The sequence below is a fragment of the Streptomyces sp. NPDC091376 genome, from assembly GCF_044757085.1.
GTDB lineage: Bacteria > Actinomycetota > Actinomycetes > Streptomycetales > Streptomycetaceae > Streptomyces > Streptomyces pratisoli.
In genome coordinates, this window is record NZ_JBIVUF010000011.1 from 223,029 (window position 1) to 278,071 (window position 55,043).

The window sequence follows — 55,043 nt, forward strand, 5'->3', positions numbered from 1 at the left end:
GGCTGCCCCTGCGGGCCGTACGGGTTCGGCTGCTGCGGCGGCGCACCGTACGGGTTCGGCTGCCCCTGAGGCGCATCGTATGGCTGCGGCGGCGCACCGTAAGGCTGTTGAGGCGGGTACCCCTGGTGCTGCGGGTGCCCGTGAGGCGGAGGAGGCATGGACATGATCCGTACGGTACGTCATGACATGAACGCATCCCGCACCGCACGGATCAGGAGCCCTCACCCCTCGACGCTCAACTCCCGGGCTCTCACCCCTTGCTGACCGCCGTCAGGATCTCCGGCAGCCGCGCCGACGTCTGCGGAGCCGCCACCCGCAGTCCGCCCCAGGCCACCGCCCCGCCGTAGAGGACGCCGAGCGGCAGCAGGCTCCACAGCGCGGACTCCGAGTTGGTGGCGTTGAGCCAGATCGTGAGCGCTATCAGCGGGGCGCACAGCAGCGCGGAGGCGATCATCCCGCCGAAGATGGAGATCCAGGCGAGACCGCCCTGTCCCGGGGCGACGTTCTTGTACGCGCTGTCCTGCGGGATCGAGTACGGGAAGCGCGCCGACGCCACCGCGCCCGTCGCGAGCATCGCGCCCAGCAGCCCCACGGCGATCCCGAGCGCTTCCGGAAGTGCTCTCCAGTCGCCGAGGACCGCCGCCGTGGCGACCGTGACCAGCACCGTGTACGGAAGCGTGATCAGCAGCAGCGCCAGTGCGCGGGCCCGCAGTTCGAGATACGCGTCCCGGGGCGTCGCGATCGTCTGCGCGACCATCCAGAACGCGGAGGTGTCCTGACCGAACTGGTTGTACATCTGGATGCCGAGCATGCCCGACGCGAAGCAGGCGAAGTAGATCGAGCCGCTGCCCTGCAGCGCGTTGAACAGCGGCACGATCAGGCCGATGACCAGAGCCGTCACCCATGCCGTCTTCGTCTTCGGATCGCGCCAGACGTAGCGCAGACTGCGCTGCATGACCGTTCCCGTACGGCCTTCGGGCAGCAGCCGGTGCAGACCGGTGGACGTCCCGCGGCGGGTCGGCTCCGAGGCCGCCGCGAGCGTCGAGCCGTCCGGGGCCGTCATCAGCCGCGTGAGGCTGCGCTGCCACGCGTACAGCAGCCCGGCCAGGGCCGCCGCGGACAGCGCGAGCTGGGCGAGGGCCGTCCCGTACGAGCCCGTGCTCGCCGATTCGACGGCGCCGAGCGCCGACGCCGGCGGGATCCAGCGGACCACCGACGCGGCAGGCTCCAGCGCCGAGAGCCCGCCCGCCTGACCGAGGCGCTGCACGCCGAAGTTGACGAACTGGATGCCCACCGCGATCACCAGACCGCTCAGCACGGCCAGGTCGCGGCCCTTGCGACTGGTCAGCAGGCGGATGTTGGCGGCCGCGACCGCCCGGGCCAGCGCCACGCACACCAGCAGGGCCAGCGGTACGGCCACCACCGCGACCAGCACGGCCACCACCCCGTGCGCCAGTGCCAGCGCGCCGCCGACCGCCAGACAGAGCGTGAACAGCGGGCCGATTCCCACCAGCGAGGCCACCAGCAGCGCCGACACCAGCGGCCCCGGGCGCAGCGGCAGCATCACCAGCCGGGTCGGGTCGAGCGTCTCGTCGCCGCTCGGGAAGAACAGCGGCATGAACGCCCAGCCCAGCGCCAGCACCCCGGTCAGCAGCACCACCAGCGACGCCGCGTGCTCCGTGCCGCGCAGCACGACGAAGCCGACGAGCTGTCCCGCGGCGAGCAGCAGCGCCAGTACCGCGGAGGTGACGAACGCGGCGGTACGGCCCGAGGACTGCCGCAGCCCGTTGGCCAGCAGCGTCAGCTTCAGCCGTACGAAGACGGGGGTCAGGGAGCCTGCCGAGCCGGTCGCCGTGGGCGCCCCGGCCGCGGAGGACGTGGAGGTCGTCGCGGTCGTCATCGCGAACCGCCGCCGAGCCAGTCCAGCGAGTTCCCGGTGTCCCTGCCGTTCGCTCCGACGAGCTCCAGGAAGGCGTTCTGCAGGGACGAGGCCGAACCCCGTACCTCTGCGAGCGTGCCCTGGGCCCGGATCCGGCCGGCCGCCATCACGGCGACCCAATCGCACAGCGACTCCACCAGCTCCATCACATGGCTGGAGAACACGACGGTCGCGCCGGACGTCGTGTACCGCTCCAGGACGCCGCGGATGGTCTGCGCCGACACCGGGTCGACGCCCTCGAACGGCTCGTCCAGGAACAGCACCTGCGGATTGTGCAGCAGCGCCGCCGCCAGGCCGATCTTCTTGCGCATGCCGGTCGAGTAGTCGACGACCAGTTTGTGCTGGGCGCCCGCCAGGTCCAGTACGTCCAGGAGCTGCGCGGCCCGTTTGTCGACCTCCTCGCCCGGCAGTCCACGCAACCGGCCGGTGTACGCGAGGAGTTCACGCCCCGAGAGCCGTTCGAAGAGTCGCAGGCCCTCGGGCAGGACGCCGATCCTCGCCTTGACCTCGACCGGGTCCTTCCAGACGTCGTGACCGGCGACCTGGATCCGCCCCTGGTCGGGACGGAGCAGTCCGGTCACCATCGACAGCGTCGTCGTCTTGCCCGCGCCGTTCGGACCGACCAGCCCGATGAACTTGCCCGCGGGCAGGGTGAGATCGACACCCGCCACCGCGATCTGCTCGCCGAAGCGCTTCCAGAGCCCTTCCACGCGGACAGCGGGCGGCGTCGCTCCCGGCGCGCCGTCCGTCCCGTCCGCCGTCTGTTCCGCTGTCCGGTCCGCTGCCTGGTCGGGCATGCCGTCCGCCTTCCGTCGTCCCCGTGTACGGGAACAACACTACGATCGGCGCGCCCGCTCGTCGGCGGCCTCACGTCCGCAGGCGTATGCGAGCGGGCTGATCAGCTCCTCCGCGTCCGGGAGCCAGCGGTTCGCGGGCGTCGGCTTGCGCGCCCACTGGACCGCGCCCTGGCCGCCGACGCGGGTCGGCGGGGCCGTCACGTAGTGGCCCTCTCCGCGCGCCAGCAGATCGAGCGAGCTGGGCATCCAGCCCAGCTTCCGCACCAGATCGGGCGTCTTCTGCGCCGCGCCCGGCAGGACGAGGAACAGCATGCGCCGGCCCGGGGTGCGGATCACCGGACCGAGTGCCATGTCCATCCGCTCCATCCGGGCCAGTGCGAGGAAGCCGGCGGACTCCGGGACGTCCAGCGCGTCGAACGTCCGGCCCGTGGGCAGCAGGATCGAGGCCTTCGGGTGCTTGCCCCACAGCCGGCGCGCGCCGACGGCGCTGCCCGTCGCCTGGTTCGCCCAGTCCGGCCGGGCGGCGTGCGCCCCCGGCGCATCGCATCCGAAGGCGCCGCAGGAGCACCGCTCGGAGCCTTCGGCGGCCTCCAGCCAGGTGCCGGGGAACACGTCCCAGTGGCGCTCCTCCACGTACCGCAGGGCGCTGTCCAGCAGCTGTGCGCCGCGCTGCTCGGGGATCTTGGCGACTTCCGTGCGGCCGATCGAATCTTCGATGGTGTCTTCCACGATAAACACAACTCCCCGCGTCACCACGGGTTACGGGCGCACGGGACCGGGCCCTGGCGCATCGATCCCGCACGTGGGGCGCATGGGTGCACGGCCGGGGGCGCGCGTGCGGGCCGGGGCCGGTGGGCGGGTAACCAGTTGCGGGTGAGCGGCATTCACCCGTAATCGTCCGAGCTCATCGGCATTCTCCGGATAACGCCGGGAAGTGATCAATTGAAGATCACCACGGAGATCGCGACCGGTGCGGTCCGCTACAGGGGGTTAGTCATGGCAGCGAGGCCACTCGTCGCACGTCAGCCGAACGAGAGGCTGCAGGCGCTCATCCAGGAGGCGGGCTGTTCCAACGCCGGTCTGGCCCGCAGGGTCAACATGGTCGGGGCGGAGCGCGGCCTGGACCTGCGGTACGACAAGACGTCGGTGGCGCGCTGGCTGCGCGGGCAGCAGCCGCGCGGGCGGGCACCCGGGATCATCGCCGAGGCGCTGGGCCGCAAGCTCGGGCGCACGGTCAGCATCGACGAGATCGGCATGGCCAACGGCAAGAACCTGGCGTCCGGTGTCGGGCTGCAGTTCGCGCCGACCGTGTTCGGCGCGATCGAGCAGGTCTGTGAGCTGTGGCGCAGCGACGTGGGCAGGCGGGACTTCCTGAGCGGCTCGACGGTCGCCGCCTCGGCCCTCGTCGAGCCCAGCCGCGACTGGTTGATCACCGGCGCGGACGCGCACGTGGCCCGGCAGGCGGGCGCGCGGGTGGGGATGTCGGACGTCGAGGCCGTACGGGCGATGACGAAGGCGCTCACGGGCCTCGACCACCGCTTCGGTGCCGGGCATGTGCGGCCGGTCGTCGTCCACTACCTCAACAGCGTGGTGTCCGGGCTGCTTTCCGGCTCGTACCCGGAGCCGGTGGGCCGGCAGCTCTTCGCGGCCGCGGCGCGGCTGACGGAGCTGGCGGGCTACATGGCGGTGGACACGGGACACCCCGGGCTCGCCCAGCGCTACTACATCCAGGCGCTGCGGCTTGCCCAGGCGGCGGGCGACCGGGCGTACGGGGGCTATGTCCTGGCCGCCTCGATGAGCCATCTCGCGGCACAGCTGGGGAATCCGCGGGAGATCGCGCAGCTCGCGCGGGCCGCGCAGGAAGGCGCGCGGGGGCAGGTCACGCCGCGGGCGGAGGCGATGTTCCACGCGGCGGAGGCCCGGGGGCACGCGCTGCTGGGCGATGCCCGTGTCTGTGAGGAGGCCATGGGCAGGGCGATCGGCGCGCTGGACCGGGCCGATCCGGACTCGGGGGACGATCCCGACTGGATCGCACATTTCGACCATGCCTATCTGTCCGACGAGCTGGCCCACTGCCATCGCGACCTGGGGCAGGCGGAGCAGGCGGCCCGTCGCGCCACCGAATCCCTCGAAGGTCACCCCGAATCCCGCGCCAGGCGACGCGCCATCGGACTCGTCCTGCTGGCGACGGCCCAGGTGCAGCAGCGCGAGGTCGAGGCGGCCTGCCGGACGGGCGCCCGGGCGGCGGAGCTGCTGGCGACGCTGCGCTCGAGCCGGGGCGTGGAGTATCTCGACGATCTGCAGCAGCGGCTGGAGCCCTACAGTTCGGAGCCGGCGGTACGGGAGTTCGGGGCGAGGCTGCAGACCCACGCGGCATGAAAGCCCCTGGCCAGGGGCCACTTGGGATCTTGGTCCGTATACAGCGTCTTGGCGTGTGTTCTTGTTACGGGTACCACACGCGTGTGCGGACGCCCTGAGACACCCGGTAGCGTGAGCCGACGATTCCGTAGGTCCACACGTAGGAGTCCCGGTGACGCACAGCGGACAGGGTGACGAGTCGCGGCTTCCCGCCGCGCGGCCCGCGCACGAAGGTGTCGTGCTGCCCGCGGACGGCAGTGAGCCCTGGATACCCGGAGTCAGCGGTGAGCAGGTCGCTCCGGCGGGTGGGACCCCGTGGGGTGCGCCCTGGGGGCCCGGGCAGGGCGCACAGCCGTTGCCGCAGGAGGAGGTGCCGGGTGCGGGGGTGTACGGGCAGCCGCTGCCTCCGCAGACCGCTCAGCACCCGCAGACCGCTCAGCACCCGCAGACGGCTCAGCACCCGCAGATGCCCGCGCAGACGTACGGGCAGGTCTACGGGCAGCCGGGGCAGTACCCCGGGGCGCCCGGCGCGGGACCCGACGCCGACGCCACGCAGTACATCGCGCCCGTCCCGCCCACCGCCGGGGCGCTGTCGCCGGAGAACCCCGCCGAGTCGACGCAGTTCCTCGGGGTCAGGCCGGCGGCCGCCGGCGATCCGGCAGGTGCGGCGGACGCGACGCAGTACCTGCCGCCGGTGCAGCAGCAGGGTGCTCCGCAGCAGCAGGTCCCGACCCCGCCGCCCGGTGCCCCGTACGGAATCAGGCCCGGAGCGCCGGGCGACCGGCAGCCGCCGGCCGAGTTCGACAATCTCTTCCGCAGCGAGGGCCCGGCGGAGGCGACGCAGTACCTTCCGCCCGTGCAGGATCAGGGCGCTCCGCAGCAGCAGTCTTACAGCGCCCCTCAGCAGCCGTACGGCGCCCCGCCGCAGCAGTCGTACGGATCCGCGCAGGGCTTCACGCCGCAGCAGCAGTCCTACGACGCTCCGTCGCAGTCCTACGACTCCGGCCCCGCACCGCGCCGTTCCTCGCGGCTGCCGCTGATCGCCGCGGTCGTCGTCGGCTGCGCCGTGATCGGACTCGGCGCGAGCGCGCTGATGTTCGGCGGCGGTGACGACGACAAGGGCGAGAACGACAACAAGGGCGTCGCGGCGGCGACTTCGCCCGCGCCCGGTTCGTCGGAGGCCGCGGACCCGGCGAAGCCGCAGGCCGAGGAGTTGGACAAGCTGCTCGCGGACAGCAACGACAGCCGTTCCGCGGTGATCCGGTCCGTGGAGTCGATCAAGTCCTGCAAGAACCTGGACCAGGCGGCGACGGACCTGCGCGGCGCGGCCGAGCAGCGGCGCGGTCTCGTGACGCGTCTGGGCGGCCTGTCCGTGGACAAGCTCCCGGACCACGAGGCGCTCACGGCGTCCCTGAAGAAGGCGTGGGAGGCCTCGGCAGCGGCCGACGACCACTACGCGGCGTGGGCTGGCCAGGTCAAGGACAAGAAGGGCTGCCCCGGTGGCAAGGCCCGCAACACGGGCCAGGCGGCGCAGGGCAACCGCAAGAGCGGCGAGGCGACGACGGCCAAGCGCGAGGCGTCCGGTCTCTGGAACAAGATCGCCGGCAAGTACGGCCTCACGGAACGCCGCGCGGAACAGCTCTGAGCCGCCCGCCGGCCCGGGGGCGCAGAGGGTCCAGGGCCGACGACCTCCCTGGCGCGCACCGGGCGGTGCGCGCAGGGTCGGAGCGCATCGGGTGGGAGCGCATCGGGTCGGGGTGTACCAACTCGGGGCGCACCGGTAGGACCGGTGGCACCGTGCCTCGCTACGCGAAGACCACCGTGCGGCGGCCGTTCAGCAGGATCCGGTGCTCCGCGTGCCACTTCACCGCGCGGGCCAGGGCCTGGCACTCCACGTCGCGGCCGACCGCCACCAGTTGCTCGGGGGTCACCTCGTGGCCCACCCGCTCGACCTCCTGCTCGATGATGGGGCCCTCGTCGAGATCGGCCGTCACATAGTGCGCCGTCGCGCCGATCAGCTTCACACCGCGCGCATGCGCCTGGTGGTAGGGCTTCGCGCCCTTGAAGCTCGGCAGGAAGGAGTGGTGGATGTTGATGATCCGGCCGCTCAGCTGCTTGCACAGGTCGTCGGAGAGGACCTGCATGTAGCGCGCGAGCACGACGAGCTCGACGTCCTCCTCGCGTACCAGCTCGAGCAGCTCCGCCTCCGCGTCCGCCTTGTTGTCCTTGGTGACCGGAATGTGCCGGAACGGAATGTCGTAGGAGGCGACGAGTTCCGCGAAGTCCGTGTGGTTGGAGACCACCGCCGCGATGTCCACCGGCAGTGCCCCGATCCTGGACCGGAAGAGCAGGTCGTTCAGGCAGTGACCGAATTTGCTGACCATCAGCACGACCCGCATGCGCTCTTCGGCGAGATGGATCTGCCAGTCCATCGCGAACGAGTCGCCCACCGCGGCGAAGCTGGCCCGCAGCTTGTCCACGGTCACCGGCGCCTCCGCCGAGAAGTGCACCCGCATGAAGAACAGGCCCGTGTCCCGGTCCCCGAACTGCTGGCTGTCCTCGATGTTGCAGCCGGTGATGAAGAGGTAACTGGACACGGCGTGCACAATGCCCTGTTTGTCCGGGCAGGAAAGCGTGAGGACGTACTGGTCGGTCATCTTCGTAGGGTGCCACACCCCACGGGTGCCCACGGAGGAGAGTCCGTCAGGCGGACCGCGTCATGATCCGCAGTACCTCGAGGGTGCGCGGCGGCGTGTCCGGGTCCTCCCCGTCGTTCGCCGCCAGCTGTACGTGGGCCTCGCGCGCGGCCCGTACCGCCTCCGGCCATCCGTGGTGCTCCATGTAGGCCGAGACCGGTGCGTCCGCGCCCACCTGGTGCATGATCCTCAGCACCCGCAGGACGGCCACGTCGACGAGAGCGGCCTCACCCGAGTCGCGGAAGATCGTTCCCACGTACTTCTCGGCGGACCAGTTGTCCAGCCAGGTGTCCTCGACGAGCCGGTAGACGGCGTCGGTGATGTCGCCGTATCCCTCGTGGCCCGCCAGCCAGATCTCCTGGTGGAAGACGGGATCGGAAAACATGTGCAGCGCCGAGCGCACATTGCTGCGCCAGCGCCACCAGGGCATGTCGTTCAGGGGCATGTCGCCCATGGTGGAGGAGCGACCACCGCGGCGGGAAGACTTCATCGACGTTGCTTGCACGGCGTCGATCGTACGTTCCCCACATTTGGCGGATCTTCGCCCCCTGCAATTCACCTCGCCGTCACTCGTTGTTGAGCCAGGGCCATTCCAGCGTTACCCATGAGGCGGAATTGTGCAGGGACATGACCGGTTGGCGACGCTCCTCCACTCCCCGCCCCTACCGAACCGCGACCGTCCTCGCCGCGTGTATGGCGGCGGTCGGGGTCACGCTGGGCGGATGCGGCATGCTCCCCGGCGACTCGGGGGGCTCCCGCGGGCCGATCACGGTGATGACCTTCGCGCCCGACGAGACCCGCGCGACGAACATGCCCGGTATGCCCGCCATGGCCCAGGCGTACGCCAAGTACGTCAACGAGAAGGGCGGCATCGACGGCCACGAGCTGCGCGTCCTGACCTGCAACGAGCGCAACACGACCGCGGGTGCCGCGGCCTGCGCCCGGCGTGCGGTCAAGGAGGAGGTGGCCGCGGTCGTCGGCTCGTACAGCCAGAACGGCCGTGCCTTCATGGCGCCGCTGGAGGCCGCGGGCATCCCGTACATCGGCGGCTACGGCGTCTCCGAGGAAGAGTTCACCAGCTATCTCTCCTACCCCGTCAACGGCGGCCAGGCGGCGCTTCTCGCGGGCAACGGCCGGCAACTGGCGGCCGGCTGCCGCAAGGTGTCGCTCGTCCGGCCCGACACGGTCGCGGGCGACGACCTCCCGGTGCTGCTCAACACCGGGCTGCTGTCCGGCAAGGGTCGGCCGTCCACCGACGTCAAGGCCGCCGAGGACGCCTCCGAGTACCTGAAGGAGGCCGAGGAGGCGCGGGACGAGGCCGGCTCGGAGAAGGGCTGCGTCACGGCGGTGCTCGGCGAGCGCACGGCGAACTTCTTCGACTCCTTCCGCCGGCTGCCGGAGGACGAGAGCGACGTGCGGATCTCCTCCGTGCTGAGCTCCGTCGGCCAGCCGCTGATCGACAGGACGGGCGGTGCGGGCGGTCCCTTCGAGGGCGCCTACATGACCGGCTGGTACCCGGACGCGGGCGACGCCCGCTGGGGCACGATGCGGGAGGTGATCCGCAACCACGCGTTCGGGGACAACCGGATCGACCCGGCCGACGCGGGTGTGCAGACCACGTGGATCGCGTACACCGTGCTGACGAAGGTCATCGAGGCGCTGGACCGCGACTCGGTCACTCCCGGCGCGATCGCCCACGCGCTCGACACCGGTGTCCGCGTCGACACCGGCGGCCTCACCCCCGCTCTCCGCTGGCGCTTCGAGGACTTGCTGGGCGTCCCGGGCTTCCCCCGGGTCGTCAACCCCAAGGTGACGTTCCAGGTCGTCCGTGACGGCCGTCTGGTCGCCGAGCGGCCGGGCTTCGTCGACGTGGCCCGCACGATGTCGGATGCACCGTTGGCCTGACGGATGTCCCGGCGGCCCGACGGGAGGCCCGATGGCCCGGCGCCGGCTCCGGCGGCACGAGTGGCATGACAGGGGCCCCGGTCCCGCGCCGGGTGTTCTCACTCACAGCGCACGACCGGGGCCCGGAGATCGGGGTTCAGGGGGTGTCGGGCTCCCCGGTCACGTAGTACGCGGCGAACGCGGCGAGGATCTCGTCCTCGCTGATCCTGTCGTCGCCGTCCGCGTCCAGCGCGGCGGCCACCATCGCGCACCGCTCCGGCTCGACGCCCAGGACGCGGAGCACCCGCGCGGCGCCGGCCTGGGTGACCCCGGCTCCGTCCTCGTCGGCGATGGCGACGACCGCGTGGAGGAAGGGGCGGGCGATCTCCGCGAAGCGTCGGGGGTTGTCGCGCAGCCGCTTCACCGCGCCCGTGATGAATTCCTGGCGCGTGACCCGCTGGTCGCCGTCCACGTCGGCGATTCCCGCCATGCCCTGCCAGAACGCCTCCGCGCCCGAGTAGAGGGCCTGCCCCTTGTCGGAGCGGGCGGTCGTGCCGAATTCGGCGAGGAGCGTCGCGGCCGCCGTGCTGAAGTCCGCGCGATCGATGTAACCGTTGCCGTCCTGGTCGAACTCGGCGAATCGGTGGGCGATCTTGCGCTCGTATTCTGCGCTGTCCATGCGGGGAGCGTACGACGTCGGAGCCGTTCGTGCGCCCGTTACGCGGAGAGGGGCCTGGCCTCGTCCCCGGTCGCGGCGTCGGCGTCCTCGTACACCTCGAACAGCCGGCGCACTCCCAGGGCGGCCAGTACCCGGTTCACGTGCGAGCCGTCCTCGCCTCCGGGGCGGCCGGGGCCCGCCTCCTCGCCGCGGGCCGGCAGGACCAGTCTCAGCCGTCCGCGGCAGGAGCGCAGCAGCCTGCGCGACGCGATCAGCACGCCCACGCCGCTGGAGTCGCAGAAGACCACTTCGGAGAGGTCGAGCACCAGGTCGCGTCGGCCGGTGGCGACGGCGTCATGGACACGACGGCGTATTTCCGGGGAGCTGACCAGATCCAGTTCGCCCCGTATGTGGAGTATGGTCCAGGCGGCCTGCTCGGTCTGTTCCACCTTGAGCATCACGCGCGGCCCTCTCGTCGCAGCGGTCCCGATCCGGACGTGGTCGTCTCCCGACCCGGAAGTACCGGAACTTCTCGTTCCTTCCGCCGCTGCTGCCCCGCTCCACCGCGATGAAACCCCCTACCATCCCAGCGCTTCCCAGGGGTGCACTTGCCATAAAGGGGTGTGCGTTTCGGCCGCATCGCATGACATTCGAGTGGACGACGGGCAGGGTAGGCAGCAGACGGCACGCAGAGGTCGACGGGACGGGCAGAAGGCTGGGGGCCGCCGGATGGCGAAGGACACACCACCTCGCTGGGACCGCAGGATGCAGCAGCGGTTGGCGAGGGGCGAGGCCGCCGCGCTCGGTGAGCTGTACGACCGGTTCGCCTCGCTCGTGCACAGCCAGGCCCATCGTGTGCTGGACGACGACTCCGCGGCCGACCAGGTCACCCGTGAGGTGTTCGGCTATGTCTGGGAGAACCCGGACGCCTACGACCCCAAGGACGGCTCGATGCGCTCCTGGATGGCCCGGCTCACCAACCGCCAGGCCCTGCACCGGCTGCGCGAACAGGAGCGGGCGGCGGCCGCGGAGAGCGGCGAGGGCAGCGCGGAGGAGCTGGAGCAGAAGCTGCGCCGCGCCTCGGTCGCGGCCCGCGCCGACTACATCGTGACGTCGATGCCGGCGCCGCTGCGCGCCGCGCTGGAGCTGGCCTACCACCAGCGCCGGGACTACCGGCAGACCGCGGCCGATCTCGGGGTCACCGCGGACGAGGCCCGCCGCAGGCTGCGGCTCGGGCTGCAGCTGCTGTCCACGGCCAACACCCGCCCGCTCGACGGCTCGTCGCCGCCCGGACCCCGGCGCGGCCGGTGAACGGGCCGCAGGGCGGCGGCCACGGCCCGGAGGGGCCCGACGACGGGCCGGACGCCGCACCGCGCATACCCGGACCGCGTGCGGCGGGGGACGACCTCGCGCCGCCCGACGTGCTGCCGTCGCCGCCTCCCGTGCCCGCCGAGCCCGTGCCGCACGGCGTGCTGAAGTCGCTGCTCGGCGCCTGGGCGCTGGCCGCGTGCTCCGCGGAGGAGACGGCCGCCGTGGAGGACCACCTCACCGGGTGCGCACCCTGTGCGGAGGAGGCGCTGCGGCTGCGTGACGCGGTCGCGCTGCTGCACACCGACCGGGATCTCGACCTGGATCCGCTGCTGCGGTCCCGGGTCCTGGAGAACTGTCTGGGCCGGCGGCCCGCCCGTATCCCCGTGCCCGCCTGGGCGACCGCGTACGACGCGGAGACGGCCCGGCTCGACGCGCTGCTGCGGGACATCGGGGACTCGGAATGGCACGCGCCGGTACGGCTGAAGTGGTTCGCCGGCGAGGAGGCGGTCAACCGCAAGACCACGGTCGCCGGAGTGATCGGCCACCTCATGACCGTGGACGGGCTGGTCGCCTCGGCCCTCGGCCTGGACGATCCCGCGGGCTCCGACGCGCCGACGTCCCCGGCCGAGCGCACGGAACGCTACTGGCGCTCGGGCTACCGGCCGCCGACGCGGACGGTGCGCGAGCCCTGGCGACAGCAGAGCCATGCGCTCGTGCGGACCGTGTCGTTCGCCGGGCGTGGGGTGTCGGAGCTGTCGGTGTCGTACGGGGAGTTCGCGCTGCCGCTGCGGGACTCGATGCTCGACCGGGCCTTCGAGTGCTGGGTGCACGCGGACGACATCGCGAACGCGGTGGCCTATCCGTACGATCCGCCGAGCGCGTCCCATCTGCACCACATGATCGACCTTGCGGCCCGGCTGCTCCCCGCCGCACTGGCCGCCCGCCGCCGCGCGGGTCTCGCGGCCCCGGCCCGCCACCTGGTCACGGCGGGCTCGCCGGGCCGCACGCTCCACCTGGAGGTCGAGGGCGCGGGCGGCGGCAACTGGTACATCGCCCTGGACTCACCCGCGGCGGTCGGCGACCCCGACCACACCGTGGCCCAAGTCGCCCTCGACAGCGTCGAGTTCTGCCAGCTCGTGGCCGGGCACGTCCCACCGGCCGAAGCCGCCGCAGGTCAGGACGGCGACCGCGAGGCCATTCGCGACGTCCTCTCCGCGGCGGCGTCCCTCTCCCGTCTCTGACACGTCCCCGGGCCCGCGTGCGGCGCGCGGGGACGGCAGGGCCACCGGCTCCCGGGGGAGCGGCTCACGACGTGGAGAGCGAGATCTCCGTCGCCTTGATCAGGGCGACCACCGGACTTCCCGCCGCGAGGCCGAGTTCGTCCGCCGCCTCCTTGGTGATCGCGGAGGTCAGGGTGATGCCGCCCTCGATCGCGACCCGGACCACCGCCATCGCTGCGCCCGGGGTCACCGACGTCACCGCGCCGGGCAGCTGGTTGCGGATGCTGAGGCCGTCCACGGGTGCGGTGGCGAGCGCCACCTCGCTCGCCTTCATCAGGGCGTTCACCGTGCCGCCCGGGAAGATGCCCAGATCGGCGACGGCCTCGGCGGTCACGGCCGCGGTGAGTTCCCGGCCGCTGTCGAGGCGGATCTTCACCGTCGCCATGGCCGGTCCGGTGGAGACCGCGATCACGGTGCCGGACAGCTGGTTGCGGATGCTGAGGCTCATGGTCGTGCCGTTCGTGTCGGGGATGCCGGTCACGACGTGGGCACCGTTCCCGTCATGGGCGGCGTTCACGCCATGGATGTCGTGTCCGCCCCAGTGAACCGTTCGCGCAGCTTGTACTTGAGCACCTTGCGCAGTGTGTCGTTACGGGGCAGCTCGGCCACGACCTCCAGCTGTTCCGGCAGCTTGTGCACGGAGAGCCCCGCGCCCCGCAGGTACGCGGTGACCTCCTCCAGGGTCAACGGCGCCGCGCCCCGCGGCTGCTCGATCACCGCGCAGACCCGCTCCCCGCGCTCCGGGTCCGGCAGCCCGATCACCGCCGCGTCGCCGACGCCCGGGTGTTCGTGCAGCAGGTCCTCGATCTCCTTGGCGGAGATGTTCTCGCCCTTGCGGATGATGACGTCCTTCAGCCTGCCGGTCAGGACGAGATGACCGGAGGCGGTGAGATACCCCAGGTCCCCGGTGATGAGGAAGCCGTCGGCGTCGAAGACCGCCGCGGTCTGCTCCGGGTCCAGATAGCCCCGGCAGACGGCCTCGCCGCGCAGCCGCACCTCGCCGTCGACGATCCGTATCTCCATGCCCTCGGGCGGCCGCCCCTCCGTCGTCGCGAGGTTCTCGGGGGTGTCGTCCGGCGCGCCCATCGTGATCATGGGGACCTCGGTCATCCCGTAGCCGTGGGTGAGCTGTACGCCCATCTCCCGTACGACCGCGTGGTACAGCTCCGGTGGCTTCGCGGCCCCGCCGCCCGCGAGCAGCCGCAGCGTGGGGACCACCGGTTCGCCGGGCTGTTTGCGCTGCTCGGCGAGGAACATCGAGTAGAAGGCCGTCGATCCGCCCGCGGTCGTGACTCCGTGCCTGCGGTAGGCGTCCAGCGCCTGGGGCAGCGCGAACTTCTCGAAGAGGACCGCAGGGAAGCCGTACAGCAGCAGCATCACCAGATAGTCCGCGCCGCCGATGTGGGCGAAGGGGAACGCGATCGAGCCCACGTCGTCGGACGTGAGGCGCAGGGCGTGCGCCAGGCAGGATCCGCCGGCGATCAGCGAACGGTCCGTGTGCAGGACGCCCTTGGGGTCGGACGTGGTGCCGGAGGTCCAGTAGATCCAGCGCACCGAGGTGCCTTCGGAGGGTGGTGCGGGCAGTACGGACGGATCGCCCTCGGGCAGGTCGCCGTACGCCTGGAAGACGCCGCGTGCGCCGATCCGGTGCGCCATCTCCGCGTGGTCGTAGCCCCGCCAGAGGCCCGGTACGGCGAAGAACTCCGCCTTCGCGGCGTTCAGCGCGAAGCCCACCTCGCGCTCCCGGTAGAAGGGGATCACCGGGGACTGGACGGCGCCGAGCCTGGCCAGCGCCCCGGTCAGCAGGACGGTCTCGATACGGGTGGGCAGCTGCCAGGCCACGACCGTGCCGGGACGTACGCCGAGCCCGTACAGCCCGGCGGCGACCCGTTCGCACCGCGTCCGCAGCTCGCCGAAGCCGATGCTCCGGTCGTCCTGGATCAGCACGGTGCGGTCCGGGGTGAGCGCGGCGCGGCGGTCGATCAGCTCCCAGAGCGAGCGGGAGTCGCCCAGGGCGTGTGCGGTGTCGGTCACGGCCGTCCCCTCTGGCTGACGGATAGTCAGATCGTGCCGAGAGCGTAGGCCCGGTCGCCTTGTCGGTCCAGGGGTGCGGGGCTAGCCTGCTATCTGACGAACCGTCAGAACGTGAGACAACGGAGGGCCCGATGGAACGGGAACTGCCTCGGATCATCAGCGTCGACGACCATGTGATCGAGCCCGCGCATCTCTTCGACACCTGGCTCCCGGCGAAATACCGCGACCGCGGGCCCCAGCCGCTCACCGCCGGCATCGGCGAGCTCGCCTACGTCGGCGGCAAGTACCAGATCACGATGGACCCGGACGGACCGCCGACCGACTGGTGGATCTACGAGGACCTGAAGTTCCCGTACAAGCGCAACATCGCCGCCGTCGGCTTCGACCGCGACGACATGACGCTGGAGGGCATCACCCGGGCCGAGATGCGGCGCGGCTGCTGGGACCCCAAGGCCAGGCTGGAGGACATGGACCTCAACCATGTCGAGGCCTCCCTCTGCTTCCCCACCTTCCCCCGCTTCTGCGGCCAGACCTTCGCCGAGGCCAAGGACATGGAGGTGGCGCTCGCCTGCGTGCGCGCCTACAACGACTGGATGGTGGAGGAGTGGTGCGGCGACAGCGGCGGCCGGCTCATCCCGCTCTGCATCATCCCGCTCTGGGACATCGATCTCGCGGTCGCCGAGATCCGGCGGAACGCGGCACGTGGCGTGAAGGCCGTCACCTTCTCCGAGATCCCGACCCACCTGGGGCTGCCGTCGATCCACTCCGGCTACTGGGACCCGTTCTTCGCGGTCTGCCAGGAGACCGGGACGGTCGTCAACATGCACATCGGGTCGTCCTCGCAGATGCCCGCCGCCTCGCCCGACGCGCCGCCCGCCGTCCAGGCGTCGCTGTCCTTCAACAACGCCATGGCCTCGATGATGGACTTCCTCTTCAGCGGGGTGCTGGTGAAGTTCCCGGCGCTCAAGCTCGCCTACAGCGAGGGCCAGATGGGCTGGATCCCGTACGCGCTGGAGCGGGCGGACGACGTGTGGGAGGAGCACCGGGCCTGGGGCGGGGTGCGGGACCTCGTCCCCGAGCCGCCGTCCACGTACTACTACCGGCAGATCTTCTGCTGCTTCTTCCGCGACAAGCACGGCGTCGCCTCGCTCGACGTGGTGGGCCGGGACAACGCCACCTTCGAGACCGACTATCCGCACGTCGACTCGACCTTCCCGCACACCAAGGAAGTCGCCCTCGACCATGTGAAGGACCTCGACGACGAGACCGTCCACAAGCTGATGCGCGGCAACGCGATCCGCATGCTCGACCTGGACCTCACGTAGTGGACCTGACGTACACCGAGGAGGAGGAAGCCTTCAGGGCCCGGCTGCGGGACTGGCTGACCGCGGCCCTGCCCGGGCTGCCGCCGAGACCCTCGCCGCAGGACTGGCCGGGACGGCGCGCCTACGACACCGCCTGGCAGCGGGCGCTCTTCGAGGCCGGATACGCGGACGTGCACTGGGACGCGTCCCCGACCCGGCGGCTGATCTTCCTGGAGGAGACGGAGAAGGCCGGAGCGCCCTATGTCGGGGCGAACTTCGTGGGGCTGCTCCACGCCGGCCCGACCGTCGCCGCCGAGGGGACGACGGAGCAGCGGGCGCGCTGGCTCACGCCGATACTGCGCGGTGACGAGATCTGGTGCCAGGGCTTCAGCGAGCCGGGGGCGGGCTCCGACCTGGCGTCGCTGCGCACCAGGGCCGTCCGGGACGGCGACTCCTACGTGGTGACCGGCTCGAAGATCTGGACCTCGCACGCGGAGGTCGCCGACTGGTGCGAGCTGCTGGTCCGCACCGACCCGGAGGCGCCCAAGCACCGGGGGATCACCTGGCTGGCGATGCCGATGGACGCGCCGGGCATCACCGTACGGCCGCTGCGCACCCTCGCCGGATCGACCGAGTTCGCCGAGGTCTTCCTCGACGAGGTGCGGGTGCCGGCCGCGAACCGGGTGGGGGAGGAGAACGACGGCTGGCGGGTCACCATGGTGACCCTGTCCTTCGAGCGCGGTACGGCCTTCGTCGGCGAAGTCGTCGCCTGCCGCCGCACCCTCGCCGAGCTGGCCCGTACGGCACGGAAGAACGGCCGCTGGGACGACGCGGTCCTGCGGCGCCGGCTGGGCAGGCTGCACGCGGAGTTCACCGCCCTGTGGCGGCTCACGCAGTGGAACGTCAGCGAGGCGGAGGCCACGGGCGGCGTCCCCGGCACCGGCGGCTCGGTCTTCAAGCTCCGCTACTCGCACGCCCGCCAGGAGCTGTACGACACGGCCGCCGAGGTGCTCGGCCCGGACGCGCTCGATCTGTCCCGGGAGTGGACCCTCGACCGGCTCTCGTCCCTGTCGTACACGATCGCCGCCGGCACCTCCCAGATCCAGCGCAACATCGTCGCCGAGCGGATCCTCGGCCTGCCGAAGGAACGGTGACCGGCCGTGCACTTCCAACCGACCGAGGACCAGCGCGCGTTGCGCACGGGTGTACGGGAGCTGCTGGAGGCACGCTTCGGCCGCGAGGCCCTGCGGGCCTCGGGTGCCCGCCTGGACCGGGAGCTGTGGCGGGAACTCGGGGAGGCCGGGTTCTTCGCGCTGCGGCTGCCGGAGTCGGAGGGCGGCGTCGGGCTCGGACTGCCGGAGGCCGTGCTGGCCTTCGAGGAGGCGGGGCGGGTGCTGCTGCCGGGGCCGCTCGTGGCCACGCATCTCGCCGCGGGGACCGTGGCGGGCGCGGCGACCGGGGAGAGTGTCGTGACCCGGGTCGACGGCGGGCTCGTGGCCTGGCTGGAGGAGGCCGACGTGGTGCTGGGGGACGCTGCGGACGCGGTGCCCGTACGGTCGGTCGACCCGCTCACGCCGCTGCACCGGGTCGCCGCCGGCGAACGCCCCGGCCCGGAGGCCGTTCTGCTCACCGCCGCCGAGCAGCTGGGTTCGGCCGCCCGCACCACCGAGCTGGCCGTGCGGTACGCGAAGGAACGCGAGCAGTTCGGCCGGCCCATCGGCGGCTTCCAGGCGGTCAAACACCTCTGCGCACAGATGCTGGTACGCACCGAACTGGCCCGCGCGGCCGTGTACGCCGCCGCCGTGACCGGCGACCCCGTCGAGACCGCGGGCGCCAAGCTCCTCGCCGACGAGGCCGCCGCCCAGGGCGCCCGGGACTGCCTGCAGGTGTACGGCGGCATGGGGTTCACCTGGGAGGCCGATGTGCATCTGCACCTCAAACGGGCCTGGGTGCGCGCCGAGCTGGGGCAGCCGGCCGCGCAGGCCGAGGAACTGCTGGCCGCCGCGCTCTGAGGAACCCGTGGAACGCATGGGAGCCCCGGAGGAGACGCCGTGTGAGACGCCGTGGGAGATGCCCGTGAAGATCCCCCGCCGGAGATCACTGTGCGTCGATATCGGGTTGTGTCCTTCGCCGGGGTCGTCACGGCCCGGAGTCGGGTCCGCCCTCCGGTACGCTCCGTCGAGTGCGAGATGCGTGCTGCCCCGGGGTGCGAACCCCGAACCTCCGGCCCGGTCCAGACGTGGCCGCCGGAGAAGAATGCGCCGCTCGCACAGGGTGTTCGACTTTCCGCAACGAGCGCCGCACAGTATGCACCACGGGTACTCCTTCGCGCTGGAATATGCCCGAAGCGCTTGTTGCGGTGACTGTACGTCAACCATGCTGTGTCACAAGGAAATCACGTTCCGTGATTGCTGTGAGGCGCGAGGCGATGTGTCCGCCGGTTCGGATGGTGTGAGCGGTGCAGGTGCTTCAGGTTCAGTTGGAAGTCGGGCCGGATCCCGCGGAGGTGGGACGGGCCCGTAGGTGGGCCCGTTCACGGCTCGCCGGGTCGGGGATAGGGGACGACGAGCCGCTGGCCGAGACGCTGGTGCTGCTCATCTCCGAACTGGTCACCAACGCGGTGGTCCACACCGGGTGTCCGGCCGTGCTGCGGATGCTCTTCGGGGCGGGTGCGGCGGAGGCGGGCACGGTCCGGGTCGAGGTCGCGGACACCTGCGCGCGGCCTCCGCGGCCGCGCCACGCGGACGGCGACGACACCAACGGCCGCGGTCTCGAACTGGTCGACGGGCTCGCCGACCGCTGGGGCTGGAGACCCGAGGGCGCCGGAAAGAGCATCTGGTGCGAGGTGGACCGCTGCGTGGCGCCCCGGTCGCCGGCGCCGGGCGGCGTCGCCGTCGGCCCGGGTGTGCCGGCGGCCATGGTGCCCGGCGCGTACTCGGCCTGAATCCGGGCGCGTACTCGGCCTCAGGTCCGGCGCGTTGCCCGGTGCCGACCCGGCGCTAGAGCACCGCCACCGGTGCGACCGGTGTCCCCGTGCCGCCCACGAACGGCTCGGGGGTCGCCGAGAGGAGGAAGGCGTACCGGCCCTCCTGTGCGCAGGCGGTGGACAGGTCCTCCAGGTTCCAGTTCTGGCCCTGCAGCATGCCCATCTCCACCAGGTCCAGCGCGTGCACCGGCAGCCAGAGGTCCTCGATCTCCGGCGGGAAGATCTCGAAGGTGAGGGTGTCGTTGGCCACGGCGGCGGCGTCGCGGGCGTGGAACCACTCGGGCGTACGGATCGAGAGCCCGGGCGAGGGATAGGCGTACGCGTGCTTGTCGCCGCCGAGATACACCTGGATCTGCCCGGTCCTGACGAGGACGACGTCCCCGGAGCGCACCCGTACGCCCCCGAACTCCTCCGCCTCCGAGAGGTCTTCCGGCGTGACGGCGTGGTCGCCGGGCAGCCGGTCCACGCCCTTGGCGCGGGCCACGTCGAGCAGCACGCCGCGCGAGACGAGGGTGCGTACGGTGTCGATGCCGCTGAAGCGGGCGCCGGTGTGGGCCGTGATGGTGTCCGCCGGGCGGCCGTTGTAGATCCTTCCCGAGTGGGAGGCGTGGGTGAGCGCGTCCCAGTGCGTGGCCGACTGCAGTCCCAGGGTCACGGCGTCGTCGCTGGTCGCGACCGTGCCCGGGCCGAACAGCTCCTGATTGATCTGGACCATGGTGTGCAGCGGGTTCACCCGGCCCGGGATCATCCCGGTCTGGACGCCGTCCTGCTGGAGCGGGAGGGCGAGCGGCACGCGGCGGCCGGCCCTCACCTGCGCCGCCGCCTCCCGCACCACCCGGTCCGTGATCAGGTTCAGCGTCCCGATCTCGTCGTCGGCGCCCCAACGGCCCCAGTTGTTCACGCGCTTGGCGATCTCGTGGAACTCCTCCGGCAGTGACATCGGGCCCTCCCCGGGGCTTGTGCTGAGGTGTCTGGCGGCCCATAAAATCTAACGGTCCGTCAGAAATCGCGGGAAGGGGCCGGACGTGGGGAACTTCTTGGCAGGCAGGACCGTCGCCGTGACCGGCGCCGGGCGCGGCATCGGACGCGCGGTGGCCCTCGCCTGCGCCGCCGAGGGCGCGAAGGTCGTCGTCAACGACTACGGCGTCTCCGTCGAGGGCGGTGAACCCGCCTCCGAGGTCGCCGAGGCGGTCGTGAAGGAGATCGTGGCGGCGGGCGGCGACGCGGTCGCCGTCGCCGACGACATCTCGACGATGGCGGGCGGCCAGCGGGTCGTCGACACGGCGCTCGCGCGGTACGGGCGGATCGACGGGGTCGTCTGCGTCGCGGGCATCCTGCGCGAACGCATGCTGTTCAACATGACCGAGGAGGAGTGGGACCCGGTCGTCGCCACCCACCTGAAGGGCACGTTCACCGTCTTCCGCGCCGCCTCCGCCGTGATGCGCAAGCAGGGCGGCGGGACGCTGATCGGCTTCACCAGCGGCAACCACCAGGGCTCGGTCGCCCAGGCCAACTACTCGGCGGCGAAGGGCGGCATCATCTCGCTGGTGCGCAGCGCGGCGCTCGGACTGCACAAGTACGGGGTGACGGCGAACGCGGTCGCGCCCGTGGCCCGTACCCGCATGTCCGCGAACGTGCCGATGGAGCTGAAGGAGATCGGCGAGCCCGAGGACGTCGCGGCTCTCGTCGTCTACCTCCTCTCCGACCGCGCCCGCGCCGAGAACATCACCGGCCAGGTCTACACGATCGCCGGCCCCAAGATCGCGGTGTGGGCCCAGCCGCGGGAACTGCGCGCGGGGTACGCGGACGGCGCGTGGACTCCCGAGAAGATCGCGGACTTCCTCCCGGGGACGGTGGGCACCGACCCGATGCCGATGCTGGCGCAGCTGGAGGCGATGGCCGAGGCCGCGGCGTCGGGCGCACGGCCGAACCGGTAGCGGCCGCCCGCGACGGACGCGGGTGCGGGAAGGGCCGGGGCGGGGCGGAGCCCGCCCCCACGATCAGGAGGCGTACATGGACTTCGAGTTCGGGCCCGAGGACCAGGCCTTCCGGCGGGACGCGCGCGGCTGGCTGGAGGACCACCTCACCACCGACCGCACCCGCCTCGCCTGGGAGCGGGAACTCGGCGCCGGCGGCTGGATCGGCCTCGGCTGGGACGCCGACCACGGCAACCGCCGTGCCACCCTCACCCAGCAGGTCGTCTGGGCCGAGGAGTACGCCCGCGCCGGCGCCCCCGCCCGTCTCGGCCACATCGGCGAGAACCTGCTCGCCCCGACCCTCATCGCCTACGGGAGCAAGGAACAGCAGGCCCGCTTCCTGCCGGGCATCGCCCGCGGCGAGGAGCTCTGGTGCCAGGGCTACAGCGAACCCGGTGCCGGCTCGGACCTCGCCTCCTTGCGCACCGTCGCGGTGAAGGACGGCACCGGCTACCGGGTCACCGGCCAGAAGATCTGGACCTCGCTCGCGGCGGACGCCCACTGGTGCTTCGTACTGGCCCGCACCGAGCCCGGTTCCGGCCGCCACCACGGACTGACGTTCCTGCTCGTGCCGATGGACCAGACAGGCGGCCGGATCGACGTACGGCCCATCCGCCAGATGTCCGGGACCAGCGAGTTCAACGAGGTCTTCTTCGACGGGGCCGAGGCCGTCGAGGCGGTCGGCGGCGAGGGCAACGGCTGGCAGGTGGCGATGGGCCTGCTCGCCCTGGAGCGTGGTGTGTCGACGCTCGTCCAGCAGATCGGCTTCGAGGAGGAGCTGGCCCGGATCGTACGGGCCGCGGTCGACAGCGGCGCCGTCGACGACGATCCCGTGCTGAGGGACCGTCTCGTACGCCAGTGGGCCGAGTTGCGCACCATGCGCTGGAACGCCCTGCGCACCCTGGGCGGTTCCGGCGGGGACCCGGGTGCGCCGAGCGTCGCCAAACTGCTGTGGGGCGGCTGGCACCAGCGGCTCGGCGAGCTGGCGATGCAGATCAGGGGCGCGGCGGCGGCGTCAGGAACCGGCGCGTGGACACCGTCGTACGAACTCGACGAACAGCAGCGGCTGTTCCTCTTCAGCCGCGCCGACACGATCTACGGCGGCTCGGACGAGATCCAGCGGAACATCATCGCCGAGCGCGTGCTCGGCCTACCCAGGGAGCTGCGGTGAGAGGTGTCGTCTTCGACGGTGAGCGGGCCGAGGTGGCGGACGACCTGGAGATACGGGACCCCGGCCCCGGCGAGGTGCTGGTGGCGATCGCCGCGGCGGGGCTGTGTCACAGCGATCTGTCGGTGATCGACGGCACGATCCCGTTCCCGGTGCCCGTCGTCCTCGGCCACGAGGGCGCGGGCGTCGTCGAGGCCGTCGGCGCCGGCGTCACCCACGTCGTGCCCGGCGACCACGTGTCGCTGTCGACGCTCGCCAACTGCGGGGCGTGCGCGGAGTGCGACCGAGGGCGGCCGACGATGTGCCGCAAGGCCATCGGGCGGCCGGAGCGGCCGTTCACGCGGGGTGGGAAGCCGCTGTACCAGTTCGCCGCGAACTCCGCCTTCGCCGAACGGACCCTGGTCAAGGCCGTCCAGGCGGTGCGGATCCCCCCGGAGATCCCGCTCACCTCCGCGGCACTGATCGGCTGCGGGGTGCTGACGGGCGTGGGCGCCGTGCTCAACCGGGCGAAGGTCGCCCTGGGTGACACGGTCGTCGTCATCGGGACCGGCGGCATCGGCCTCAACGTCCTTCAGGGCGCACGGCTCGCGGGCGCGGTCACCATCGTCGCGGTCGACACCAACCCGGCCAAGGAGGAGACGGCCCGGCTCTTCGGCGCGACGCACTTCCTCACGGCGGTGGACGCGGTACGGGACATCCTTCCGGACGGTGCGCAGCACGTCTTCGAATGCGTGGGGCACACGGGGCTCGTCCGCCGGGCGATCGACCTCCTGGACCGCCACGGCCAGGCGGTGCTGCTCGGCATGCCGGCCCCGACGGCCGAGGCGACGTTCCTGCCCGCGGCGATGTTCCTGGACAAGTCCATCCTCGGCTGCCGCTACGGCTCCTCGCGCCCGCAGCACGACATCGCGCTGTACGCCCGGCTGTACGGGGAGGGGCGGCTGCTGCTCGACGAACTGGTGACGGAGACCTACCCGGTCGAGGACTTCGCGAAGGCGGCGGACGACGCGGAAGGGGGCCGCGTGGCCCGCGGGGTGCTCACGTTCTGACCTCGGGCGGGTCCGCCCGCCCGCGGCGCCTTCGGTGCGGTACGAGTGCGCCCCGTGCACGAGAGCCGCCCGGCGCACGCGAACTGCCCCGTGCTCGCGGCCCGTTCCCCCGAACGGGAACGGCCCCGTGCACGCGGACTGACCCGCGCACGCGGATTGACCCGCGCACGCGGATTGACCCGCGCATGCGGATTGACCCGCGCATGCGGATTGACCCGCGCACGCGAACCGCCCCGCACGCGGACCGCCCCGCGCCGGCGCCGGACGCGGCCGTTCGCGTCAGCGCGACGCCGTCGCCCGGAAGGCGCGCCGGTACGCCGTCGGCGCGACGCCGAGCGCCGCCAGGACGTGCTGACGCATCGACTGCGCCGTACCGAAGCCGGCTTCACGCGCCACCTGGTCCATCGACAGCTCCGTGGACTCCAGGAGCTGCCGTGCCCGCTCCACACGCTGCTGGGCCAGCCACTGCCCCGGACTCACCCCGACCTCCTCGCGGAAGCGACGCGTGAAGGTCCGTACGGACATGGCCTCCTGCCCGGCGAGGTCACGCAGCTGGATCGGCTCGTGGAGGTGCTCCAGCGCCCAGGCCCGCGCGTCCGCGGTGGTCGCGGTCTGCGGCTCGGGCACGGGCCGGCGGATGTACTGCGCCTGGCCGCCGTCGCGGTGCGGCGGCACGACCGTGCGCCGCGCCACGTCGTTGGCGACCGCCGTGCCGTGGTCACGGCGCACGATGTGCAGCGACAGATCGATGCCCGCGGCCACCCCGGCGGACGTGAGGACGTCCCCGTCGTCGATGAAGAGCACCTCCGCGTCGACCTTGACCCGCGGGAACAGCCGCTGGAAGTGCGCGGCGGCGGACCAGTGGGTCGTCGCGGGCCGCCCGTCCAGGAACCCGGCGGCGGCCAGCACGTACCCGCCGGTGCAGATCGACACCATCCGGGTGCCGGGCCGCAGCAGCCCGAAGGCGGCGGCCAGTTCGGGGGTGAGCACGCCCTCCTCGTACACGGTGCCGAGCTCGTACGACGCGGGCACGATCACGGTGTCGGCGGTCGCCAGCGCCTCCGGGCCGTTCTCCACGAGGACGGCGAAGTCGGCGTCCGTGCGCACTGGGCCCGGTGGCCGCACCGAGCAGGTGACCACCTCGTACAGCTTCCGGCCTGCCGCGTCGGCCGCGCGGCCGAAGATGCGCTGGGGAATGCCCAGCTCGAAGGGGAGGCAGCCGTCGAGCGCGAGGACGACGACGCGGTGCGGCATCACGGAGGCCATGGCCCGATCATATCGAATACTGTCCTTCGGGCCACTCGTCGGAGATCCCCGGCACACCGATCCTGGGTGACGTGACCCAGACAAACGCTGTCCCCGCCGTCCCCGCACAGGAAGCGCCCCGCCTTCCCCGCCGCCCCGGTCGTGTCCACCGCGCCTGGTTCGTCGCCGCCGTCGCGTTCGTGACGATCATCGGCGCGGCCGCCTTCCGTTCCCTGCCCGGGCTGTTGATCGACCCGCTGCACGCGGAGTTCGGCTGGTCGCGCGGCACGATCGGGCTCGCGGTCTCCGTCAATCTGGCGCTGTACGGGCTCACGGCACCGTTCGCCGCCGCGCTGATGGACAAGTACGGCATCCGCAAGGTCGTCGCCGTCGCGCTGACGATCATCGCGATCGGCTCGGGCCTGACGGTGTGGATGACGGCGGCCTGGCAGCTGCTGCTCTGCTGGGGACTGCTCGTCGGGCTCGGCACCGGGTCGATGGCGCTCGCCTTCGCGGCGACGGTGACCAACCGCTGGTTCACCGAACGCCGCGGCCTGGTCACCGGCATCCTGACCGCGGCCGCCGCCTCCGGACAGCTGATCTTCCTCCCGCTGCTGTCATGGATCGTCCAGGAGCACCACTGGCGTCCCGCCGCCGTCACGGTCGCCCTCGCCGCGTTCGCCGTCGTCCCGTTCGTCTGGCTGCTGCTGCGGGACCATCCGGCGGACGTGGGGCTCGCCCCGTACGGCGCGAAGGAGTTCGTCCCCAAGCCGGCCCCGGTGGCGGGCGCGGCCCGCCGCACGCTCACGGTCCTCTTCTCGGCCGCCCGCACCGGCCCCTTCTGGCTGCTGGCGGGTACCTTCGCCATCTGCGGCGCCTCGACGAACGGTCTCGTCCAGACCCACTTCGTCCCCGCCGCCCACGACCACGGCATGCCCATCACGGCCGCCGCCTCGCTGCTCGCGGTCATCGGCGTCTTCGACGTCGTCGGCACGATCGCCTCGGGCTGGTTCACCGACCGCTTCGACGCCCGCCGGCTGCTCGCGGTCTACTACGCGCTGCGCGGCGTCTCACTGCTCTTCCTGCCGATGCTGCTGGCCCCGTCCGTCCACCCGCCGATGATCTTCTTCATCGTCTTCTACGGCCTCGACTGGGTCGCGACGGTCCCGCCGACGATCGCGCTGTGCCGTGAGCACTACGGCGACGAAAGCGCCATCGTCTTCGGCTGGGTCCTCGCGTCCCACCAGGTCGGCGCGGCGATCGTCGCCTTCGCGGGAGGCGCGGCACGGGACGTCTTCGGCTCGTACGACGTGGTCTGGTACGCCTCGGGCGCGCTGTGCGCGGCGGCGGCACTGATGGCCCTGGTGATCACCCGCCGCCCGGCGGCACCGGCTCCGGCGGCCGTGGCCTGACCGCCGACGGCCGCGCGCCGACACCGACGCTTACGGTCAGGCGCGGACGCTGACGCTTACGGTCAGGCGCGGACGCCGACGCCTACGCGCCGACGGCTACGCGCCGAGCCGTCCGAACCGTCCCCGGTGGAACAGCAGCGGATCGCCCTCATCCTCCGCACCCAGCGCCTCCACCCGCCCCACCACGATCAGATGGTCGCCGCCCGTGTGGACCGCGCCGATCGTGCAGTCGATCCAGGCCGGTACGGAGGCGAGCCGGGGCGAGCCGGTCACGGGGGCGGGGGTGTGGCCGACGCCCGCGAACTTGTCCGCGCCGCTCACCGCGAAGGCACGGCACAGCCCGCCCTGATCCGCCCCGAGGACGTTGACGCAGAAGGCCCCGGCACGGGCGATACGCGGCCAGGTCGTCGACGTACGCGCGACCATGAAGGCGACCAGGGGCGGATCGAGGGAGAGCGAGGCGAAGGACTGGCAGGCGAACCCCGTGGGCCCGCCGCCCTCCTCGTCGTACGCCGTGACGACGGTGACCCCGCTCGCGAAGTGCCCGAGCACCCGGCGGAACTCGGCGGGGTCGACCGGCAGCCGCTCGTCGTCCCGCACGGTACGCAACTCCGGTCGCGGCAGGGCGTCGTACGGCTCGGCTGCCGTGGCGGCGCCGACGGACCTGAGGTAGCGGACGGCGGTGGCGGCCATCCCTGCGTGTCCCATCACGACAGCCATTGAAGCTGACGGATCGTCAGATAGGAAGGTGCGGGAACGGTCCAAGGCCCGTGCGGCCAGTAGCGTTGCCGTGCACACGGTCCCGGCAGTCGAGGAGCACGAGAAGTGGGCACCCCCTTGTTCATCAAAGTCTGCGGTCTGCGGACCGAGCAGGACGTCGACACGGCCGTCGAGGCCGGCGCCGACGCGATCGGCTTCGTCTTCGCGGAGAGCCCGCGCCGCATCGACGCCGGCACCGCGTCGCGGCTGGCGCGGCGCGTGCCGGAGGGGATCATGACGGTCGGCGTCTTCCGCAACCAGCCGCTCACCGAGGTCCGGGAACTGCTGGACGCGAGCGCGATGCGGGCCGTACAGCTGCACGGTGACGAGGACCTCGCCTTCTACGACGCCCTGCGGCCGGACGGGCGGCCCCTGATCCGGGGAGTCTCCGTACGGGGCGACGCACCCCGGCACGGCGAGCGCGGCGAGGACATCCTGCTGCTCGACGCGCCGGTACCGGGCGCGGGCGAGGTGTGGGACCGGTCGGGCAAGCGGCTGCCGGAGCCCGGCCTGGCGTGGCTGCTCGCCGGGGGTCTCGACCCGGGCAACGTCGCGGAGGCGGTCCGCGCGGCCCGCCCGTGGGGCGTGGACGTCTCCAGCGGGATCGAGATCAGCCGTGGCGTGAAGAGCCCCGAACTGATCACCGCGTTCATCGAGGCGGCCCGCGCCGCCGCCGGGTAGCTCCGGCCCGGCAGCTCGACGCGCCATCCGAAGTGGCTGATAGCTTCTGCGAATTGTTGGCAGGAGCATGGAAGAACGCACGGGGGATGGATGCCGTGTGCGACGGGCGGCCCGCGCTCCACACGCTGACCGTCAGCTTCACCTACGACGACGTCGTGCTCGACCGTCTGCCCGCACTCCTTCGCGCCTACGTCGACGACATCACGCGCCGCCGAGGCTGCACCGACGTCACGTTCCCCGAGCCGTCCGACTTCGGGGCGGGCCGCTGACGGGCCGCTGACGGTACGGGACGTCTCCGGACGCCCCGGCCGGGCGGGGACGTGTCCCTAACGCCCCCGGTACTCCGGGGTGCGTCGCTCCACGAAGCTCGCCACGCCCTCGTTCGCGTCCCTGGTCGTCATGGCGATCTCGACCGCCGCGGCCTCGGCGGCGAAGGCCGACGCCCGGTCGGTGTCGAGGGAGGCGTTCACCAGCTGCTTGGTGAGGGCGAGCGTGCGCGTCGGGCCCTGGGCGAGGCGGCCCGCCCACTCGCGGGCCGTCTTCTCCAACTCCTGCGCCGCCACGACCCGGTTGACCAGACCCATCCGTTCGGCGCCGGCCGCGGACAGCGCGTCGCCGAAGAACATCAGCTCCTTCGCGCGCTGCGGCCCGACCAGTCGCGGCAGCAGATACGCGCCGCCGCCGTCCGGGACCAGTCCGCGGCGTACGAACACCTCGATGAAGCGGGCGGATTCGGCGGCGAGGACCAGATCGCAGGCGAACGCGAGGTGCGCGCCGATACCGGCCGCGACGCCGTTCACGGCCGCGATCACGGGCTTCTCGCAGTCGAGGACGGCCGTGACGAACCGCTGTGCGCCGCGCCGGATCGTCCGGGCCACATCACCCGTGACGGGCTCCGCGCGGGCGGCCGGGGTGCCGCGCAGATCGGCGCCCGCGCAGAACCCCTTGCCCGTGGCGGTGATCACGACGGCGCGAACGTCCGGGTCGGCGGAGGCGTCGTCGAGCAGCGCGATGACGCGTTCGCGCTGGTCCCAGGTGACGGCGTTCATCGCCTCGGGGCGGTTGAGGGTGATCCACGAGACGCCGTTGTCAGTGGTGTGGAGTACCAATGACTCAACGGGCTCTTCGGGGGAGAAAGTCATGGGGGTACGGCTCCAATACGTCTGCGTGCACGTTCACGTCCGGGTCGGCACCCCCGGTGCCGGCCTCGGTGGCAGTGCCGGTGTCGGCGTCGGTGCCGGATCAATCGGTGTCGGATCGGTCGGCGTCGGTTCAGCGGCACACGGCGAGCGCGTCCAGCGCCACCGCGCCCTGCCCGCGCGGCAGCACCATCAGCGGGTTGATGTCCAGCTCGGAGAGGTCCCCGCCGAGCTCCAGCGCCATCCGCTGGATCCTCAGGACGACCTCGACGAGCGCGTCGACGTCCACCGGTGGCCCGCCCCTGACCCCGTCGAGCAGGGCCCGCCCGCGGAGTTCGCCGAGCATGGAGCGTGCCTGCTCCTCGCCGAACGGCGGGACCCGCACGGCCGCGTCCTGGAGCACCTCCACCAGCACACCGCCCAGCCCCACCGTCACCGTCGGCCCGAAGAGCGCGTCCTGGGTGACGCCGACGACCATCTCGACGCCGCGCTCGACCATCTGGCAGACCAGGATGCCGTCCAGGTCGATGTTCTCGTAGCGGGCGATGTCGGTCAGTTCTCGATAGGCGTCGCGGACCTGGCTGGCCGAGGTCAGCCCGATCTTCACCAGGCCCAGCTCGGTCTTGTGGGCCAGCTGCGGCGCGGACGCCTTCATCACCACCGGATAGCCGACCAGCCCCGCCGCCCGTACCGCGGCCGCCGCGCTGGTCACCAGCTGCTCGCGCGGTACGCGGATGCCGTACGCCCGCAGCAGCTGCTTCGCCGCGTGCTCGCTGAGCCGGTGCCCGGGGCGCAGCAGCGCCTGGGCCTTGCGGAAGGAGGGGGAGAGGGTGCGGGGCGCCTCGTCGAAGGCCGAGCGGTAGCCGGTGGTGAAGCGGTGGTGGTCCAGATACGCCTTGACGGCGGTGATGCAGTTGCCGAACGTACGGAAGGTGGCGACCCGTGACGACCCGAGCAGCGTCGTCCGGTAGGCCTCCTCCGTGCCGACCGGCGAACCCCACACCACGCACACCAGTTTGTCCGTCTCCTCCGCCGCGTCCACGAGGTCCTGCGCGAGCCTGTCGCTCATGGGCGGGAAGGGGCCGGTGATCGGGCAGATCAGCACGCCGACCTGAGGATCGGCGAGGATCGCGTCGATGATCTTCCGGCCGCGCCAGTCGCCGACCGGGTGGCCGCCGTTGTCGACGGGGTTGGCGACGTTCAGGTACTCCGGTATCCACTGGTGCAGTTCGGCCTGCTTGGCCCCGGACAGCGGCGGCAGCCGCAGCCCCGCCGCGGTCGCGAGATCCGAGAAGTGCGCGCCCGTCCCGCCCGAGATCGAGTAGACGACGACCCCGTCGCTCCGGGGCCGACGCGCCCGCGCCAGCAGCGCGGCGGTGTCCTGGAGTTCGTCCAGCCCGTCGACGCGGATCACGCCGTACTGGCGCATCGCCGCGTCCACGACCTGATCGGCGCCGGTGAGCTTGCCCGTGTGCGAGGCGGCCGTCCGCGCGCCGGCCTCGGTGCGGCCGACCTTCACGGCCACGACGGGCACGCCGGCGCGTGCCGCCCGGTCCGCGGCGAGCAGGAACGACCGGCCGTCCTTGAGCCCCTCCACGTAGCAGGCGATCACGCCGACCTCGGGCCGCCCGGCGAAGTACGAGATGAAGTCGGCGGTCTCCAGATCGGCCTCGTTGCCGGTCGGCGCCCAGTGCGAGAGCCGTACGCCCAGCTCCTGCATGGTGAACACCGGGCGGCCCTGGTGGCCGGACTGGGTGATCAGCGCGATGGCCGGCCCTTCGAGGTCGTCGCGGAACCGCTCGAAGGCGTTGAGGTTGGTGTTCGGCCCGAGCATCCGCACCCCGGACCGCTCCACCGCCGCGGCCAGCCGCCGCTGGGCGTCCGCGCCCTCCTCGCCGGTCTCTGCGAACCCGGAGGCGAAGGCCACGGCGAACTTCACCTTCGCCTGCCCGAGTTCCTCGATCACGGGCAGCGGGTCGCCGACGAGCAGCACGGCCAGGTCGACGGGCTCCGGCAGATCCGCGACGGACGGCACACAGGGCCGCCCGAAGACGGCGGTCCGGCTGGGATGCACGGGATGCAGCCGCGCGCCGACCCGCTCGGCCCAGGCGATCAGCTGCCGCGTGATCCCGGTGTTGGGCCGCCCTTCGGCGTCGGACGCGCCGACGACGGCGACCGACTCGGGCCGGAAGAACCGGTCGAGATCGGGGACCGGCGCATAGAGCGGACGGCCGCTGACATCCAGGTCGCCCTCGCTCGCGGCGATGCCGTGGACGGTGGGCCCGGTCTGCTCCCCGCAGGCCACGACTCGGGCGCGGAGATCGGTGGTCAAGGTGCCATGGGTTGATCCAAGCATCGTTCCGCCCGCTCCTTGCTCGTCGGCGCTCGTCGGCCAAGCCGTCAACTGACGCATAGTCAGATTACAGAGCTGACGGACAGTCAGGAACCCGTCGTGCATGCAATCCATGCCCCGTCCGGGGCATGTCGCATCCTCGGAAACACGCCAAAAGCCCACGGGAGGCCGCCCGTACCGCGCCGAGGCGGTCGGCCGTACCGCCCGGAGAGGGCTGCCGCGCCGGGGTCCGGCGCGGCAGCCCGTGCCCCGGGGGTGTCAGCGGGAGAGCGCCTTCGCGATCTTCCGGGCGTCCAGGGCCATCTCGCGGAACATCCCGCTGATCGGGTTGGTGAAGCCGGTGAAGTACAGCCCGGGTGCCTGCTTCGGGGCCCGGGCGCCGTGGACGAGAGGGCGGCCACGGTCGTCCAGGACGCCGAGGTGACCGACCAGGGGTTCCAGGGCGCGGGTGTAGCCCGTGGCGGCGATGACCGCGTCGGGGGTGATGGGTGAGCCGCCCGCCAGGGCCACCTTGGACTCCTCGAACGATTCGACCGCCGCGACGACCTCGACGCGCCCGGACCGGATCGCGTCGATCAGCCCCACGTCCTGCACCGGGATCGCGCCCTGCCGCACACGGGAGTAGAGGCCCGTGTCCGGTCGGGGCAGGCCGTGGGCCGACAGGTCGGGCACGGAGATCCGGCCCATGAGGTCGCCCGCTTTGTCGACCAGCCGGACCGGCAGGCGGCGGACCAGGATGCCGGTGCGCTGGGCGGGCCAGCCGGCCGTGGAGCGGCGCACGATGTGCGGAACGGTGCGTATGGCGAGCCGCACCCGCGCGGCGCCGCCTTCCACGAGGTCGACGGCTATCTCGGCGCCCGTGTTGCCGGCGCCGACGACCAGGACGTCCTTGCCCGCGTACGGGGCGGCGTCGCGGTACGCGGAGGCGTGCAGCAGCTCGCCCGTGTACGTGTCCAGGCCCGGCCAGTCCGGCAGGCGCGGGGTGTGGTTGAAACCGGTCGCCACCACGACGGCCCGCCCCGTGAGCAGGCGCCCGCCGGACGCGTGCAGCACCCAGTCGGACCCGGCGGGCTCGATCCGGGAGACCTCCACTCCCGTCACCAGCTCCAGCTCGTGGAACTCGGCGTACTTCTCCAGGTAACGGACCACGTCGTCCCGCGACACCCAGCGCCCGAACCTGCGCGGCATGGGAAGTCCGGGGAGCCCGGACAGCCGTCGGGTGGTGTGCAGGTGCAGCCGGTCGTAGTGCCCGCGCCAGGACGACCCGACGGACTCCGACTTCTCCAGCACCACCGCCCGTACGCCCCGCTCCCGCAGGGCTGCGGCGACGGCGAGACCGCCGGGTCCGGCCCCGATGATGTACACGGGGCGGTCGTTCGTAAGATCCATGGCTCTGTGATCAGGCATGAGCGCACAGCGTAACGGCGCACCATTGCGAATCGGTCACGGTCGCCTACCTCTTGCGCGTACAGCTTCCCGTCCGGTGAACTGACGTACCGTCAGAATCGAGGGAGGGGTCCCCGGGATGCAGACCATCTGGCTCACCGGCGCCGAATGGCTCGCCGTCCTCCGCATCGGGCTCGGGCTGTGGTGGCTGGAGAGCTGGCGGCACAAGGACAGGAAGGGCTGGTTCGAGCGCGGCACGGGCATCGCCTGGGCCGCCGACGTGGCCGCGAAGCACCGCTGGACGGTCGTGAAGCACGGCTTCGACCGCGTCGTCGCACCGCGCCCCAAGGCCATGGCGTACGTCGTCGTCTACGCCGAACTCGCCCTCGGCCTCGGCCTGGTCACCGGCTTCCTCACCCCGGTCGCCCTCGTCGGCGGGCTCGTCCTCAACCTCCTCTACCTCGTCCTGATGATCCACGACTGGGCGGAGCAGGGGCAGAACGCGATGATGGCGCTGGTCTCGCTGGTCGCCCTCTTCGCCATGTCCTGGCAGACCTGGTCCCTCGACAGCGCGATCGGACTCTTCCTGTGAACGCCGCCACCCCCGACATCGACGACTTCACGCGCCCCTGGTGGGACGCCGCCGCCGAGGGCCGCCTGCTCATCCGCCGCTGCGGCACCTGTGGGCGAGCCCACCACTACCCGCGCGAGTTCTGCCCCCACTGCTGGAGCGAGGACACCGCCTGGGAACGGGCGAGCGGCCGGGCGACCCTCTACACCTGGTCCGTCGTCCACCGCAATGATCTCCCGCCCTTCGACGCCCGCACGCCCTACACCGCGGCCGTCGTCGATCTCGCCGAGGGCCCGCGGATGATGACCGAGATCGTCGAATGCGCGGAGGCGGACCTGCGCATCGGCATGGAGCTGGAGGTGGCCTTCCGCGAGGAGGGCGGGGGAGTGGCGGCGCCGGTGTTCCGCCCGGCCCGGCAGATCAGCGGCCGGCTCAGCCCTCCGGCGACAGGCACAGCTGCGCGGTGACCACCGCGAGCAGCAGCTCCGGGTCGACGAACTCGCCGACGGCCGGCGGTCCCGCGCGCCACGACAGCGGATAGGTGTTGCCGTGCGCGGCGGGCACGCCGACGTACTGGTCCCGGGCGCACGGGCCGAAGCAGGCGGCTCCCGGCGGCCAGGCGTGTTCCTTGCTGCTGCCGGGAGGGATGAGGAAGTACGTCCACCGCCCGCGCCACATCTCCCGTACGACGGGCCCGGGATGCCCGTCCGTGGCGGCGACGAGGTGGTGCAGCACGGCCTCGCCGCGGACGCCGTGGACGCGTACGGCGTCGAAGTGGATCCCCGCGAGGCGTAATTGCACGCCGGACGCCGGGACCCAATCGGGGAGTTTCTCGCTGGTCATGCCCCCGAGGATCGTCGTGGTTGCGTAGCGTGACCAGAGGGACACGGTCCACATCGGGCGGATGTGGGAAGGGCGGTGGGAGCTGTGGGGTCGGGCAAGGAGCCCTCGCCCGCGCGCAGGCACGTGGGCGAGCTGGTCAAGCTGTTCCGGGGCCTCGCGGACATGACGCAGCGGGACCTGGCGGAACGGCTGCTGATGTCGGAGTCGCTGGTCGGCGCGTACGAGCGGGCCGAGCGCATCCCGACGACGGCGTTCCTGGTGGAGGCGGACGGGGCGCTCGGGGCGAAGGGGGTGCTGGCGTCGTGCGTGGCGATGATGGAGGAGGAGAAGTACTCGCCGAAGTTCCTCAACTGGAAGCGCACCGAGGCCGAAGCGGCGAGCATCAGCGCCTACGAGACGATGCTGGTCCCCGGGCTGCTCCAGACGCCCGCCTATGTGCGGGCGCTGTACGAGGTGCGGGTGCCTATGTACGAGCCGGAGGAGATCGACCGGCACGTGGAGGCACGGCTGGAGCGGCAGGACGTGCTCGACCGCAGGCCGAGGCCGATCGTCGCCTATGTCATCGAGGAGTCGGTGCTGCACCGCCCGATCGGCGGTGGGGCGGTACTCAAGGAACAGCTGGCACGTCTACTGGAGTCGGTGCGGACGAGGAACCATCTGACGGTGCAGGTGATGCCGACGGAGCGGGCGGTGCACGCCGGGCTGAACGGACCACTGAAGCTGCTGAGCACCCGGGACGGGCGGAATCTGGGGTATGCGGAGGGGCATGGCGGAGCTACCTTGATCTCCAAGCCCGACGAGGCGAACCGGCTGTTCGACCTCTTCGGGGCACTGCGGGCCCAGGCCCTCACCCCCTGGGAGTCCGTGGAACTGATCGAGAGGATGGCGGCGAGACCGTGAACCCCGACCTGGTGTGGTTCAAGAGCAGCTACAGCAACAACGAGGGCGGCGAGTGCGTCGAAGTCGCCTACGCCTGGCGCACCTCCAGCTACAGCGGCAACGAGGGCGGCGAGTGCGTCCAAGTCGCCGCCTGCCCCCACACCGTCCACGTCCGCGACTCCAAGGTGCCGGACGGCCCGATGCTCAGCGTCGCCCCGGCGGCCTGGACCGCGTTCGTCGCCACGACCGCCGCCCCGCGGCCGGCCCGGTAGCTTTCAGTCCATGCGCGTGGTGACGTGGAACGTGTGGTGGCGCTTCGGGCCCTGGGAGAAGCGGCGGCACGCGATCCTGGCCGTCCTGCGCGAGCTGCGGCCCGATGTCGTCGGCCTCCAGGAGGTCTGGGCGAAGGGCGACGAGAACCTGGCGCAGTGGCTCGCCGAGGAGTTGGGGCTCCACTGGGCATGGGCGGCCTCCGACGCGCCGCAGCGCTGGCAGAAGAGGAACGGCGAAGCGGACGTCGACTTCGGCAACGCCGTGCTCAGCCGGTGGCCGATCGCCGGCCGCGAGGTCCTGCGGCTGCCGCCGAACACGAGGTTCGACGACGGCCGTCTCGTGCTCCACACCCGGCTGGACGTGCCCGGCGGGCCGCCCGTGCCGTTCTTCACCACCCATCTGACCTCGGGCCCCGACGCCTCGGCCGTGCGCTGCGCGCAGGTGCGCGAGCTGGTCGGTTTCGTCGCCGCGCACCGGGGTGCCGGGCCGTATCCGCCGGTGATCACGGGGGACTTCAACGCCTGGCCGGACTCCGACGAGATCCGGCTGCTCGGTGGACTCAGGACCGCGCCCGCCGTCGCGGGGCAGGTGTTCCTCGACGCCTGGGAGTACGCGGATCCGTCGGCCCCGTCCGCGACCTGGGACACGACCAATCCGTACCTGAGCGGCTTCGGGCCGAGCGTCCGCATCGACTACATCCACGTCGGCCCGCCAGGACCGGGCGGGCTCGGCCATGTGCGTTCCGTCCGGCGGGCGGGCTTCGGGGCCGTCGACGGCGTCTGGCCGTCCGACCACGCGGCGGTCGTCGCCGACCTCGTGCCGCCCGAGTCCCCGGACCCGTCGCGCCCGCCGCACATGTGACACACGTCGCACCGGACGGACCGATCACTTCGGTTCGTGCCGTCGGTCATCACCGCAACAGCAACGGACGCCAGCAGTGTTGGCACCCGCGACCGACGCGCACGGACGACAGGAGACCCGTCGCCATGACCACGCAGAGCAGCAGCGCCGTAAAGGGCCCGGCCGGCTACTTCCCCTCGATCGAGAAGAAGTACGGCCGCCCGGTCACGCATTGGCAGGAACTCATCCGCTCGTCCCCGCTGACCAGGCACATGGAACTCGTCTCCTGGCTCAAGACCGAGCACGGCCTGGGTCACGGCCACGCCAACGCCCTCGTCGCGTACACCCTCGCCGAGAGCGGCGGGGAATAGCCGGGTCCCGACCTGCGACGTGGGGCCCCCGCCCGTTGGAAGCCCCACGTCCCTCACTCTTGCCGGGTCAGAAGCGGTCTCGCGTCCCGGACAGCCCCGGGATTCCCGGAGGCGTCGGCAGCGGAAGCTGCAGCCGGTCCTTGCGCTGGCCGGCCGGGGTGCGGCAGGTCAGGTCCTTCGCGGGGAGCTTGCCCGTGGTCAGGTAGGCCGTGGCGGTCTTGTCGGCGCAGGACTTGGAGCCGTAGATGCCGTGGCCCTCGCCGCCGAGGACCGTGACCATCCGGGAGCCCTTCATGGCCCGGCGCAGGCCCTGACCGCTGGTCAACGGCGTCTGGGAGTCCCACTCGTTCTGCAGGACGAGCGCGCCGACCTTGTTGTCGATCCTGGTGGCCTGCTCGGGGCCGTTCTTCCAGAACGCGCACGGCTTGATGTTGGACGCGAAGTCGCCGTACAGCGGGTACCTGGCCTTGTCGCGGACGGCGTCACGGCGGTACTGCTCGGGATCGCGCGGCCAGGAGCGGGTGTCGGCGCACACCACGGCCCAGAAGCTCGCGTCCCCGTTGTCCGAGGGCACGGCGCGGGCGAACGACGGCGGGACGGGGCTCGGCGACGAGCCGCGCTCGCGCGACGGCGCCGGCTTCTTGCCCGCGGCCGCCTTCTTCAGGTCGGCGACCTGCTGGGCGGCGACGTCCGCGTCGAAGAAGACCGCCCGCCCGGCGCGGATGTCGTCGCCGGTGAGGCTCATCCCCTCGAACTCGATGGGCTTGCGGTCCGCCTGGGCGACCAGGTCCCAGAAGGTCTTGCGGACCTTGGCCGGGGTGTCACCGAGCTTGTACTGCGCCTGCCGCTTCGCGGTCCATTCGCTCCAGTGCGTGAACGCGGGCTCGGCGCCCTCCGCCCACACCTGGATCATGCCTCGCCAGATCCGCTGCGGGTCGACGGCGCTGTCCAGCACGAACCGGTCGGCCCGCTTGGGGAACATCTGCGTGTAGACGGCGCCGAGGTAGGTGCCGTACGAGTAGCCCAGGTAGGAGATCTTCTTCTCGCCCAGCACGGCGCGGACGACGTCCATGTCGCGAGCGGTGTTGCGGGTGGTCAGGTGCAGCAGCGCGTCACCGCCCTTGGCCCGGCACTTCTCGGCGACCGTACGGGCCCACTCCACGTCCTTGGCGAACGTCGCGGCCTTGTAGGGCCGTTCCCAGTTGCGTTCGTCTTCCTTCAGTCCGCAGCTGACCGGGGAGCTCTGGCCGACACCGCGCGGATCGAACCCGACGAGGTCGTACTGCTTCGTGACGGCCTTGGGCAGCTCCATCGCCATGAACGGCGGCATGCCGAGGCCCTCACCGCCCGGGCCGCCGGGGTTCAGCAGCAGAACGCCGCGGCGTTCCGACGAACTGGTGGCCTTCATTCGCGAGATCGCGATCTCGGTCTTCTTGCCGCCGGGACGCCCGTAGTCCAGCGGCACCTTGATCATCGCGCACTGGTGCGCGGCGGGGCCCTGGGCGTCGCAGCGCTGCCAGCGGGGCTTCTGCTGCGTGTACTGCTTCATGGGGTGCGCGGCGGCGGCCGCCGCCGGGGCCGCGGTCGCCGTTGCGGGCGTGAGCGCGGGTATGAGGGTCGCGAGGGCGCTGACGGCCAGGACGGGTGCTATTCGACTTCTGCGCACAGTGAATGCCGGTCCTCGTGAGGGGGGTGGGTGGTCTCATCCACCCTCTCGCGCAGGGGAGTTCGGCGAATCCATCGGCGGGGCAAGGTGCATCCGACCGCAGGCGTACGGACCGGCGTGAGGAAATGGTCCCCGGGATGTAGGCCGCGAGGGGCCGTTTTTCCGTCCGGGGTGTCACGGCAGCATGGGCGTCACGACATCCGGGGGTCCGCCCGGCAGGGGGAGCCGGGCCCGGCGGCGGGGCCGGTCCGGTCGTCCGGACTACGGCCAGAGCAATTCCCTGGCCCAGCCCTTCCCTTCGCGCAGGTAGCGCAGGCGTACGTGACGCCGGCGGGCCTCGCCCTGGAAGAACTCCACCTCGGACGGTTCGAGCACGTACACCGTCCAGGTGCCCGACGTCGCGTCCGTCTCGGCCGCCGCCCGTTCCCAGGCCGCCTCGCTCGCCCGCTCCAACTCCTCGTAGGTGACGAGTGGTTCGCTCTGGCGCCCGACCAGGGCCGCTGCCAGCGCACCCGTCGAGCGCGCGTGCAGATCGGCGTACGCCTCGTCCGCCGTACCGGGGACGACCCGTCCACGGACGCGGATCTGCCGCCCCTGCGCGGGCCAGTAGAAGCCGAGCGCCGCGTCGGGGCGGGTGGCGAGCTGGCGGCCCTTCGCGCTCGTCGAGTGGGAGGCGAAGTGCCAGCCCCGCTCGTCGGCGTCGTGCAGCATCAGCGTCCGGACGTCCGGACGGCCGTCCTCGTCGACGGTGGCGAGGGTCATGGTGTGCGGCTCGGGCTGGCCGGCGGCCGCGGCCTGGACGAACCAGCGGTGGAAGAGCGGCAGCGGGTCGCCGGGCGCGTCCGCGGGGTCGAACGTGGGCAGTTCGGTGTCCCACACCCGCAGCGACCTGAGCAGCCTGTGGAAGTCCTGGCTGGAGCTGGAGCTGGAGCTGGTGCTGCCGTGCTCGTGCGTCATGCCCCGATCTTCACACCTGGCCCAGGTCCGCCGACACCCACCTCTCCGGGCGCATATGGATCACGACCTGCTCGCCGTGGTTCTTCTCGGCGAACTCGACGTAGCCGTCCACCTTCTCCGCCGGCAGGTAGCGGGCCGACATCTCCCGGAGCAGAGCGGGCGTCCCGGGCGTCGTCCTGGTCACCGGGCCCTCGACGGAGACGTACCGGATGGTGGGTTCGATCCGGTCGACGAGCAGCGAGAAGCGCCCCGCCGCGTCGATCCGCCGGTGCTTGCGCGAGTCCCGCCCGGTCAGGATCCAGACCTCGCCGCCCGCCTCGTACTGGTACCAGATCGGCACGGTGAGCGGCCCCCGGCCTTCTCCGCCGTCCACCGAGAACGCCGCTACATGCGGCTGTGCCAGGAACTGTTCGCGCTCTTCGAGGGTCAGGGCCACCGGAGTCTCCTTCGCGCCGATTCGTGCGGTCGACAGGCTTGCGGGTCGCGTGAACTCCACCCCACTGTGCCGCACCAACCGCTCCGAGCGAACCCGGACGCGCGCAGCCGGGCCCTGACCTGCGGTGCTGGGTTATCCTCCGCGGACGATCGACGTATCCAGGGGTGGGGACTCCATGCAGAAGAAGCAGAAGGTGGTTCTGGCTGCCGCCGCGGCGGCAGTGCTCGCCGCGGTACCGGCCACGCTGGTGATTCAGGACCGGGTCGAAGCGGCTGCCGTGGCGGAGGAGCGGAAGTCGCTCGAACTGGCCGCTCTGAAGATCTTCCAGCGCGACGCGGATCGCCCCGCGGCGTACTGGCGGACCGTGCCCGCCCCCGGCGGCATGGTCTGGGACAGGGCCGTTGCCCGAGCCCAGTTGTCCCGGGTGGAGAAGGAGGGCCACCAGGCGAAGGTGTGGGTCAGTGAGATCACGACGCCGTACGCGAGCGACCCTTCCGGAGGGCGCCGACAGGCGACCACTCCGTACGCCGCCGGCCACCTCTTCGTCTTCGAGCCCTCGGGGGACGGCTGGCGGCTGGCCAAGGACCTGACGCGATCCGAGCTGGCGGGCAACGGATAGCGGTTGGGCACCAGGCGGACCGGCCCCCGCGCAGGGTCGCCGGACGCGTCGGACCGCGTCGGACCGTGCCGGACTCTCCGGACGCCGGATGGTGCCGGGCCTGCTGGACCGCGCCGGACTCTCTGGACCGCGCTGGACCGCGCCGGACCCGCCGGACCCGCCGGACCCGACGGACTCTCCGGACCGCCGGATGGGTGCCGGGTCCGCCGGACGCCGGATGTGCCGGGCCCGCTGGACCACGCCGGACAGGCGGAACGCGCCGGACCGCCCGCCGTCCGGCGCGGATCAGCGGGCCAGTACCACCGTTCCCGCGGAGCAGAACCAGCCGCCCGTGCCCGAGGCGACGGCCAACTCCGGAAGGCTGCCGTCCGGTCGCCGTACCTGATGACCGCCCGCCTCGCCGCGCAGCTGCCGTACGGCCTCGACCAGCAGGAACAGCCCTCGCATCCCGGGATGGCAGGCCGAGAGCCCACCGCCGTCGGTGTTCACGGGCAGCTCGCCGTCCAGCCGCAGCCGGCCCTTCTCGACGAAGGCCCCGCCCTCGCCCTTCGCGCAGAAGCCGAGGTCCTCCAGCGTCACGAGCGTCATGTAGGTGAAGGCGTCGTAGATCTCGGCGACGTCGATGTCCGCCGGCCGCACCCCGGCCCGCTCGAAGGCGAGCCGTCCGCTGACCGCAGCGGGCGAGACCGTGAAGTCGTCCCACTCCGACATCGTCGTGTGCGAGACGTGCTCGCCGGTGCCGAGCACCCACACCGGCGCCTTCGCCGTGTCCGGTACGTACTCCTCCGCCGCCAGCAGCACCGCGCAGCCGCCGTCGCTGCGGATGCAGCAGTGCAGCTTGGTGAAGGGATCGGCGATGACCGGGCCGGCCAGCACGTCGTCCACGGTGATCGGCTCGCGGAACATCGCGTCGGGGTTGTGCGCGGCGTTCGCCCGCGCCTGGACGGCGACCTCGGCGAGCTGCTCCAGCGTCGTGCCGTACTCGTGCATGTGGCGGCGGGCGGCCATCGCGTACTTGGCGATCAGCGTGTGCCCGTACGGGGCCTCGAACTGCAGCGGCCCGCGGGCGCCGAAGGAGAGGTTGGAGGTGCGGCGTCCCGCGCGGATGTCGGCGCGGGCGGTGGACCCGTAGACGAGGAGTACGGCATTGGCGTGACCTGCGGCGATGGCGTCCGCGGCGTGCGCGGCCATGACCTCCCAGGTGGCGCCGCCGACCGCGGTGGAATCCACCCAGCGGGGCCTCAGGCCGAGATACTCGGCCACCTCGGCCGGCGCGAGGGTGCCGAGCCCGGCCGAGGCGAGGCCGTCGACCATGTCCCGGCCGAGCCCCGAGTCGGCGAGGGCGCGGCGTGCGGCCTGGGCGTGCAGGGCGTACGGGGTGGGGCCGTCGACGCGGCCGCAGTCCGAGAGGGATATGCCGACGACGGCGACCTTGCGGGGGGCGCGAGGGCTGCGCTGACTGGTGGGCATGGATCTGACGGTACATCAGATCCATGGGGCCGGCGGTACGCTCGTCGCATGGCCCAATCCCATGCCGAAGACGTCGACGGCTACCTCGCGGAGGTGGCCGATCCGGACCGGCTGACCGCGCTCGTACGCATCCGTGAACTGTGCCGGACCGAACTCGGCGGCCACGAGGAGCTCATGGCGTACGGCATGCCCGCGTACCGCCGCCCCGGCGGTGAGCCCGAGATCGCCTTCGCCAACCAGAAGCAGTACATCTCCTTCTATCTGATGCGTCCGGACGTCCGGGAGGGCTTCGAGGAGCGGCTCGCCGACCAGGACATGGGCAAGGGCTGCCTGCGCTTCCGCCGTACCGAGCGGATCGACTTCGATCTCGTACGGGACCTGCTGAAGGCGGTCGCCGCGGGACCGGGCGAGGTCTGCTGACGATCCGGGCTCCGGTTCCGGCACCTCCGGGTCCCGGCTCCGGTTCCGGCACCTCCGGTTCCCGCACCTCCCGTGCCCGTTCCGGTTCCGGCACCTCTGCTTCCCGTGCGCCCGGCTCTGGGCTTCTGGGGGCTCCGTCCCTATCATGACGCCCCGTCAGACGCCGAGGGGAGCCGCCGATGGACGCCGCCTTCACGACGGAGCAGTCCGAGATCCGCCGCACGCTGCACACGGCCCTCTCCCGAGGTGTGCCGCCGGGGCCACCCGGCCCGGACGGCCACGCGACAGGACCCGGCTACGACGCCGGGCTGTGGGCGCGGCTCGCCGAAGGGCTCGGGCTGCCGGGGCTCGCGCTCGACGAGGCGTACGGAGGCGTCGGCTGCGGCACCGTGGAGCTGGCCCTCGCCTGTGAGGAGGTGGGGCGGGCCCTCGTACCGCTGCCGCTGTTCGCGACGGCCGGGCTCGCGGCGCCGCTGATCACGGCGCTCGGGAGCGAGAGGCAGCGCGCCACGCTGCTGCCGGCGGTCGCCCGCGGGGCGCTCACCGCGACGCTCGCCGTCCCCGGTGGCGGCCTCGCCACCGCGCTCGCCCTCACCGGGGACAACGCGGACGGCGCCTGGGCCGGCGGCGGGCGGGCCGGCGGCGTCCAGGCCAGGCCCGACGGGGAGGGCGGCTGGCTGCTGTACGGGGAGGCCGCACAGGTCCTGGACGGGCACAGTGCCGGGCTGCTGCTCGTCGCCGCGCACGCCGGAGGCTTCGCACGCGGCCGCACCCTGCTTTTTCTCGTCCGCGCCGACACCGCGCGGGGGCTGCGCCGCACCCGCTGGACCGCACTCGACGAGACCCGGCCGCAGGCCCGCGTCGAACTCCGCGACGCCCGGGCCGAGTTGCTCGGCGATGATCCGCACGCGGACGTCGCCGCGGCGCTCGCCGCGACCGGACGCACCGCGGCCGCGCTGCTCGCGGCGGAGGCCGCCGGGGCGGCGGAGGCCGCCCTGGACCGCACGGTCGCCTACGTCAAGGAACGCGAGCAGTTCGGCCGGGCCATCGGCTCCTTCCAGGCGGTCAAGCACCGGCTCGCCGACCTGTACGTACGCGTCCAGTCGGCCAGGTCCGCCGCCTACTACGCCGCCTGGGACCCGGGCGCCGGCGGGCTCGCCCTCGCCCAGTGCCTCGAGGCGCTCCGGATCCTCACCGGCGAGGCGATCCAGTTGCACGGCGGCATCGGCTTCACCTGGGAGCACGAGGCGCATCTCTACTTCAAACGGGCCGCCTCCGACGAGCTGCTCTTCGGGCCGGTCCACCGGCTGAGGGCTCGCGCCGCCGAGACGGCGGGGCTGTTCGTCCCCACGGCGGGAACCCGAAAGGCGGTCGGTGTCTGATGCGACCCGGGTTCCGCATGGTCCAGAAGGTGTCCTCGACCCGTACCTTCGCGAAGATCGCCCCGCACGTCATCCCGGCCATGGACCGGGCCGTGCACCGGCTCACCCGTGGAAAAGTGCTGCTCAGCGCCCAGATGCTGCCCGGCGTCATACTCACCGCACGAGGTGCGAGCTCCGGCCTGCCGCGTCGCACACCGCTCGCCTGCATGCCGGAGGAGGCCGACGGCACCTGGATCCTGGTCGGCTCCAACTTCGGCCGCCCGGGCCACCCGGCGTGGACCGGCAACCTGCTGAAGCACCCCGAGGCGGAGGTCAGCTGGAAGGGCGAGGACATCCCCGTCCGGGCGGACCTGCTGACGGGAGAGGAACGCGCGGCGGTGTGGCGGACCCTGCTGACGTTCTGGCCGCCGTACGCGACGTACCAGGCGAGGGTGGAGCGGGAGATACGGGTCTTCCGCCTGACCCGGCGCCGGCGGCCGGGGGCCGGCCCGGCGGGCGGCGGAGCCGGAGGACGTACGCGTACCGGCTGATCCGTACGAGTACCGGCTGATCCGTACGCGTACCGACTGATCCGTACGCGTACCGGCTGATCCGGGGGAGCGGCCGGGAACGCGGTCGGCGGCTGGGCGCAACGGGCGTGCCTGTGACAGGACTTGGCGCGTGCGCGCCCGTCATCGCCTACCGCGCCGCTACTTCGTCGGCTTCTTGCCCGTGATGCCCAGATGCACCAGGAGCGCCAGATTCGGCTTCAGTTCGGCCTGCTTGACGCCCCAGGTCTGGAAGCCCTTCTGGTGCGACGCCACCGACGCCAGCATCGCGACCAGCGAGCCCGCCATCGCGGCCGGGCTCACGTCCTTGTCGACCTTGCCCTTGGACTGCAGGTCCTTCACCGCGTCCGTAAGGGAGTTGGTCACCGAGTTCAGGATCTTCATGCGGATCTTGTAGAACCGCTTGTCGCCCTCGGCCGCGCCGAGGTCCACCACGCGCAGGATCGCGTCGTGCTTGCGCCAGAAGTCGAGGAAGCCCTCGACGAGCTGCTCCGAGGTCTGCCAGCCCGCCTTGCCGACCCAGGAGCGGCCGGACACGAGCTCGGTCAACGCCGCGCCCTCCGTGGCCATTTCCTCCGCGACCTCGAGGACGGCGCCCTCGACGTCCGGGAAGTACTGGTAGAAGGTCGCGGGCGAAGTCCCCGCTTTCCGGGCCACGTCGATGACCTTGACGTCCCGGTACGGCGAGGAGCTGAGCATCTCGCTGAGGCAGTCGAGCAGCTTCTGCCGCGTCGCCTGGCCGCGTCGGCCGGCAACCCGGCCGTCGACGGTGCGTACTTGTCCTGTCATGCCGTCAGCTTACCGAGGGGTGATCGGCGCGCGATTCGGCCGACTGCAAATGGGGTGCGCCCACCGCGCCCCCCGCGTGGGCCAATAGTGTTATCAACAGCCTGTGGATAATTTCGGTGGACAACTCAACGAACGGCCCCCCTCTACGTGCGGCGCATGCCACAGTCGGTTTGACTGTGGCTGACGTCACACTCTGTGTTGAGGAGTCTGCGCCGCGGATCTGCACCGTCCAGAGCCCCGCGCCATGCCGACTCCGCGTCGAGGAAGGGGTCGGACCATGGCCGCATTCACGGAGGGCGCGCCCTGCTGGGTGGACGCCCAGCTGCCCGATCTTGAAGCGGGCAAGCGTTTCTACGGCGAACTGTTCGGCTGGACGTACGGCAAGGAGACCGACGAGGAAGCCGCAGGGAAGCCCGCCGAGCGGTACGGCCACCACGCACACCCCACCCCCGCACTCCTCGACGGGAAACTCGTCGCCGCCCTGGCCCCCAAGAGCGACGGCCGCATGCCCACGACCTGGGGCGTCTACTTCTCCACGGCCGACGCCACCGCCACCGCCACCAAGATCAGGAACGCCGGCGGACAAGTGATCACAGCCCCGACACCCGTCGGCCGCGCCGGCACGACGGTGCTCGCCGCCGACCCCGGCGGCGCCGTCTTCGGGCTCTGGCAGCCGGGCGAGCAGCCCGGATTCGAGCTCCAGGGCAGACCCGGCTCGTTCTGCTGGACCGAGGTCTACACACGGGACAAGGAGGCCGTCGACCGCTTCTACGCGGAGGTCTTCGGCTTCCAGGGCACCCCGCTGCCCGACGACACCGTCGACTACCTGATGTGGTCACCCGCCGGAACCGAGCCCGGGGAGGACACCGCGATCGGCGGACGCAGCGTGATCACCGACGCGTTCCCGGCGGAAATGCCCGGTCATTTCCTCGTCTACTTCTCCGTCGAGGACTGCGACACCACCGTCGAAACCGTGACCCGCCTCGGCGGCCGCGTCACGGCACGCCCCTTCGACATCCCGTACGGCCGCATGGCCGTCCTCACCGACAACCAGGGCGCCGCCTTCGCCGTCCTCGCCGAGCCGGCCACCACTTCCGCGCCCTCCACTACCACCGACACCTGAGCAGCACGTCAAAATAGCCCGGGACACCCCGATACCGCCCCGGGTTCGCAACCCTGCCCTCCGGCAGGAACAATCAGGGTCGACGGGGCCGTACCTACATGGCCCGTACGGGGAGGTGGCAGGCGAAGTGGAGCAGCTGACGCAGCACGACCCGAGGCGGATCGGCCCCTTCGAGGTGCTGGGACGGCTCGGCGCCGGCGGCATGGGGCTGGTCTATCTCGCACGGTCGGCGTCCGGCCGGCGCGTGGCGATCAAGACGGTGCGCACCGAGCTCGCCGAGGACCAGCTGTTCCGCGTCCGCTTCACCCGCGAGGTGGAGGCGGCACGCGCGGTCTCCGGCTTCTACACCGCGGCCGTCGTGGACGCCGACCCGCGCGCGGCCGTGCCGTGGCTCGCCACCGCGTACGTCCCCGCCCCCTCGCTCGAAGAAATAGTGAATGAATGCGGGCCCATGCCCGCCCAGGCCGTCCGCTGGCTGGCCGCCGGCATCGCCGAGGCCCTCCAGTCCATCCACGGCGCCGGACTCGTCCACCGCGACCTGAAGCCGTCGAACGTCCTCGTCGTCGAGGACGGACCGCGCGTGATCGACTTCGGTATCGCCTCCGGCGTCTCCAACACCCGGCTGACCATGACCAACGTCGCCGTCGGCACCCCCGCCTACATGTCGCCCGAGCAAGCCCGCGACTCGCGCAGCGTGACCGGCGCGAGCGACGTCTTCTCACTCGGCTCCACCCTGGTCTTCGCCGCGACCGGACACGCGCCCTTCCACGGCGCCAACCCCGTCGAAACGGTCTTCATGCTGCTCCGCGAAGGCCCCGACCTGGCCGGCCTGCCCGACGAGCTGCGGCCGCTGATCGAGTCCTGCATGCAGATGGACGCCACGCGGCGCCCCACCCCGGAGGACCTGCAGGCACAGCTCGCCCCCCACCTGTTCTCCTCCGGCAGCGACGACAGCGGAACGGCCTCCGCATGGCTCCCCGGCCGGGCCGTCTCACTGATCGAGACACGACGCGGCGGACGCCTGCCGAACGCCGCCGGCGGCCCCGCCGGCGGACGCCGGCCGCACGCACCCGCCACCCCGCCGAAGCCGCAGCACGCCCCCGCCCGCGGCGACCGGGACGGCGCCCACGCCGCACACCGCGACACCGGACAGCACGGCCCCCGGCCCGCCGCCCCCGTGGACCACGGCGCCGGACCCGTGCAACTCCCCGGCACCAAGGTCCCGATCGGCCCCGGCCCCCGCGCCGACGCCCGCAGCGCCGTCGCCGTGGACGCCGGACCCGCCACCGGCTGGATCCGCCCGCCCGGAGGCGAGGCCGCCACCAGCGCCATGACCGCCCCCACCGCGGCCCCGCCCGTCCCCGCGCCCACCACGGCCCCGGACGACGCAGGCCCCGCACGCTGGCGGCCCTGGCGGTTCCGGATGTCCAACGACGTCTGGGGCACCCCCGTCGTGGACGGCGACCTGCTCTACGTCACCTCCTTCGAGGTCCACGCCCTCGATGTGGCCAGCGGCCGCCGCCAGTTCAAGACGCGCGACGTGGCCTGGGCGATGACGGTCACCGGCGGCCGCATCCACGGCTCCGACGGCCCCACCCTCTACGCCCTGGACGCCACCGACGGCACCGAACGGTGGCGACTGCAGACCGACGCCTGGGTGTACTCCCTCAAAGCCGCCCGCGGCACCGTCGTCACCGCCACCCGCGGCGGCGGCATCCAGGGCTGGGAAGCCTCCAACGGCGAGAAACTCTGGGAGGTCAACGGCGCCCAGACCGACTTCGAAACACCCGAGGCCGGGCCCGCGCTGCACGACGACACCGTCTACGCCTGGCGCAACGCCCGGCTCCAGGCCCTCGACGCCCGCACCGGCACGGAACGCTGGTCCTACCCCGTCGGCGACGCGGCCTCCTGCGGCGGCGTACCCGTCCGCGTCACCCACGCCCCTGACGGCTGCACGTACATCGCGGCCGGAACCCGTGTGCTGTGCGTCGACACCATGAACGGCCAGGTGCGCTGGCACTTCGAAGCACCCGCGGTCTTCCTCTCCCCGCCCGCGTACGCCCCCGGGCCCGCCGTGACCGGCGGCGGGATCTACCTCGCCGACTACCTCGGCACGGTGTACGCCCTCGACGCCACGACCGGGAAGGACCGCTGGCGCATCGCCACCGAGTCCCGCCAGTCCGTCGAGCCCGTCCTCGTCGCCGACGGCAGCGTCCACGTCGGCAGCGGCAGCGCGCTCTACACCCTGGACGCGGTCACCGGCACGCCCAAGTGGCGCTTCGCCGCCGGCGGCGAGGTCATCGGCACCCCCGTCGTCGCCGACGGCCGCGTCCACTTCGGCTCCGCCGACCACGTGCTCTACACCCTGGACGCGAACGGCGGCCAGCTCCGCTGGAAGCTCGCCACCGGCGGCGAGATCACCGGCTCCCCGGTCGCGAGAGGCGGCGTCGTCTACGCCTGCTCCAAGGACCGCTGCGTGTACGCACTCGACGCGGCGAAGGGCACGGCGACGGGCCGGGCGGGCGCGGGCCGCTAGGGAGTGCCCGGCGGGCACCGGGCCGCCGGGTGCCGCACCCGGCGGCGCCCCGCATTCCCGCCGCTCCGCCGTTCGAGCGGCGGAACGCTCGCGTAACTAGCGCGGGGGACCGTCCTCACGGAACGGGTCCTGGCCCGGGCCCGCCCCGTACGGATCCGGCCGCGGCCGTCGCGGCGTCGAAGGGCCGGCCGGATCCACCGGATACCCCGACTGCGTCGGCTGTGACGGATACGGCTGCGAGGGATACGGCCGGGTCGGTTGCGGGGGATACGTCGGCAGCGGCTGAGTGTCACCCGGCCCCGGCGCCCACCCGTACGGCTCGCCCGCCGCGGGCGGATACCCAGGCTCGTCCCAGTCCCGCTCCTCCTCGAACCCCTCCACCCTCGGCGAGCGCCCGGCCATCACCAGCGCACCCAGCAGCAGAAGCAGCCCACCACCCAGCGCCGCCGCCACCCCGTCCCCGAGCACGGGGCCTTCCCCACCGACCGTGAGGCTCCCCGCCGCCTGCCCCTGCCGCACCATCCACAGGATCGTGAAGCCGAGGACGACCAGCCCGGCCAGCGCCACCAGCACCCGCGAACGCAGCACGACGCCGATCAGCGTCACCAGCGCCGCGAAGGCGAACGGCAACAGGATCGACGTCGTGATCTCCGTCTGCGCGTCGGTGATGCCGCCGAACAGGTCCTGGATCCGGTAGTCGCCGCCCGCGCGGCCGTCGTACCAGGCACGGAAGGGGCTCCATACGGCGGCCGCCGCTCCGGCGAGAGCCAGGACCGAGCCGATGACATTGCGGACCATCGCCGGCCTCCTCTCCGGACCATGACGCTACGCCCGCGGGTGCGGCTTCGCGACCGTTGAATTGTCGCGCGTACATCAAGATTCGCGAAGGGGGACGGCGACGGACCCTGAAGGCCCCGCCGAACCCGGAGGACCTCGCCGGACGGTGGCGGAGCCCGGTAGGACCCCGCCGGACGGCGGCAGGACCCCGGCGGACCGCACCCCCACAGGCTCGCTTACCGTGGTGGCCGCCGACGGAGGAGATGCACCGTGCCCGCCCGCCCCAGCGTTCTCTACGTGACCGACCTCGCCTACCCGGCCCGAGGACGGCGCTACTGCGACGAGGACATCCTCCTGACCTCCCGCCTCCGCACGGACTTCGACATCGCCCTGTGCCACCCGCTCGACGCCACGGCGCTCATGGACCGCTTCGACGCCGTCGTGGTCCGCAACAGCGGACCCGTACTGCACTACCAGAAGGAGTACGACGCCTTCCGCGCACACGCGACCGCACACGGCACCCGCGTCTACAACCCCCTGACCGGCCGCGGCGACATGGCGGGAAAGCAGTACCTGCTGGACCTCACCGAAGCCGGATACCCGGTCATCCCCACCGTCGACCGGCTCCAGGACCTGGGCCGGCTGCCCGACACCGGCCACACCGGCCTCTACGCCGTCAAGCCCAAGGCCGGTGCCGACTCCATAGGACTGACCTTCCTGCCCCACGACCGGCTCGCCGGCCTCGACTACGGCGACATCCTGGTCCAGCCGCGCATCGACTTCCGCTACGAGGTGTCCTTCTACTACGTCGACGACACCTTCCAGTACGCCCTCCACGCCCCCGACCCCGAGCGACGCTGGGTCCTCCAGCCCTACGAACCCACCGGAGCCGACCTCGACTTCGCCCGGCGCTTCATCGACTGGAACACCCTCGACCACGGCATCCAGCGCGTCGACGCCTGCCGCACCAAGGACGGCGACCTGCTCCTGGTCGAGCTGGAGGACCTCAACCCCTATCTGTCCCTGGACCACGTCGACGACCGGACCCGAGACACCTTCGTCACCTGCATGACGGCCTCCCTCCACCGGTTCCTGGCCGCCGGACCCGGCGCCTGAGAACGGCCACTCACCGCATCCGGAAGCCGCTCCCGCGGGCGGAGAACAGCTCCGCCTGCCGGTCCGGCGGCAGATTGCCGAGCGCGACCAGCTGCGGCGCGTGCGCCAGCGCCTGGGAGCGCACCGCCTCCTTCGCCGCCCAGACCGCACGGACCGTCCCCTGCACCGCCTCCGTCGGATACGCGGCGATGACGGTGGCACACCGCACCGCCGCCGCCACCTCCTCACCGGGCGGGGTCACTTCACTGACCAGCCCGGTCTCGTACGCGCGCCGGGCCGAGACCCGCTCGGCGGTGCCCATCAGCGCCATCCTGGCCACCTCCCCGAACGGCATCCGCATCGCCATGTACACCGACTCGTAGGCGCTGACCATGCCGTACGTGGTGTGCGGATCGAAGAAGACCGCGTCCTCGGCCGCGATCAGGAACTCCGCCTCGCCCAGCAGATAGAACGCGCCGCCGCACGCGAGCCCGCGCACCGCCGCGATCACCGGCTTCCACAGGTCGTTCGCCTTCGGCCCGATCGCGATCAGCGGATCGTCGACCGAGTACGGCGACGCCGGCTGCGGCACCTCCACGGACCGGTCGATGCCGGTGCAGAACGCCTTCTCCCCGGCGCCCGTCACGACCACCGCCCGTACGGTGTCGTCGAAACGGAACTCCCGCCAGGCGGCGGTCAGTTCCGCGGCTGTGGCGAGGTCGATGGCGTTGTGCCTGGCGGGCCGGTCGAGGGTGACGACGGCGACGCCGGTCTCCTTGTCGCGGTCGACGCGGACCCCGGGAGCGCCCATCACCGCTCCAGCAGCCAGCGCGGCACGGTCACACCGCCGCCCTGCTCGGTGAAGGCCACCCTCACCGCCGCCCCGATGCGCAGCCGCGCCGGGTCGACCGAGTTCAGCGCGGCGTCCGGCGCGGCCACGACGTTCCCGACGAGCCGGATGTGCGGAGCGTCCGCGAGTTCGACGACGACCGCGTTGTACGGTGCCTGCTCGGCGTAGGCGGGCAGCAGCGGCGGATGCGGCCGCACATAGGACCAGATCCGGCCGCGGCCGCTCATGCGGCGCCACTCGCTGTCGAAGGACCGGCAGTGCGGGCAGCAGGGCCGCGGCGGGAAGCGCAGCTCGCCGCAGGAGCCGCAGGCCTGGATGCGGAGCTGGCCCTGGGCGGCGTACTCCCAGAAGGGCGCACCGTCCTCATCGATGACGGGTGTCAGATAGCCGATGTCAAAGTCTGTCATCTGTCATCTCAACTCCTCAGAAGCACGGCTGACGTCGGGACTCCCTCGCCCGCCGTGACCAGACAGGTCGCGGCGTCCGGCACCTGCGCGGTGGAGGTGCCGCGCAGCTGCTTCACTCCCTCGGTGATGAGGTTGAAGCCGTGGACGTACGCCTCGCTCAGCCCGCCGCCGCCGGTGTTGATCGGCAGCCGGCCGCCGATCTCCAGTGCGCCGCCCTCCGTGAAGGCGCCGCCCTCGCCGCGCCCGCAGAAGCCGTAGCCCTCCAGGGACAGGGGGACGAGCGGGGTGAACGCGTCGTAGATCTGCGCGACGTCGACGTCCTGCGGCCCGAAGTCGGCCCGCTTCCACAGGTGTCGGGCGGCGGTCCAGGCGGGGCCGGTGAGCGGGTCGTCGTTCCAGTAGTTGACCATGCCGTGGTGCTGGGCGGGCAGGCCCTGCCCGACGGAGTGCACGTACACGGGCCGGTGCCGGCAGTCGCGGGCGCGCTCGGCGCTGACGATGACGCAGGCCAGGGCCCCGTCCGTCTCCAGGCAGTTGTCGAAGAGGCACAGGGGTTCGCTGATCCAGCGTGCGGTCATGTACATCTCGCGGGTCAGCGGACGGTCGTACATGATCGCGGCGGGATTCTGGTTGGCGCGGTTGCGGCAGGCGAGGGCGACGTTGAAGAGGTGGTCGCGGGTGGCGCCGTACTCGTGCATGTAGCGCCGGGCGAGCATGCCGATCTCGTCGGCCGGCCGCAGCAGTCCGAAGGGGCGGGTCCACTGGCCGGGGGTGGGCAGCTGTACGGCGGTGTTCTTCCAGGGCCGCGGCCCTGAGCCGCGTTTGCGTGAGCGCCAGGCGACACCGACGTTCGCCTGGCCGGTCGCGATGGCGGCGGCGAGGTGGGCGACGGTCGCGCAGGAGCCGCCGCCGCCGTAGCCGACCTTGCTGAAGAAGGTGACGTCGCCCGCGCCGATCGCCTTGGCCACCTCCACCTCGTCGGTCTCCTCCATCGTGTACGAGGCGAAACCGTCGACCTCCGCGGGGCTCAGTCCCGCGTCGTCGAGTGCGGCGAGGATGGCACGGCAGGCCAGGGTCTTCTCGGATTCGGGGAGGTGTTTCGCGAAGGGGGTCTGTCCGATCCCGGCTATCGCGGTTGCGTCCTTGAGGCTCGCCATGCGGGCGAGGGTACAGCTAATCTGACGGACAGTCAGCTACTGCGACGGGAGGACGGGCGATGCGCGGCGACCTTGAGTGGGGCTCCATCCCGAGGCTGGTACGGAGCGCCGCGGAACGGTACGGGGAACGTGAGGCCGTCGTCGAGGGCCGCACCCGCGTCTCGTACGCGGAGCTGGGGGAGCGCGTGGAGCGCGCGGCCGCCGCCTGTATCGCGGCGGGCGTCGAGCCCGGTGACCGGGTCGCCGTATGGGCGCCGAACACATTGGAGTGGATCGTCTCCGCGCTCGGGGCGGTGTCCGCGGGCGCGGTGCTCGTCCCGCTGAACACCCGCTTCAAGGGCACGGAGGCGGCGTACGTCCTCGAACGCTCCCGGGCGAAGCTGCTGTTCATCACCGGCACGTTCCTGGGCACGTCGTACGTGGCGTCGCTGCGCCGGGCCGAGGTCGACCTCCCGCATCTGGAACAGGTGGTGGTGCTGGCGGACAGCGCGCCGGAGGACTACCGCACGTGGAAGGACTTCCTGGCGGGCGGCGACGCGGTGCCGACGACGACGGTACGGGCCCGTGCGGACGCGGTGGCCTCCTCGGCTCCCTCGGACATCATCTTCACCTCGGGCACGACGGGCGCGCCGAAGGGCGCGGTGATCACCCACGCGCAGACGCTGCGCTGCTACGCGATCTGGTCCGAACTGGCCGGTCTGCGCGAGGGCGACCGCTATCTGATCGTGAACCCGTTCTTCCACACCTTCGGCTACAAGGCGGGCATCATCGCGTGCCTGATGCGCGGCGCGACGATGGTGCCACAGCCGGTCTTCAACGTGGACACGGTGCTGGCGAACATCGCGTCCGAACGCATCTCGGTCCTGCCGGGTCCGCCGACGCTGCACCAGTCCCTGCTGGACCACCCGGGGCGCGACACCCATGATCTGTCCGCGCTGCGGCTGGTCGTCACCGGCGCCGCGGTGGTGCCGTTGCGCCTGGTCGAACGCCTGCGTGAGGAGTTGCACATCGCCACGGTCCTCACGGCGTACGGCCTCTCGGAGGCGTCCGGCATCGTCACGATGTGCCGCCGCGGCGACGCCCCCGGGACGATCGCCTCGACCTCCGGCCGCGCCATACCCGGCACCGAGGTCCGCGTCCTCGCCGCCGCGGGCGAGCCGGGTGAGGTCCTGGTCCGCGGCCACAACGTCATGCGGGGCTACTTCGAGGACCCGGAGGAGACGGCGAGGGTCCTCGACGCGGAGGGCTGGCTGCGGACGGGCGACGTGGGCGTCCTCGACGACGCGGGCAATCTGCGGATCACCGACCGGATCAAGGACATGTTCATCGTCGGCGGCTTCAACGCGTACCCGGCGGAGATCGAGCAACTCCTCGGGCTGCACCCGGACGTCGCCGACGTCGCGGTGATAGGCGTCCCGGACGGCCGGCTGGGCGAGGTCGGCAGGGCCTACGCGGTCCGCCGCGCGGGATCGACGCTGACGGCGGACGATCTGATCGCCTGGTCGCGGCGGGAGATGGCGAATTACAAGGTGCCGAGGTCGGTGGAGTTCGTGACGGAGCTGCCGAGGAACGCGAGCGGGAAGGTCCTGAAGACGGAACTGCGGACGCGGGCCGAGGCCCGCGCCCGCTGAACGCCCAGTCTGAACGCACAGCGGCCGCGGCGGCTCCCCCTCCGCGCCGCCGCGGCCGCTCCCCGTCGTGTGCGGTCTCAGGGCTTCGGCGGCGCCGGCATGTGGTTGTCCATGGTGGTGATGCCGCCGTCCTTGGGCGGGGCCGGCATGTGGTTGTCCTGCGTGGTGGCGCCGCCGTCCTTGGGCGGGGCCGGCATGTGGTTGTCCTGCGTGGTGGCGCCGCCGTCCTTGGGGGGAGCGGGCATGTGGTTGTCCATGGTGGTGATCTCTTCGTTCTTCTTCTCGTCGCTCACCGTCATCAGCTCCCCTGTGGGTCCCCTGTGAATTGGATCAGTCGGCAACGCCCGTTCGGCGACTCCCCCGTGGGTCGCCGAACGGGCGTATCGGGACCGCTCACCATAGCGGTGACCCGTGACGTCCCGTCTGCCCCCCGATGCGACGGACCGATGGATAGAGAGTGCCTGCCGGGCATAAACAAACACTGAACGACCTGTTGATGGGTCGTCAGGCAGCGGCGAGCGGGGTGAGGAGCGCTCTGACCGCGTCGGCTTCGTCGGCGCCCAGCTCCTCGTAGAGGGCGAGCGCTTCGCGCCAGCAGGCCCGGGCGCGGCCGCTCTGGCCGAGGGCGTCGAGGGCCTGTCCCAGCAGGGTCAGCACGTTGCCTCGCATCCTCTCACCGCCGATACAGCCGGTGGCGATGGCCTGTTCGGCGTGCTGCGCGGCGGCGGCCGGACGGCGTGCCTTGAGGTGGGCCTGCGCGATACGGAAGTGGGTCGTGCCCTCCCAGAGGCGCTGGCGGTCCTGGCTGAACATCTGCTGTGCCTGGGAGAGCTGTTGCAGGGCCTCGGCGTGCCTGCCGGCTTCTGTCAGGGCCACTCCGAGGGCGTACCGGCCGTTGGCCAGTCGTAGCGTCAGACCCATGCCGTCGTAGATCTCGATGCCCTGCTGGGCGAGGCTGATCGCGCTGTCCGTCCGGCCCATGAGCAGG

At 72.0% G+C, this 55,043-nt stretch carries 56 protein-coding genes (1 of these 56 only partly in view); 29 read left to right on the plus strand and 27 right to left on the minus strand.

Translation table 11 applies throughout. The features are described from left to right. Positions 1 to 250: 250 nt before the first annotated feature. Genes ACIQMR_RS24210 through ACIQMR_RS24220 form a run of 3 tightly spaced genes read right to left on the minus strand, consistent with a single transcriptional unit; the run spans position 251 to position 3,465 of the window. The gene (locus ACIQMR_RS24210) at positions 251 to 1,900 is read right to left on the minus strand and encodes a transporter (protein WP_401390829.1); all 1,650 of its coding nucleotides are present in this window, start codon (positions 1,898 to 1,900) and stop codon (positions 251 to 253) included. Next, positions 1,897 to 2,736, minus strand: coding sequence for an ABC transporter ATP-binding protein (locus ACIQMR_RS24215; RefSeq protein WP_401390832.1), 840 nt, complete (start codon positions 2,734 to 2,736; stop codon positions 1,897 to 1,899). Before ACIQMR_RS24215 ends, ACIQMR_RS24210 begins: the two co-directional genes overlap by 4 nt. A gap of 39 nt (positions 2,737 to 2,775) precedes the next feature. Then, the gene (locus ACIQMR_RS24220; RefSeq protein ID WP_401390835.1) at positions 2,776 to 3,465 is read right to left on the minus strand and encodes a bifunctional DNA primase/polymerase; all 690 of its coding nucleotides are present in this window, start codon (positions 3,463 to 3,465) and stop codon (positions 2,776 to 2,778) included. A 267-nt stretch (positions 3,466 to 3,732) separates the two neighbouring features. Here ACIQMR_RS24220 and ACIQMR_RS24225 point away from each other — a divergent pair, with 267 nt between their 5' ends. Both ACIQMR_RS24225 and ACIQMR_RS24230 read left to right on the plus strand, forming a co-directional pair. Then, positions 3,733 to 5,115 (plus strand): transcriptional regulator, encoded by a 1,383-nt coding sequence (locus ACIQMR_RS24225; RefSeq protein ID WP_401390838.1) that lies wholly within the window; start codon positions 3,733 to 3,735, stop codon positions 5,113 to 5,115. Positions 5,116 to 5,266: 151 nt separating this feature from the next. Further along, positions 5,267 to 6,739: a hypothetical protein gene (locus ACIQMR_RS24230; protein ID WP_401390840.1), complete on the plus strand. Its 1,473-nt coding sequence runs from the start codon at positions 5,267 to 5,269 to the stop codon at positions 6,737 to 6,739. Positions 6,740 to 6,899: 160 nt separating this feature from the next. On the opposite strand, the gene purU is transcribed toward ACIQMR_RS24230, so the two are convergent. After that, positions 6,900 to 7,751, minus strand: a complete 852-nt coding sequence (purU, locus tag ACIQMR_RS24235) for a formyltetrahydrofolate deformylase (protein WP_401390843.1) — start codon at positions 7,749 to 7,751, stop codon at positions 6,900 to 6,902. A gap of 46 nt (positions 7,752 to 7,797) precedes the next feature. Next, positions 7,798 to 8,244 (minus strand): hypothetical protein, encoded by a 447-nt coding sequence (locus ACIQMR_RS24240; protein WP_401391050.1) that lies wholly within the window; start codon positions 8,242 to 8,244, stop codon positions 7,798 to 7,800. Between the two features lie 173 nt (positions 8,245 to 8,417). Between ACIQMR_RS24240 and ACIQMR_RS24245 the strand changes: the two genes are divergently transcribed. Beyond that, entirely contained in the window at positions 8,418 to 9,695 is a 1,278-nt protein-coding gene (locus ACIQMR_RS24245) for an ABC transporter substrate-binding protein (RefSeq protein WP_401390846.1), read from the plus strand. 136 nt (positions 9,696 to 9,831) lie between these two features. On the opposite strand, the gene ACIQMR_RS24250 is transcribed toward ACIQMR_RS24245, so the two are convergent. Then, complete coding sequence (locus ACIQMR_RS24250; protein ID WP_401390848.1) at positions 9,832 to 10,353, minus strand: EF-hand domain-containing protein; 522 nt, start codon at positions 10,351 to 10,353, stop codon at positions 9,832 to 9,834. A 38-nt stretch (positions 10,354 to 10,391) separates the two neighbouring features. Beyond that, the gene (locus ACIQMR_RS24255; protein WP_401390851.1) at positions 10,392 to 10,793 is read right to left on the minus strand and encodes an STAS domain-containing protein; all 402 of its coding nucleotides are present in this window, start codon (positions 10,791 to 10,793) and stop codon (positions 10,392 to 10,394) included. Positions 10,794 to 11,061: 268 nt separating this feature from the next. On the opposite strand from ACIQMR_RS24255, the gene ACIQMR_RS24260 reads away from it, so the two are divergent. Both ACIQMR_RS24260 and ACIQMR_RS24265 read left to right on the plus strand, forming a co-directional pair. Beyond that, positions 11,062 to 11,643: a sigma-70 family RNA polymerase sigma factor gene (locus ACIQMR_RS24260; protein WP_401390855.1), complete on the plus strand. Its 582-nt coding sequence runs from the start codon at positions 11,062 to 11,064 to the stop codon at positions 11,641 to 11,643. After that, complete coding sequence (locus ACIQMR_RS24265) at positions 11,640 to 12,884, plus strand: maleylpyruvate isomerase N-terminal domain-containing protein (protein ID WP_401390858.1); 1,245 nt, start codon at positions 11,640 to 11,642, stop codon at positions 12,882 to 12,884. The genes ACIQMR_RS24260 and ACIQMR_RS24265 overlap by 4 nt, the downstream gene beginning before the upstream one ends. A gap of 64 nt (positions 12,885 to 12,948) precedes the next feature. On the opposite strand, the gene ACIQMR_RS24270 is transcribed toward ACIQMR_RS24265, so the two are convergent. Further along, positions 12,949 to 13,371 carry a molybdopterin-binding protein gene (locus ACIQMR_RS24270; protein WP_401391053.1) on the minus strand — a complete coding sequence of 141 codons (423 nt, stop codon included), beginning with the start codon at positions 13,369 to 13,371 and terminating at the stop codon, positions 12,949 to 12,951. A gap of 65 nt (positions 13,372 to 13,436) precedes the next feature. After that, positions 13,437 to 14,957, minus strand: a complete 1,521-nt coding sequence (locus ACIQMR_RS24275) for a class I adenylate-forming enzyme family protein (RefSeq protein WP_401390861.1) — start codon at positions 14,955 to 14,957, stop codon at positions 13,437 to 13,439. Between the two features lie 131 nt (positions 14,958 to 15,088). Between ACIQMR_RS24275 and ACIQMR_RS24280 the strand changes: the two genes are divergently transcribed. From ACIQMR_RS24280 to ACIQMR_RS24295, 4 genes are all read left to right on the plus strand, one after another. After that, complete coding sequence (locus tag ACIQMR_RS24280; protein ID WP_266379240.1) at positions 15,089 to 16,282, plus strand: amidohydrolase family protein; 1,194 nt, start codon at positions 15,089 to 15,091, stop codon at positions 16,280 to 16,282. Then, positions 16,282 to 17,415, plus strand: coding sequence for an acyl-CoA dehydrogenase (locus ACIQMR_RS24285; protein WP_401390864.1), 1,134 nt, complete (start codon positions 16,282 to 16,284; stop codon positions 17,413 to 17,415). The genes ACIQMR_RS24280 and ACIQMR_RS24285 overlap by 1 nt, the downstream gene beginning before the upstream one ends. Positions 17,416 to 17,421: 6 nt before the next feature. Continuing rightward, complete coding sequence (locus ACIQMR_RS24290) at positions 17,422 to 18,273, plus strand: acyl-CoA dehydrogenase family protein (protein WP_401390867.1); 852 nt, start codon at positions 17,422 to 17,424, stop codon at positions 18,271 to 18,273. Between the two features lie 446 nt (positions 18,274 to 18,719). Next, positions 18,720 to 19,205 carry an ATP-binding protein gene (locus ACIQMR_RS24295; RefSeq protein WP_401390870.1) on the plus strand — a complete coding sequence of 162 codons (486 nt, stop codon included), beginning with the start codon at positions 18,720 to 18,722 and terminating at the stop codon, positions 19,203 to 19,205. A 55-nt stretch (positions 19,206 to 19,260) separates the two neighbouring features. Here ACIQMR_RS24295 and ACIQMR_RS24300 read toward each other — a convergent pair whose 3' ends face one another. Then, complete coding sequence (locus ACIQMR_RS24300) at positions 19,261 to 20,187, minus strand: cyclase family protein (protein WP_401390873.1); 927 nt, start codon at positions 20,185 to 20,187, stop codon at positions 19,261 to 19,263. 85 nt (positions 20,188 to 20,272) lie between these two features. Here ACIQMR_RS24300 and ACIQMR_RS24305 point away from each other — a divergent pair, with 85 nt between their 5' ends. From ACIQMR_RS24305 to ACIQMR_RS24315, 3 genes are all read left to right on the plus strand, one after another. Next, entirely contained in the window at positions 20,273 to 21,184 is a 912-nt protein-coding gene (locus ACIQMR_RS24305; RefSeq protein ID WP_401390876.1) for an SDR family oxidoreductase, read from the plus strand. Between the two features lie 76 nt (positions 21,185 to 21,260). Then, positions 21,261 to 22,394, plus strand: coding sequence for an acyl-CoA dehydrogenase family protein (locus ACIQMR_RS24310; RefSeq protein ID WP_401390879.1), 1,134 nt, complete (start codon positions 21,261 to 21,263; stop codon positions 22,392 to 22,394). Beyond that, positions 22,391 to 23,440 (plus strand): Zn-dependent alcohol dehydrogenase, encoded by a 1,050-nt coding sequence (locus ACIQMR_RS24315; protein WP_401390882.1) that lies wholly within the window; start codon positions 22,391 to 22,393, stop codon positions 23,438 to 23,440. The genes ACIQMR_RS24310 and ACIQMR_RS24315 overlap by 4 nt, the downstream gene beginning before the upstream one ends. Positions 23,441 to 23,719: 279 nt before the next feature. On the opposite strand, the gene ACIQMR_RS24320 is transcribed toward ACIQMR_RS24315, so the two are convergent. Further along, entirely contained in the window at positions 23,720 to 24,706 is a 987-nt protein-coding gene (locus ACIQMR_RS24320; RefSeq protein ID WP_401390885.1) for a GlxA family transcriptional regulator, read from the minus strand. A 71-nt stretch (positions 24,707 to 24,777) separates the two neighbouring features. Between ACIQMR_RS24320 and ACIQMR_RS24325 the strand changes: the two genes are divergently transcribed. Then, a complete protein-coding gene (locus ACIQMR_RS24325; RefSeq protein ID WP_401390888.1) occupies positions 24,778 to 26,097 on the plus strand; it encodes an MFS transporter in 1,320 nt (439 codons plus the stop codon). Positions 26,098 to 26,193: 96 nt separating this feature from the next. On the opposite strand, the gene ACIQMR_RS24330 is transcribed toward ACIQMR_RS24325, so the two are convergent. Further along, positions 26,194 to 26,790, minus strand: a complete 597-nt coding sequence (locus ACIQMR_RS24330) for a flavin reductase family protein (protein ID WP_401391055.1) — start codon at positions 26,788 to 26,790, stop codon at positions 26,194 to 26,196. Positions 26,791 to 26,922: 132 nt separating this feature from the next. Here ACIQMR_RS24330 and ACIQMR_RS24335 point away from each other — a divergent pair, with 132 nt between their 5' ends. Further along, positions 26,923 to 27,537: a phosphoribosylanthranilate isomerase gene (locus ACIQMR_RS24335; RefSeq protein WP_401390890.1), complete on the plus strand. Its 615-nt coding sequence runs from the start codon at positions 26,923 to 26,925 to the stop codon at positions 27,535 to 27,537. Between the two features lie 86 nt (positions 27,538 to 27,623). Continuing rightward, a complete protein-coding gene (locus ACIQMR_RS24340; protein WP_401390893.1) occupies positions 27,624 to 27,806 on the plus strand; it encodes a hypothetical protein in 183 nt (60 codons plus the stop codon). Between the two features lie 57 nt (positions 27,807 to 27,863). Here ACIQMR_RS24340 and ACIQMR_RS24345 read toward each other — a convergent pair whose 3' ends face one another. The 3 genes from ACIQMR_RS24345 to ACIQMR_RS24355 form a co-directional block, all read right to left on the minus strand. Further along, entirely contained in the window at positions 27,864 to 28,679 is an 816-nt protein-coding gene (locus ACIQMR_RS24345; protein WP_401390896.1) for an enoyl-CoA hydratase/isomerase family protein, read from the minus strand. A gap of 130 nt (positions 28,680 to 28,809) precedes the next feature. After that, positions 28,810 to 31,032: an acetate--CoA ligase family protein gene (locus ACIQMR_RS24350; protein ID WP_401390899.1), complete on the minus strand. Its 2,223-nt coding sequence runs from the start codon at positions 31,030 to 31,032 to the stop codon at positions 28,810 to 28,812. A 255-nt stretch (positions 31,033 to 31,287) separates the two neighbouring features. Beyond that, entirely contained in the window at positions 31,288 to 32,436 is a 1,149-nt protein-coding gene (locus ACIQMR_RS24355) for a flavin-containing monooxygenase (protein WP_401390902.1), read from the minus strand. A gap of 118 nt (positions 32,437 to 32,554) precedes the next feature. Between ACIQMR_RS24355 and ACIQMR_RS24360 the strand changes: the two genes are divergently transcribed. Both ACIQMR_RS24360 and ACIQMR_RS24365 read left to right on the plus strand, forming a co-directional pair. After that, positions 32,555 to 33,007: a DoxX family protein gene (locus ACIQMR_RS24360; RefSeq protein ID WP_340369712.1), complete on the plus strand. Its 453-nt coding sequence runs from the start codon at positions 32,555 to 32,557 to the stop codon at positions 33,005 to 33,007. Continuing rightward, positions 33,004 to 33,453 (plus strand): Zn-ribbon domain-containing OB-fold protein, encoded by a 450-nt coding sequence (locus ACIQMR_RS24365; RefSeq protein WP_401390905.1) that lies wholly within the window; start codon positions 33,004 to 33,006, stop codon positions 33,451 to 33,453. The genes ACIQMR_RS24360 and ACIQMR_RS24365 overlap by 4 nt, the downstream gene beginning before the upstream one ends. Here ACIQMR_RS24365 and ACIQMR_RS24370 read toward each other — a convergent pair. Further along, positions 33,419 to 33,829, minus strand: a complete 411-nt coding sequence (locus ACIQMR_RS24370; RefSeq protein ID WP_401390908.1) for a hypothetical protein — start codon at positions 33,827 to 33,829, stop codon at positions 33,419 to 33,421. The genes ACIQMR_RS24365 and ACIQMR_RS24370 overlap by 35 nt on opposite strands. Positions 33,830 to 33,904: 75 nt before the next feature. On the opposite strand from ACIQMR_RS24370, the gene ACIQMR_RS24375 reads away from it, so the two are divergent. The 4 genes from ACIQMR_RS24375 to ACIQMR_RS24390 all read left to right on the plus strand — a co-directional run bounded on the left by ACIQMR_RS24375 (position 33,905) and on the right by ACIQMR_RS24390 (position 36,192). Beyond that, positions 33,905 to 34,729, plus strand: coding sequence for a Scr1 family TA system antitoxin-like transcriptional regulator (locus ACIQMR_RS24375; protein ID WP_401390911.1), 825 nt, complete (start codon positions 33,905 to 33,907; stop codon positions 34,727 to 34,729). Beyond that, positions 34,726 to 34,980: a DUF397 domain-containing protein gene (locus tag ACIQMR_RS24380; RefSeq protein ID WP_401390918.1), complete on the plus strand. Its 255-nt coding sequence runs from the start codon at positions 34,726 to 34,728 to the stop codon at positions 34,978 to 34,980. The genes ACIQMR_RS24375 and ACIQMR_RS24380 overlap by 4 nt, the downstream gene beginning before the upstream one ends. Positions 34,981 to 34,990: 10 nt before the next feature. Next, a complete protein-coding gene (locus tag ACIQMR_RS24385; RefSeq protein WP_401390921.1) occupies positions 34,991 to 35,842 on the plus strand; it encodes an endonuclease/exonuclease/phosphatase family protein in 852 nt (283 codons plus the stop codon). Positions 35,843 to 35,967: 125 nt separating this feature from the next. Next, complete coding sequence (locus ACIQMR_RS24390; RefSeq protein ID WP_401390924.1) at positions 35,968 to 36,192, plus strand: DUF4287 domain-containing protein; 225 nt, start codon at positions 35,968 to 35,970, stop codon at positions 36,190 to 36,192. Between the two features lie 67 nt (positions 36,193 to 36,259). Here the strand turns inward: ACIQMR_RS24390 and ACIQMR_RS24395 are convergent, their stop codons facing one another. The 3 genes from ACIQMR_RS24395 to ACIQMR_RS24405 form a co-directional block, all read right to left on the minus strand. Further along, positions 36,260 to 37,858: an alpha/beta hydrolase gene (locus ACIQMR_RS24395; protein WP_401390927.1), complete on the minus strand. Its 1,599-nt coding sequence runs from the start codon at positions 37,856 to 37,858 to the stop codon at positions 36,260 to 36,262. 261 nt (positions 37,859 to 38,119) lie between these two features. Then, the gene (locus ACIQMR_RS24400) at positions 38,120 to 38,815 is read right to left on the minus strand and encodes a pyridoxal 5'-phosphate synthase (RefSeq protein WP_401390930.1); all 696 of its coding nucleotides are present in this window, start codon (positions 38,813 to 38,815) and stop codon (positions 38,120 to 38,122) included. A 10-nt stretch (positions 38,816 to 38,825) separates the two neighbouring features. Then, complete coding sequence (locus ACIQMR_RS24405; RefSeq protein ID WP_401390933.1) at positions 38,826 to 39,251, minus strand: pyridoxamine 5'-phosphate oxidase family protein; 426 nt, start codon at positions 39,249 to 39,251, stop codon at positions 38,826 to 38,828. A 175-nt stretch (positions 39,252 to 39,426) separates the two neighbouring features. Here ACIQMR_RS24405 and ACIQMR_RS24410 point away from each other — a divergent pair, with 175 nt between their 5' ends. Continuing rightward, on the plus strand, positions 39,427 to 39,870 hold the full coding sequence (locus ACIQMR_RS24410) for a hypothetical protein (protein WP_401390936.1): 444 nt from the start codon (positions 39,427 to 39,429) through the stop codon (positions 39,868 to 39,870). A gap of 285 nt (positions 39,871 to 40,155) precedes the next feature. On the opposite strand, the gene ACIQMR_RS24415 is transcribed toward ACIQMR_RS24410, so the two are convergent. Next, positions 40,156 to 41,340, minus strand: a complete 1,185-nt coding sequence (locus ACIQMR_RS24415) for a thiolase C-terminal domain-containing protein (RefSeq protein ID WP_401390939.1) — start codon at positions 41,338 to 41,340, stop codon at positions 40,156 to 40,158. A 48-nt stretch (positions 41,341 to 41,388) separates the two neighbouring features. Between ACIQMR_RS24415 and ACIQMR_RS24420 the strand changes: the two genes are divergently transcribed. The 3 genes from ACIQMR_RS24420 to ACIQMR_RS24430 all read left to right on the plus strand — a co-directional run bounded on the left by ACIQMR_RS24420 (position 41,389) and on the right by ACIQMR_RS24430 (position 43,672). Continuing rightward, on the plus strand, positions 41,389 to 41,760 hold the full coding sequence (locus ACIQMR_RS24420) for an iron chaperone (RefSeq protein ID WP_401390942.1): 372 nt from the start codon (positions 41,389 to 41,391) through the stop codon (positions 41,758 to 41,760). A gap of 179 nt (positions 41,761 to 41,939) precedes the next feature. Next, positions 41,940 to 43,142: an acyl-CoA dehydrogenase family protein gene (locus ACIQMR_RS24425; RefSeq protein ID WP_401390945.1), complete on the plus strand. Its 1,203-nt coding sequence runs from the start codon at positions 41,940 to 41,942 to the stop codon at positions 43,140 to 43,142. After that, positions 43,142 to 43,672: a nitroreductase/quinone reductase family protein gene (locus tag ACIQMR_RS24430; protein ID WP_401390948.1), complete on the plus strand. Its 531-nt coding sequence runs from the start codon at positions 43,142 to 43,144 to the stop codon at positions 43,670 to 43,672. Before ACIQMR_RS24425 ends, ACIQMR_RS24430 begins: the two co-directional genes overlap by 1 nt. A 159-nt stretch (positions 43,673 to 43,831) precedes the next feature. Here ACIQMR_RS24430 and ACIQMR_RS24435 read toward each other — a convergent pair whose 3' ends face one another. Further along, complete coding sequence (locus ACIQMR_RS24435) at positions 43,832 to 44,479, minus strand: TetR family transcriptional regulator (protein WP_266379154.1); 648 nt, start codon at positions 44,477 to 44,479, stop codon at positions 43,832 to 43,834. 277 nt (positions 44,480 to 44,756) lie between these two features. Here ACIQMR_RS24435 and ACIQMR_RS24440 point away from each other — a divergent pair, with 277 nt between their 5' ends. Together ACIQMR_RS24440 and ACIQMR_RS24445 are read left to right on the plus strand one after the other, a co-directional pair. Continuing rightward, complete coding sequence (locus tag ACIQMR_RS24440) at positions 44,757 to 45,602, plus strand: VOC family protein (RefSeq protein WP_401390952.1); 846 nt, start codon at positions 44,757 to 44,759, stop codon at positions 45,600 to 45,602. A 127-nt stretch (positions 45,603 to 45,729) separates the two neighbouring features. After that, the gene (locus ACIQMR_RS24445) at positions 45,730 to 48,138 is read left to right on the plus strand and encodes a PQQ-binding-like beta-propeller repeat protein (protein ID WP_401390954.1); all 2,409 of its coding nucleotides are present in this window, start codon (positions 45,730 to 45,732) and stop codon (positions 48,136 to 48,138) included. 96 nt (positions 48,139 to 48,234) lie between these two features. Here ACIQMR_RS24445 and ACIQMR_RS24450 read toward each other — a convergent pair whose 3' ends face one another. Continuing rightward, on the minus strand, positions 48,235 to 48,936 hold the full coding sequence (locus tag ACIQMR_RS24450) for a hypothetical protein (RefSeq protein ID WP_401390956.1): 702 nt from the start codon (positions 48,934 to 48,936) through the stop codon (positions 48,235 to 48,237). Positions 48,937 to 49,185: 249 nt separating this feature from the next. Between ACIQMR_RS24450 and ACIQMR_RS24455 the strand changes: the two genes are divergently transcribed. Then, positions 49,186 to 50,031: a hypothetical protein gene (locus tag ACIQMR_RS24455; protein ID WP_401390959.1), complete on the plus strand. Its 846-nt coding sequence runs from the start codon at positions 49,186 to 49,188 to the stop codon at positions 50,029 to 50,031. Between the two features lie 10 nt (positions 50,032 to 50,041). Here the strand turns inward: ACIQMR_RS24455 and ACIQMR_RS24460 are convergent, their stop codons facing one another. From ACIQMR_RS24460 to ACIQMR_RS24470, 3 genes are read right to left on the minus strand one after another with little or no spacing between them, the layout of a single operon-like run. Continuing rightward, on the minus strand, positions 50,042 to 50,821 hold the full coding sequence (locus ACIQMR_RS24460) for an enoyl-CoA hydratase/isomerase family protein (protein WP_401390962.1): 780 nt from the start codon (positions 50,819 to 50,821) through the stop codon (positions 50,042 to 50,044). Beyond that, positions 50,821 to 51,267 carry a Zn-ribbon domain-containing OB-fold protein gene (locus tag ACIQMR_RS24465; protein WP_401390964.1) on the minus strand — a complete coding sequence of 149 codons (447 nt, stop codon included), beginning with the start codon at positions 51,265 to 51,267 and terminating at the stop codon, positions 50,821 to 50,823. Before ACIQMR_RS24465 ends, ACIQMR_RS24460 begins: the two co-directional genes overlap by 1 nt. 8 nt (positions 51,268 to 51,275) lie before the next feature. Next, entirely contained in the window at positions 51,276 to 52,424 is a 1,149-nt protein-coding gene (locus ACIQMR_RS24470) for a lipid-transfer protein (protein WP_401390967.1), read from the minus strand. A gap of 59 nt (positions 52,425 to 52,483) precedes the next feature. Here ACIQMR_RS24470 and ACIQMR_RS24475 point away from each other — a divergent pair, with 59 nt between their 5' ends. Continuing rightward, positions 52,484 to 54,055: a FadD3 family acyl-CoA ligase gene (locus ACIQMR_RS24475; protein WP_401390970.1), complete on the plus strand. Its 1,572-nt coding sequence runs from the start codon at positions 52,484 to 52,486 to the stop codon at positions 54,053 to 54,055. Positions 54,056 to 54,132: 77 nt separating this feature from the next. On the opposite strand, the gene ACIQMR_RS24480 is transcribed toward ACIQMR_RS24475, so the two are convergent. Both ACIQMR_RS24480 and ACIQMR_RS24485 read right to left on the minus strand, forming a co-directional pair. Then, the gene (locus tag ACIQMR_RS24480; protein ID WP_401390973.1) at positions 54,133 to 54,354 is read right to left on the minus strand and encodes a hypothetical protein; all 222 of its coding nucleotides are present in this window, start codon (positions 54,352 to 54,354) and stop codon (positions 54,133 to 54,135) included. Between the two features lie 205 nt (positions 54,355 to 54,559). Beyond that, positions 54,560 to 55,043 carry the final stretch of an AfsR/SARP family transcriptional regulator gene (locus tag ACIQMR_RS24485; RefSeq protein ID WP_401390976.1) on the minus strand. Its footprint extends 2,477 nt past the window's final position, so only the last 484 of its 2,961 coding nucleotides appear in the window; its start codon lies off the right edge, out of view; it ends in the stop codon at positions 54,560 to 54,562.

Bases quoted from the DNA above. Each gene is read 5' to 3' on its own strand.
- ACIQMR_RS24210 (WP_401390829.1), bottom strand. From the start codon at position 1,900: ATGACGACCGCGACGACCTCCACGTCCTCCGCGGCCGGGGCGCCCACG.
- ACIQMR_RS24215 (WP_401390832.1), bottom strand. From the start codon at position 2,736: ATGCCCGACCAGGCAGCGGACCGGACAGCGGAACAGACGGCGGACGGG.
- ACIQMR_RS24225 (WP_401390838.1), top strand. From the start codon at position 3,733: ATGGCAGCGAGGCCACTCGTCGCACGTCAGCCGAACGAGAGGCTGCAG.
- purU (WP_401390843.1), bottom strand. From the start codon at position 7,751: ATGACCGACCAGTACGTCCTCACGCTTTCCTGCCCGGACAAACAGGGC.
- ACIQMR_RS24240 (WP_401391050.1), bottom strand. From the start codon at position 8,244: ATGGGCGACATGCCCCTGAACGACATGCCCTGGTGGCGCTGGCGCAGC.
- ACIQMR_RS24245 (WP_401390846.1), top strand. From the start codon at position 8,418: ATGACCGGTTGGCGACGCTCCTCCACTCCCCGCCCCTACCGAACCGCG.
- ACIQMR_RS24250 (WP_401390848.1), bottom strand. From the start codon at position 10,353: ATGGACAGCGCAGAATACGAGCGCAAGATCGCCCACCGATTCGCCGAG.
- ACIQMR_RS24260 (WP_401390855.1), top strand. From the start codon at position 11,062: ATGGCGAAGGACACACCACCTCGCTGGGACCGCAGGATGCAGCAGCGG.
- ACIQMR_RS24270 (WP_401391053.1), bottom strand. From the start codon at position 13,371: ATGAGCCTCAGCATCCGCAACCAGCTGTCCGGCACCGTGATCGCGGTC.
- ACIQMR_RS24280 (WP_266379240.1), top strand. From the start codon at position 15,089: ATGGAACGGGAACTGCCTCGGATCATCAGCGTCGACGACCATGTGATC.
- ACIQMR_RS24300 (WP_401390873.1), bottom strand. From the start codon at position 20,187: ATGTCACTGCCGGAGGAGTTCCACGAGATCGCCAAGCGCGTGAACAAC.
- ACIQMR_RS24310 (WP_401390879.1), top strand. From the start codon at position 21,261: ATGGACTTCGAGTTCGGGCCCGAGGACCAGGCCTTCCGGCGGGACGCG.
- ACIQMR_RS24320 (WP_401390885.1), bottom strand. From the start codon at position 24,706: ATGGCCTCCGTGATGCCGCACCGCGTCGTCGTCCTCGCGCTCGACGGC.
- ACIQMR_RS24330 (WP_401391055.1), bottom strand. From the start codon at position 26,790: ATGGCCGCCACCGCCGTCCGCTACCTCAGGTCCGTCGGCGCCGCCACG.
- ACIQMR_RS24340 (WP_401390893.1), top strand. From the start codon at position 27,624: ATGGATGCCGTGTGCGACGGGCGGCCCGCGCTCCACACGCTGACCGTC.
- ACIQMR_RS24345 (WP_401390896.1), bottom strand. From the start codon at position 28,679: ATGACTTTCTCCCCCGAAGAGCCCGTTGAGTCATTGGTACTCCACACC.
- ACIQMR_RS24350 (WP_401390899.1), bottom strand. From the start codon at position 31,032: ATGCTTGGATCAACCCATGGCACCTTGACCACCGATCTCCGCGCCCGA.
- ACIQMR_RS24355 (WP_401390902.1), bottom strand. From the start codon at position 32,436: ATGCCTGATCACAGAGCCATGGATCTTACGAACGACCGCCCCGTGTAC.
- ACIQMR_RS24360 (WP_340369712.1), top strand. From the start codon at position 32,555: ATGCAGACCATCTGGCTCACCGGCGCCGAATGGCTCGCCGTCCTCCGC.
- ACIQMR_RS24370 (WP_401390908.1), bottom strand. From the start codon at position 33,829: ATGACCAGCGAGAAACTCCCCGATTGGGTCCCGGCGTCCGGCGTGCAA.
- ACIQMR_RS24385 (WP_401390921.1), top strand. From the start codon at position 34,991: ATGCGCGTGGTGACGTGGAACGTGTGGTGGCGCTTCGGGCCCTGGGAG.
- ACIQMR_RS24390 (WP_401390924.1), top strand. From the start codon at position 35,968: ATGACCACGCAGAGCAGCAGCGCCGTAAAGGGCCCGGCCGGCTACTTC.
- ACIQMR_RS24400 (WP_401390930.1), bottom strand. From the start codon at position 38,815: ATGACGCACGAGCACGGCAGCACCAGCTCCAGCTCCAGCTCCAGCCAG.
- ACIQMR_RS24410 (WP_401390936.1), top strand. From the start codon at position 39,427: ATGCAGAAGAAGCAGAAGGTGGTTCTGGCTGCCGCCGCGGCGGCAGTG.
- ACIQMR_RS24415 (WP_401390939.1), bottom strand. From the start codon at position 41,340: ATGCCCACCAGTCAGCGCAGCCCTCGCGCCCCCCGCAAGGTCGCCGTC.
- ACIQMR_RS24420 (WP_401390942.1), top strand. From the start codon at position 41,389: ATGGCCCAATCCCATGCCGAAGACGTCGACGGCTACCTCGCGGAGGTG.
- ACIQMR_RS24425 (WP_401390945.1), top strand. From the start codon at position 41,940: ATGGACGCCGCCTTCACGACGGAGCAGTCCGAGATCCGCCGCACGCTG.
- ACIQMR_RS24430 (WP_401390948.1), top strand. From the start codon at position 43,142: ATGCGACCCGGGTTCCGCATGGTCCAGAAGGTGTCCTCGACCCGTACC.
- ACIQMR_RS24435 (WP_266379154.1), bottom strand. From the start codon at position 44,479: ATGACAGGACAAGTACGCACCGTCGACGGCCGGGTTGCCGGCCGACGC.
- ACIQMR_RS24440 (WP_401390952.1), top strand. From the start codon at position 44,757: ATGGCCGCATTCACGGAGGGCGCGCCCTGCTGGGTGGACGCCCAGCTG.
- ACIQMR_RS24450 (WP_401390956.1), bottom strand. From the start codon at position 48,936: ATGGTCCGCAATGTCATCGGCTCGGTCCTGGCTCTCGCCGGAGCGGCG.
- ACIQMR_RS24460 (WP_401390962.1), bottom strand. From the start codon at position 50,821: ATGGGCGCTCCCGGGGTCCGCGTCGACCGCGACAAGGAGACCGGCGTC.
- ACIQMR_RS24465 (WP_401390964.1), bottom strand. From the start codon at position 51,267: ATGACAGACTTTGACATCGGCTATCTGACACCCGTCATCGATGAGGAC.
- ACIQMR_RS24470 (WP_401390967.1), bottom strand. From the start codon at position 52,424: ATGGCGAGCCTCAAGGACGCAACCGCGATAGCCGGGATCGGACAGACC.
- ACIQMR_RS24475 (WP_401390970.1), top strand. From the start codon at position 52,484: ATGCGCGGCGACCTTGAGTGGGGCTCCATCCCGAGGCTGGTACGGAGC.
- ACIQMR_RS24480 (WP_401390973.1), bottom strand. From the start codon at position 54,354: ATGACGGTGAGCGACGAGAAGAAGAACGAAGAGATCACCACCATGGAC.